Below are 55,685 nucleotides of genomic sequence, written 5' to 3'. Positions count from 1 at the left end.
GACTTCCGTATCGCTCATCTCGACCTCGCGCGAGGTGCGGTCGTGGTAAATCGCGTAGATGTTGACCTGATACTCGGTGAAAATCTCGAGCAGTTTCTCGAGTGCCCCCGGTCGATCCTTGAGCACGGTTCTGATCTTCAGATAGCGGCCAGTCTCGACGAGGCCACGGACAATGATGTTGGTGAGCGTGTTGAGGTCGACGTTGCCGCCCGAGAGAATCGGCACGATGGTCTCGCCCGCGTCGTACTCGAAATGCTCGAACAAGAGTGCGGCAAGTGGCACCGCGCCAGCACCCTCGACCAACGTCTTCGAGCGCTCGAGCAGGTAAACGATCGCGACCGCGATTTCGGAGTCCGAGACCGTGACGACCTCGTCAACGTGCTCCTCAATATGGCGGAACGGCTTCTCGCCGACGCTTCGCGTCGCGATCCCGTCCGCGATGGTGTCGACGCCGTCGAGCGAAATTCGCTCGCCCTTCTCGAGTGAGGTCGCCGCACTCGATGCGCCCTCGGCCTGGACACCGATCACGCGCGTCTCGGGTCGTTTCTCCTTGATCGCCGCGGCAACGCCGCTAATGAGGCCGCCGCCGCCGATGGGGACGACGACGGTGTCGACGTCAGGGCAGTCCTCAAGGATTTCGAGGCCGATCGTTCCCTGACCGGCCATCACGTACTCGTCGTCGAAGGCGTGGACGTACGTGCGGTCTTCTTTCTCTTCGAGTTCGTGGGCGCGCTGGGCGGCCTCGTTGTAGTCCGTCCCGTCGAGGACGACCTTCGCGCCGTAGTTGCGGGTCGCTTTGACCTTCGAGATGGGCGCGTGTTCGGGCATGACGATGGTCGAGTCGACGCCGGAGCGCGTGGCCGCGAGGGCGACACCCTGGGCGTGGTTCCCCGCGCTTGCGGTGACGACTCCTGCGTCTTTTTCCGCTTCAGAGAGCGTCGCGACGCGGTTCGTCGCACCGCGGATCTTGAACGACCCCGTCCGCTGGAAGGTCTCGAGTTTGAAGTGGACATCGGCGTCAGTCATCGACGAATAGGTGTGTGAATATTCGAGTGGGGTGTGTCTGGATGTTTCACGTACCCGGTCCTGAGCTTCGAGAACGTCAGCGAGTTCGATCATATGCGTGCCTATTCGTCATATATTGTAAGACTGTCGGGGACGATCGAGCGGGCGGACCCCACCCCCACTACCCCGACAGGAACAGGAACGTGCTGCCAGCGGCAACACGACAGGGATACAGGGAATGCACGGCGTGTGACGTGCGAGTATAGACGGGCACGCAGACACCATAAAACCCACCCCTCCAGAGTGAAAGTGAAATCGCAAGCAGGCACCGGGATCGAAGCGGCGTCAGACGTCCGGCGGACGGCTGTCTTTCGCCAGTCGAACACCGACATCGTGTGTCTCAATGTAGTCGCGAACACCGTCCTCGAAGGTTGGGGCTCGGGGCCACTCGAGTACTGACTCGGTGCCGAGCCGATCGGGGTTGCCGACGTAGGTCCAGACCGGGGGCTGCCCGTCCTCGTCCACCGGACGGCCGTCCGCGTTCGCGCCTGTCCCCAGGTCCATATCCGCAGCCACGTCCGGGTCCACATCCGCATCCGCATCCATACTCGTGAGCCACGGAACCTGAACGCGAACGTAGAGACCATGCTCGACGCCTTCGTACCGATCGAGTCGTTCGAGCCCCGAATCGGTGACGGTGAGTAGTGTTCCGGTTGTCTCGCCAGCTGTCGTTTCGCTACCGGTTGTCTCGCCGTCCGTCGTCTCGACCTCCATTGCTGCGTTATCCATCACCGAGTCATCCGTCGCCGAGCCAGCCGGCGCGAGCGTCGGGTACTGGCCGTCGACCTGACGACAGCCCTCGAGGACCGCGTCGCCGACGATTTCGGTATCTGGCCACTCGGTACCGAGGACGGCGCTGGCCTGTTCGCGGTCAGTCAGCGTTCCATAGACGAAGACGAAAGTGAGGGCATGAGCACACACAGGACGGGCGAACCATCTCGGGGCGGCTACTTTTTGGTTGCGACGCGCTCGAGATGACTCCGCGACGAGCGATCACGGTGGTGACAAACACGATCAGACAAGACAAAACGAGCACGGTCAGAACAAGAAAACGAACCGCTCTACGGCGTACCGTTACCGCTCCGTGATCGGCACGAACTCCTGGTCCTCCGGACCCGTATACCGGGCGCGCGGTCGGATCAGGCGATTATCGTCCTGGTACTCGAGTACGTGTGCGATCCAACCGCCGGTGCGACTCATGGCGAAGATCGGGGTGTACATGTCGATCGGGATGCCAAGCTGGTAGTAGACCGAGCCGGAGTAGAAGTCGACGTTCGGTGCGATGCCCTTCTCGACTAAGCCCTTCTCCTCGGAGAGGTACTGCTCGATGGTCGTGGTGTAGTTGTACCACTTGTCGTCGCCGTTTGCGGCGAGTTCCTTGCTCCGTTCTTCGAGGATCTTCGCGCGGGGATCTTTGACGTTGTAGACGCGGTGGCCGAAGCCGGGGATGCGTCGGCCTTCGTCGGTGGCCTGTTCGACCCACTCGCGGTGGTCGAGATCGCTCTCGTCGATTTCGATCAGGACTTCCATGACGTCCTGATTGGCACCGCCGTGGAGCGGGCCGGAGAGCGCGCTGATGCCGCCAGTGACGGCGCTGTAGATGTCTGCCATCGTAGAGCCGATGACCATCGAGGTGAACGTAGAGGCGTTCAGGCCGTGGTCGGCGTGGAGGATGAGCGCCTGGTCGAAGGTTTCGGCAGCGATGTCGTCGGGTTGCTCGCCGGTGAGCATGTAGAGGAAGTTCGCGGCGAGTCCCAGATTGGGGTCGGGATCGACCGGCTCCTCGCCGAGTCGGTAGCGTTCGAAAGCGGCGAGCGCGGTCGGAATCTTGGCGGTGATTCGCCGACCCTTGCGAAGCGTCGCATCCAGGTTTTCGGGATCAGCGTCGGTTTCGGGTTCGGTTGCCGAAAACATCGAGACAGCGGTCCGGAGGGCAGCCATAGGCCGCTCGCCGGCGTCGGCGAGACGCTCCATCGTTGCGAGCACGTCGTCGCTGACGGTGCGTTCCTCGGTAAGCGCCTCGGTAAACGACGCGAGCTCGTCCTCGGAGGGGAGGTGGCCGTTCCAGAGGAGGTAGAGGACTTCTTCGTAGCTTGCGCCACGGGCGAGGTCCTCGATCGCGTAGCCACGGTAGATCAACCGTCCCGCGTCACCATCGATCGAGCTGAGGTCTGACTCTGCGACCAGGACGCCCTCAAGCCCTTTTTTAAGGTCGTCTGCCATACCGTGGAATTTCAGTCGCCGATGGAAAAGTATTGTCGTTTTCTCGCCGTAATCTGTCAACAGACGCGAGGCGCTTCCTGGTCACAGATTTCCGCAGTCGGTTCCAACTCATAAAGCATGATCAGGTGTCTATCCGTTCGACAAGTTCGACGACGTAGCCGTCAGGATCTTCAACGAACGCAACTCGACAGCCAATCTCTGCCATCGTCGTCGGTTCCATCTCGACGGGTGGATCGACCTGGGCAATCAGTCGGTCGAAAACATCATCGGTACGCTCAACGCCGACGGCGACGTGAGCCATCGTTCCGGAATCGATTTCAGGGCCGCCAGCAGGATCGTGCTTGAACTGGAACTCCGCGTTTTCACCCCCTATGTAGACGTTTTCGACGCCGTCGTCCGTTTCGAACGACCAATTTTCCGTCAGCCCCAGCGCGTCGACGTAAAAGGACCGTGTCTGCTCGAGGTTCGATACCCAGAGTGCCGTGTGAATGACATCCATACCTCTTGTGAGACGAACTGTTGTAAGTCAATTCCGGCGTGAGCGAAGACTGCCGCGAGCGTGTCGATGTATCGAGACAGCAATTCCTGCGGCCCGTTTCTCGAAGACAGTATCGATGCGAGCCACACGTTCAAACCTGTTCGGTCATTTAGGATTGTGTCGGACGTTCCCACAGCAAGGGAATCAGCCTGCGGCTTACGAGAGTAGCCACCTGATACCCGACCAATGGAAGTCAGTGAATTCCTCGATGGAGAGGCATTAACTGGATCGCACGCAGCAATTATCTTCGCCCTCTGGCTCGGTATCGTGATGGTCGGCGCGTTCGTCCTCACGTTCGTCGTGTGATTTCGGCCAACGGGTGCGGTATATTACTTCGACAGACGAATTCACCGTCTCGTTTCGGTGGACAGTTCTAACACACAGTTCATAGACAGTATGTCCCGATATGTCGGCGAGTAGACAGTATAACTATAGTAGCCACTGCAAGTCACTGCACACCTGATCGTACGGCAACTGTGCGATCAGTGTGTAACTAGTTGCAGTTGGTACTATAGACACGTTGATGGAGCGTGAGTGCACCCGCAACACGAAGCAGTCGCTCCTGGATGAAATCAAGACCGAGATCAAAAGCGCCAGCGAGACTCCCTGAGAAACCTACAACTGCTGCCCGAGTTTCTCCCGACTGATGTGGACACCAGTCGGCGTGATGATCATCTGATCCTCGCCCTTGCGGACGATGTCGCCGTCGACCTCCTGGGCGACCTGGCGCAGTTCGTCAACGATGTGTTCAACGGTGCTGTCCTCGGTTCGCAGTCGAGTGATGTCCGCGATAACGATGTCGCCGTCGTAGACGGCGTCCTTGATATCGATTGCATCCGCCTGGCTGCCGACTTCCGCGATATGTACCTGCATCGCCGCCGCGTCGGCCGAACTCGCCGAGACGTCGTCGAGGTCCAGTTCGACGTAGTCCTCGGCAGTCCGCGACTGGTTGCCACCGAGAATCTTACTCATCAGTCCCATTGCCGTTACCCACCGGGGCCGCCAGTATAGTTCTTACGTCAGACAGACACTCAGCATCCCAATTATGTTGGCTGTCTGTCTCGTCCGACACGCTACCACACTGCGTCGTCTCCGTCGAACGACCACCGGTGAGCACATACAGCAAGCACCAACGCCCCACGCCCCGCAACCAACGTCGAACAACTCACGTGCAGTCACCCACGGACTAGCCGCCACCTCTACGCTTTTTGACTCTCAGTCCGTCACCCCAGCCGATGACCTTCAGCATCTGCGTCCACGAATCCTATACCACTCCTGACAGCAAAGAACACGAGCGCTTCGGCGTCGCCGTCACAACCCGCCTTCCCGGCGTCGGCACTCTCTGTCCCTTCGTCAGCGAAAACGGGGCCGTCGCCACCCAGAGCCTCGTCAACATCGACCTCGGCCGCACCGGCATCGAGTACATCGACGACGGCCTCAGCGTTGGCGACGCACTCGAGTCCCTCCTCAACACAGATGACGGTGCACCCCAGCGACAACTCCACGGCGTCGACGCCGAGGAGACGTTCGCCTTTTCGGGTGCGGAGTGTGGTGACTGGTTCGGTTACCAGGAGGGCGAACACTTCACGGTTGCCGGGAATCTGCTCACCGGCGAAGCGGTGATCGAGGAGACGGCAGCGGCCTACGCGGATGCAGCGGTGCACGAAACGGAGGACCAGACGGACGGGAGTCCGCGCGAGGGTGACGGCTCTGCCCCGCTCGCAAAGCGGCTCATCAACGCGCTGGCGGCGGGTCACGAGCAGGGCGGCGACAAGCGCGAGGAGCTGACGGTCCAGAGCGCGGCTGTGGTCGTCGAGTCGACGGAGTCCCACGATGTGACGAAGCTATACAACGATTTGCGCGTGGACGCGACCGAGACGCCAGTCGCGGACCTGCAGGAAACCTACGAGCTCGCGGTGGATGGATACGAAGCCACACTCGAGCGCTACGCGGAGGCGTACGAACAAGATTCGCTCGACGAAGCAGCGGAAAGCTGAGTGGTAGACGAACAGAGACGCCAGTAATCGAAAGCACTCATATTTCAGAAAAGAAGAAGAGTTTGGCATGAACCCGATACACTCGCGACTGCCTCGAAAAAGCAGACAGTTCTAGGAATCGTCCTACTCTCGTTCAGTATCGGTGCCATCGTCGAGGTCGCCGGCCGACTGTATTTCATCCGACTACCATAGAACTAGCCGAAAGAGAACCTGCGAATATATCGTGTGGCTTCCTGGCAATAGGTAAGGGTACTGATAAATCACAATAAGTTGTGAATCCAGCATCTTATCCCGGTGTGAGACAGATAGAACCATACAAGTGGTGGACATTCATGGTCGATGGAGACAAAAATGACCGGGAAGTCAGCGAATCATCGAAATCTGATAGTCCACGCGAGGAGAACTCTCTTGGAGCCGCGCTTGAGACCTCTCTTCAAGCCGGGTTGCGATCACTGGCCGATGGATTGCGGAACGCAGTTGAAGGGGACACAAGTGGCACAGCGCCCTCCAGAACACCCTCACAGCCACATCCCGCTGCTGATAGAAAGCAAACAAAGCAGAATCAGCGTGCAGACACCGGGAAACACAAGCGGAAGAAACGGACGCGCGAATCGAAGTCTGACGAGTGCTTACTCGACACTCGCGTCAGCGACGACACGTTCATCGTCACTGCGGACATGCTTGGTGCCAGTTTAGACGACATCACGGTTGGGATGACCCCAAGAACAAACGAACTCATCATCAAGAAGACTGGAACTGTCGTTGGACGAGTTGATCTTCCGCTGGCTGCGCCCGAAATGAAGGAAGCGTGGTTCAAGAACGGTATTCTTGAAGTCCACCTGAAATCGGAAGATTCCGAAGCGCTCACCGACTCACCCTCATAGATGATTGATTTCAACTACTGAACGATGGAGGTGAGATATGCAGTAAAATTCCATTTGGAGCACCTTCTCTCTCCCATGCTGAGAAATCGTCACTCTTCGGTTATTGACTCCTAACGAATGCCACATTCGTGTGCTGCATTCAGTATGATCCTAAATTGATTACCGTTTGAGGATCTCAACAAGTCCAGCTAAGAGCGTGTTAGCTACGTTACGCCGTGAATTCGTACAACTCGTCACCAACGTGGTGGAGCGAATCAACGACCTTCCCCTCGTCACCGGCCATCTCCACCCCCTCAACGCGAGCACGACCGATAGCCAGCACCTTGCCGTGGGACTCCTCCGCGATGACAACCAGATCGTCCGGTGAAATGTCCTCAGTTGCCTCCGTAATCCCCGGCCGCATCACGTCCGCCCCGTCGCTGACGAACGAAATCGCACCGGCGTCGACCGTCACCAACCGCCGTTCAGGCTCGTAGGCGTTCGCACCGCGAACCGTCAAAAACGGCACCTCGTCGAAGAACGCAACCTGTGGCTCGCCGTCGATGAGAATGACCTCGCGGTCCGCGTCTTCGAATTCGACACGTTCGTACGTGTCACCGTCCGGTGTCACACCAAGCTTCTCAGAGAGATCGGACTCGAGTGACGAGACATCGTCGCTGCGAAGGTGGTGGCGAGATTTAACTTCCATACCCGTGCTACCGTGCCAACCCATTTAATAGAATAGATTTGGCGCGGGCTAGGTCGTAGACGGGGCAAAAGGGCGGCCGAGAGTGAGAGGCCAGCCACCGGGGGAACCACTATCGCACTGTGGCTGGTAGGGAATCAGACTACGGCCGATGGCCAGCGAATACGTCTTCATCAGCGACCTCCACATGGGCGGCGACGAGGAACTCTCGGCGCTCGACTTCGAGGACGAACTGCTCTCGTTTCTCGAGACACTCGAGAAGCGCGGCGGCGATGTCGAACTAATCATCAACGGCGACACCTTCGGGTTGTGGGAGTACGCCGAGGTGACGGGGCCGGCGAAGCTCGAGCAGGTGATCGAGGATCATCCGCGCGTGTTCGAACAGTTCCGCGCGACCGGTGAGGTGATCGATATCACGCTCATTCCGGGGAACCACGACTACGACCTCGCCTGTTATCCGTCGGCGGTCGACCGGCTCGCGGAGTATAACCTGACGCTCGAACCGGAGATTGCGATTACACGGGAAGTCGCCGTCGACAGCGGCGGCAATCACAGCGATGGACATCCGCAAATCTGGATCGAGCACGGCCAGCAACACGATGCGAACAACCGAATGCCCGACTGGGGGAACCCCGACGCGCTCCCTGTCGGCTACTTCGTCGTCCAGCGAATCGTCGCCGCCGCTGGCCGGTACTCCGACCGGGCCAGAGGCGACTGGTTGCGCGATATCCAGTCGGTCGCACCGATGGAGGAGATTCCCCGCTGGCTCCTCTCGAACTACTTCTACCGAGAGATGAGCCCGTTCCTGCGGGCAGTGGTCGTCCCGCTGTTGCTCTTCTTCAACATCACGCTCCTCTACCTGGCCGGAACGGCACTCGAGGCCGCCGGGATCATCCCGTCGTCGGTGTTTACCGACAATCCGGTGGTCCACGCACTCGGTGTCGGCGACATCGTTCTCGAACTCATCATCACGATCAACGTCGTGATCATCGTCGTCTTGCTCTTACTCGCGATTCCGTTTTGGCTGTTCAGACGCGATCTCAAGCACACGCTCGAACGCTTCGGCGTTGTGCTCTCCGGCGTTCGCGTCGGCCAGGGCGACGAACCGTTTCTCCGGGCCGCCAGGAACGTGTTCGAAACTCACCCCGACGTCGCCGTCTTCGTCTACGGCCACACGCACCGCGCGTCGCTCACCCGGTGGGGTGATCGGGTCGTCGTCAACACCGGCACCTGGCTGAAGAAACTCCAGCACGTCGAAACCCGGTTCTCAAGACTTCCGGGTGTCTACTATCCCTCATTTCGACTGAACTACTACCGGATCTTCGCCGAGGGTGACCGGATCGTCGTCGAGTACGAGGAGATCGAGACCGACAAGTCACCTGACCTGACGCGCTTTCAGCGATTGGTCGCCCGCCATCCATCGGCCGAAGAACCCATTCCGGACCGAACGGTGATCGATCCAACGGGTACACTCGAGATACCCGAAGACGAGCGGAGTGGTTCTGAGTCCTCGTAATCTCATGATCTCGTGAGTTCGTGAGTTCGTGAATTCGTGAGTTCGTGAATTCGTGAGTTCGTAACCCTGTGAGAGCAGGTATCGACACAGCGATGTACGGGAGTGAGCCGGGTCGGTCACGTACAGTCATTGTCTCGCCTGGTGTACGGCAGCTATGATCGACTCGCTCGGCGGTGAGGGGACGGACCGAATGGAAGGGTTGAGCGACGGGTTGTTTGCGATCGTGTTGACGTTGCTGGTGTTGCAGTTTGAGGTGCCGGATGTCTCCGCGGGAGAGTTACCGGGAGCGCTTGCGGATCAGGAGACACTGTTGTTCAGTTACCTGCTGAGTTACTTGGTGGTCGGAGTCTACTGGATTGTACACCACAACCTCTTTCGGAATATCGTTGACCACGACCGGACGTTGCTGTGGCTGAACCTCTTGTTCTTGCTCTCGATTTCGTTTCTGCCGTATCCGACGGAGATCATGGGGCTGTACGGGACGCAGTTCGCCTGGGCGATGTATGCGACCAACATTATTCTGGTCGGAACGCTGCTGACGCTCGTCTGGAGCTACGCCGCGCGGTCGGGTTTTATTGCGGACGATATCGACGAGTGGACGGCGAGACTGGTAACGATCCGCGGGCTGATCGCCCCCGCAGTCTTCGTGTTCTCGATCGGCGTCGCGCTCGTCGAACTCTGGGTCGCGTTCTTCGTCCCGCTACTGATCGCGCCGCTGCAGTGGCTCTGGGTGCGGTACTATCGGACCGGACAGGCCGCTCGAGCGACCAATTTGAACGGCGACTAGTTCGTTCGCCAACCGATTCTCTACGCAGATACTCCCGCTAAAACGAACGTGTGACAATTGCTAAGTAACCACATGGTGTTGGGATACCTATGTGGCCATGGTCCTCCCGATCCCCGTCGGCGACGGTCACGTGTCTCGCCTGCGGTGACGGCATCCCACGGTCTGCTGCCAGAGAGTACGACAAGTACGGCAACCAGTGGGACCGCCGCGACAAGGAGTTCGAACACCTCTGTCCGACCTGTCACAACGAGCTCTGTCACCAGCCGCGCGACGAACTCGAGGACATCCTCGTCGAACTCCACGCCGGCGAGGAAGAGACTGACGCGTTTCTGGCGAGGTACCTCGCGACAGTCGAGGACCGGTACGGGCGCGTCGAAGAGGAGTCCTGAACTCCTGCGACCGCGAGCAGTAGGTCCCGTGGGTAGCAGTGGCGGTCTGACTTGTTCTCGTGCAGTAACTCACCGGAACTGATCCAGCCCAGACTGGTGGCGACGATGTCCACTGGGTGACGCGCGCCAGGCTGTTTGTCGATCACGTTCTGCGTCGAGATCGACCTCGGGAGCGACTGCCGGTTCGTAGCCCGGGCAGCCAGGACCACAGTCTGCGTTCGCATCGACGAGAGCGTCCGCCCACGCGCAATAGGGCAACGTCGCACCCGCCTCGTCGGTCAGGACACAGGACGCACAGTCCGGGAAGTCGTACGTCCGCCAGCCCTTGCCGTAGGCTCGTTCGGCGAGTCGACGCCGCGCTCGTTCCTTTGCAGCGGCTGAAACGGGCTCAATCTCAGTCCGGCCCGGTTCGAACGCGAGCGGTTCGATTCCCGGCTCGGCGGTGGGTAACGGTGTCGGCTCACGGACGACGTCGATCTCGACTCCGACTCCAATCGCGGCCTCGTCCCCACGTTCCAGTGCCGAGGGGGCGTCGCTCTCACGGTCCCGATGCACCCGCCAGACGCCGACCGGATCAGGGAGGCGATGCAGGTGTGCTCGCGTGACGTAGCTCTCCGTTGCCAGAATCACTTGGTCGACCAGCGCCAAGCTCACGTCGGTTCGGAGTTGCATCTTGAGGTCACCGGGCCGGCCGAGGTCAGGTTTGTTCTCGATGGCGACGATGCGGTCGTACCAATCGGGGTACCGCGCGACCTGCCGCACGTACTCGCGGCCGTTGCGCCGCTTGGATTCGAAGAAGCCAATCTCACAGGCCCGCTCCATCGCTCGGCGTGCGTGGTTCGGATGACAGTCGAAGGCATCTTTCCAGTAGCGCGATCGTCCGGTGCCGACGGCGGATTCGATGGCAGCGTCCGGAATCTCCGCGTCCGTAATCGCGGCGCGCTCGTCGAACTCGGGACCAGGTTCGATGCAGACGATGTCCAGAATTCGGCCGCCAGGATCAGCGACGCTTCCGCCGAGCTGGCGGGCGGTGAGTTGGTCAGCGCCCGCTACCGGCGGCTTGCGGGACTGCTCGAGATGCGCACAGAGCGCGAGTTCAAACGCGAACTCCGACACAGTCGAACAAGGCGCGCGACCGAGAAAAGCGGTCGGATTCGCGGGTGTTACGGAGAGTCAAGGAGAAAGCCTCACCCTTTAGGGCGAAGGATGGCAATGGAGTTCGTTTCAGTCGCTGACGGCTCTGGTCTCGAGTACCGTGAGCTCGTCATCCATCGCCACCCGAAGTTCGTCACCTGCGAGCGGGAGCCGGACTTCGAACCGGTAGGGGTCACGGTCGACGACGCGCGTGAACTCGTCGGAGACACACCATGGCAGCGTCCAGTAGGGTCGATTGTCGAGCGAGACGCCGCGTTCGCGATGGAACGTGACGACCTCGGAGTGATCGAGCAGGCGCAGGCCGGCGGCCGAGCAGAGCGTGTGAGCACACTGACGACACTCGTGGTCGACGCGAAGACTGACACCGAGACAGCAGTCGTCCTCTTCGACGATTCGGGTTTCCATCCGACCGCTACACTCCGGACAGACGCCGTCGGCGGCCAGACAGTGTAGGTGACGCACCCGCTGGTCGAACGCATCGGCGATTTCGGCTCGCGTCCGGTCGGCCAGGCCACCAGGTGGAAACGCGTACTCGCCGTGACCCTGACCGCAGGCTCGGCAGTCGATAGCGAGTCGTTCGTCCTCGTATATCGCCTCCAGCGCCCCGTCACAGGCGAAACACGTACCCTCGACTGTGAACGGGTCGATCGACGGATGTTCGTTGAACGAGCCCGCGATCACCGACCGAACGATCTTCTCACCGGCGTGTTTGAACGCGTAGCCCTCCTCCTGTTGGGTGACAAAATGTCCCGTTAGCTTCTGGAGATGATAGTTGAACTGCGCCGAATCGCGCATGCCGACTTCACGGCGCAGTTCCGAGAACGAAACCGGTGATTCCTCGGCAGCCCACAACGCCTCGAGAATCGAGAGGCGAACCTCGTTGCCGACCAGCGCGAACGCCTCGGCGGGGTCCAGACAGTCGGTGCACTCGAGTATCCCCTGGGTGTGGTGATTGGTTCCGTGATCGTGGTCGCGATTGTGATCGGGCTCGTGATCGTGATCCAGATTCCGGTCATGGTCGATCACGCTGTTTGACTCGCTCATGGTGCGGTGTACGCGAGCAGGGATCAAAGTGGTTCGCTCAAACCATCTTTTGTAAGGATCCGCACCCTTTCTCTGTCTGTCGACCGTCCAGACGTTCGCACTCCCCGGGAAACGGTTGGACGAAGGGTCCTATAAGGTGTCACAGTGATCGATTTCGGCATCGCTACCAGCGGACCAATCGAACGCGGAGACTGCCAGATGGACGGAACGGTCGCCACAGCATGGACGCCGGCAGAACAGTAGGTTTATCAATCGCACGAGGGAAGGCCTACCTAAGATTACTCATCGTCTTATGGCAGGAACTCAACAACCGGAGGTGAACATCGGACTCGTCGGCCACGTCGACCACGGCAAGACGACGCTGGTGCAGGCGCTAAGCGGTTCGTGGACGGACCAGCACTCGGAGGAGATGAAGCGCGGAATCTCCATTCGGCTGGGCTACGCGGATGCGACGTTCCGCGAGTGTCCCGATCTGGAAGAACCCGAGCGCTACACGGTCAAAGCGGAGTGTGAAGACGGCTCAGAGAGCGAGCCGCTGCGGACCGTCTCGTTCGTCGACGCACCGGGTCACGAGACGCTGATGGCGACGATGCTCTCCGGCGCGTCGCTGATGGACGGTGCCGTGCTGGTCGTCAGCGCGAACGAGCCCGTCCCACAGCCCCAGACCGAAGAGCACCTGATGGCGCTCGACATCATCGGGATCGACAACATCGTCATCGCCCAGAACAAGGTCGACCTCGTCAGTACCGAGCAGGCCCAGAACAACTACCAGGAGATCCAGGAATTCGTTGAGGGCACCGTCGCCGAAGACGCACCCGTCGTCCCCGTCTCGGCCGGCCAGGAGGTCAACATGGACCTGCTGATTCAGGCGATCGAAGAAGAAATCCCGACGCCCGACCGCGATCCTGACGCCGACGCTCGGATGCACGTCGCCCGCAGTTTCGACATCAACAAGCCGGGGACCAGCGCCGCTGATCTCACCGGCGGTGTCCTCGGCGGCAGTCTCGTCGAGGGAGAACTGGAGTCCGGTGACGAGATCGAGATCAAACCAGGCCGAGAGGTCGAAGAGGGCGGCCAGACCGAGTACGTCCCCATCGAGACGACGATCCGCTCGCTACAGGCAGGTGGCGAAACTGCAGACACCGTCACGCCAGGCGGGCTCCTCGGCGTCGGAACCGGGCTCGACCCAGCACTGACGAAGGGTGACGCCCTCGCCGGACGCATCGCAGGTCCACCGGGATCGCTGCCCCCGACCTGGCAGCAGTTCACCATGGATGTCGATCTGCTAGAGCGCGTCGTCGGCACCGACGGCGGCGAGGTCGACGATATCAGCACCGGCGAACCGCTGATGATGACCGTCGGCACGGCCACCACCGTCGGCGCAGTGACGAGCGCCCGTGAGGGCGAGTGCGAGGTTAACCTCAAGCGACCTGTCACCGCCGAACCGGGCGCAAAAATCGCGATCAACCGTCGCATTGGCGCTCGCTGGCGGCTGATCGGTCTTGGAACGCTACAGGAGTAGCACTGATACGAGAGACACGATGAGCACCCGGGTCGCCCTCGATACGAGTGCGCTGATGATGCCAGTCGAACTCGACGTACGACTGTTCGACGAACTTGAGCGACTACTCGACTCGTTCGAACCCACAGCACCACAGGCGGTCATCGAAGAACTGCGCCGGCTCTCCGAAAAGGGCGGGCGAGAAGGCACCGCCGCGAACGTCGGCCACGATCTGGCAACCGAACGCTGCCTCGTCGTCGACACCGAGGCCTCATACGCCGACGACGCACTCGTCGAACTCGCCCGCGAGGGCATCGTCGACTACGTCGTCACCAACGACCGGCCGCTGCGCGACCGGGTACTCGAGGCGAACAGACCGGTAATTGCATTACGCGGGAGAAACAAGTTAGCGATCACTCAACCATAGATGTACAAACGGGTTAGATTGAAGGATACGGTGGAGGTACCGCCGGAGGAGCTCGGCGACGTGTCGCCGACGCTCGTCAAGCGACTGCTACAGGACAAGCTCGAGGGACGAATGGACGAAGACGTCGGAAGTATCGTCTCCGTCACCGAAGTGCGTGATATCGGTGATGGAACGGTGTTGCCGAACCGACCGGGCGTCTACTACGAGGCCGACTTCGACGCCGTCACGTTCGACCCACAGATGCAGGAGGTCGTCGACGGGACTGTCGTCGAGGTCGTCGAGTTCGGCGCGTTCGTCGGCATCGGCCCCGTCGACGGACTGCTCCACGTCTCCCAGATCAGCGACGAATATCTGGCGTTCGACGCCGAGAACCAACAGCTTGCTTCGAACGAGTCCAACCGCACGCTGGGTGTTGGCGATCCGATCCGCGCCCGCATCGTCACCAAGAGCATTGACGAGCGCAATCCACGTGACTCGAAGATCGGTCTCACGGCGAAACAGCCCGGACTTGGCAAGCACGACTGGCTCAAGAACGAACACGAGCACCAAGAAGCAACCGCAGGTGAATAACGATGGCAGCCGACCGTCTCGTCTGTCGTGAGTGTCACCGGGTCAACGACCCGGATAGCGAAACCTGTGACGCCTGTAACTCCTCGTCACTGACGGAGGACTGGGCGGGCTACGTCGTCATCGCCCACCCCGAAGACAGCGAGATTGCAAGCGAGATGCAGGTCACCGAACCAGGCGCGTACGCCCTCAAGGTCCGGTAATCGATCGATCGCTGTGACAGCTGACGACACCAGTACGGGCAACGCGGACCGCAACCGCGCCCAGAGCGACGACGCTCACAACCGCGACTATGACCAGCTACTGGTTTTACCTGACGACCTCCGCCACGAGCTCAAGGAGCCGATGGGCCCAATTGAAACGGACGCCCAACAGCTACTCGAGTCCGTCAACGGCCCGCTCATCGCTGTCGGCGATGTCGTCACATATCACCTGCTGCAGGCCGGCCGCATCCCCGACGTGGCGTTCGTCGACGAGCGAACCAAGCGCGACGCTGTCGACGAGGAGATCCGCGACACTGTCACAACAGAGCCAACCCACGAGGCCGTCAACCCGCCGGCCGAGCTCTCCGGCGACGTGATCCGCGCGCTCCGCGAGGGGCTCGACGACGAGGAGCCGGCGACGGTGTTGGTCGACGGCGAGGAAGATCTGGTTGCTGTCCCCGCAATCGCCGCCGCACCCGAGGGTGCAAGCGTCGTCTATGGCCAGCCCGACGAGGGGATGGTCCACGTGCGCGTGACGAGCGAGCACCGCGCTGAGATGCGCGAGTTACTCGAGCGCTTCGACGGCGATGTCGAGCGGCTCTGGGAGCTACTGTTACTCGACTAAGAGAATCAGCCTGTTTTCGCGGCGGCGCATAGCGGCGAGCGAACTGCCTATCCCGAGTCGACGACGAGTACTCGAGTACTTCGATACCCACAATCTCGAGTGCCACCGTCTCGCCATCCGCGAGCTACTGGCGGCGTTTGAGCCCACAACCCTCGCCGACGGTGGCGCTGCCGATGAACATCACCAGGGGAGAGCGTCTCGGGCTGGGAGACGTGTTCGATGATAGCGGTGAACGAGTGGCACATTTCGTCGACGGTGCCCTCTACCCAGACCTCGCCATTGACGCGGGTAGTCATCGGAGCCTCGAGAACGTCGATATTCTCAGCGGGAACGAGATAGGGGCCGAGCCCGCTCGCGAAGTGTTTCGCTTTGTGAGGCCGAGTCGAGCCTCCATACCCTCACGCTTTTCGTGCCTGTAGCACTCGAGCGCGGTACTCGAAGAGCGAGCGGTGCGCCTCGAGAACGCCGACCGTTTCGGCGTACGGCTCGAGTGTCCGGCGGACGACCGCAACCTCCTCGAAGCCGGCGTCTCGAGCGATCTTCTCGAGGTCTTCACTCTCGTAGAACGCCAAGCGCGATGCAAGAGGTTCGGGTGCGGCGACGGTCCCCCGTAGTTCGGGGTCACTTCCCTCGATAACGATCCGGCCGCCGGGCTCCAGCACACGGTGAAGCTCTTCGAGGGCGGCAACCGGATCAGGGAGGAGGCCTAGCACCTTCGTCATCATCGCACAGGTGAAGGTGTCATCGTCGAACGGGAGCGCCGCAGCGTCAGCTTCCTGTACCCGAAGCTGACCCTCGTCGACTGCCTTACGGTTTGTTCGGCGGGCGACCTCCACCATCTCGCGGCTGTGATCGATCGCGGCCGCATGACAACCGTGATCGAGGGCTCGTTCAAGGAATGCGCCGCCGCCGCAACCGATCTCAAGCAGGTGGTCGTCGGGCGAAAGCTCGAGTTCGTCGAGCAACAGGTGAAAAGCCGGGTAGTGATACAGGGGCTCACTGTAAGTTTCGCGGGCGTGTTCGCCAGCAGGAGTGCGCGCCTGGCGGTCTGTCAGCCAGTCGCCAAACGTCTTGGGTGCCGTCGATTCGAATAGCGGCGCGACGAGTTCGCCGGCACACCAGCCGACGAGGTCGGTTGGATCATCGATCAGCCGGCCCCAGCCACGGTGTTCGACCGTCACCTGCGTCCCGTCCTCAAATGGGTCGAATGTGAGGGCGAGTTCCGTCACCTCATCGGGCTCCCAAGAGGCACCGCGCCACTCGAGGACGATTAACTCGCCGGGCTCCCAGACGGTGACCCGACCGACATCGAATCCGTCCTCGATGATCCGTCCGTCCGGACCTGGTTCGAATCGAAAATCACGGCGGTGAAGGCTTGTCTCGAGTTCCTCGATCGTCGTTTCGAAAACCGCTGTGGGTGCTCCTGGGGCCGTGTAGCTCGTTGTGATTGTCGTCTCGGTTCGGTCGCTTGCTCGTGATGGATCGGTCATGTGTCGGTAGTTTGACTCCAGATCCGTTTCGTTCCGATACTCGTTATTACTGGCCGTAACCTGTTCCTGAACGCCATTTTCTAATTATGCTCCAGAATAATTATTTCCTGTTGTTATGATGTTGGTGTATAGGATGTTGTTTCTACTCGGGCTCTCACGGCCCACAACCAATATATTTTAGGCACACCTAAAACTGTATCGTGTGGGTCAAACGAATGGTCTAGCAAGAGTCGCACCTGCGACGCAGTGTCCTAGATCGACCGACGACGAAGACGACATAGTTCGATGTCGGTAATTGAAATATTCATAACTATTTCTTGGAAAATGCTAAAATGCACAGATATGAGCCCTCAATGAGCGAAATCGCCGGAGAGTAACGCCTTCGTTCTGAGTGAAAACCGTGCGACTCGACTGGTCGAAATACCAGTAGCAGATGTGGCTGTCTGGCAAAGTTTGCAACAGCGACGGAGAATGTTTTCCGGCTGACCAAATCGAGACGTTCGACAGGATATTTACCGACCGCCGTGAACGTGACGGACATGTACGATTTCGTCGTGGTGGGTGTCGGTCCCGCCGGCGCGCGCTTCGCACGACGGGCGGCCGAGAAAGGGTTCGACGTGCTCGCACTCGAGAAGGGCACCGTCGGCACGCCCCTGGCCTGTTCGGGACACGTCAGCACCGACATCTGGGAGTTTACCGGACCGGGTGCACGCGAGAATCTCTTCCAGAACGAGATTTACGGTGCGCGGTTCCACGTCGGCGGGCCGAACAGCGACGAGTATCCTTTCTACAAGCGTGAGGTGGCCTCGAACGTCATCGACCGCGTCGGCCTGGATCGCCACCTCGCCGACCTTGCACGAGAGGCTGGTGCAGACGTTCGCGAAGAGCACACCGTCACAGATGTCCGCGAGCACCACGACCGCGTCGAGGTCGACGTGAGCGGCCCCGACGGCCCCGTTACGTTCGAGGCGAAGATGGTCGCCGGCTGCGACGGCCCGCGCTCTCGCGTCCGCGGCGAACTTGGATTGCCGGAGCCCGAGGAGTTGCTCCACGGGGTGCTCGCGTTTTCTGATGAGGCGGACGACCAGGACTTCGTCGATGTCCATCTCACCGCGCCGACGTTCTTCGCGTGGCGCATCCCGCGGGGTGACGCTGGCGTCGAGTACGGGCTCGCCGCGCCGCCGGGTGTGCAGGTCACGAAGCACTTCGAGGAACTGATCGACGGCTACGAGATCGACGTCTCACACCGCTGCTCGGGTGCGATTCCGATCGGTCCGCCGGAACGGGTGACGAGTCGCCGTGGCTTCCTCCTCGGCGACGCGGCCGCCCAGACCAAGCCCTTCACCGGCGGCGGCATCCTCTACGGCATGACGAGCGCCGATCACGCGGCCCGCGAGATCGATCCCGACCGGCCGACGACGCTCGCCGCATACGAACGCGCCTGGCGCAACGATATCGAGCGCGATCAGGAACTCGGTCACTGGCTTCGGCGAGCATACTCACTTCCCGAGCCGATCCAGCACCTCGGCCTTGGCGCGCTCTCGGGCGAAATCGGCGTCCACATGGACCGGCCAACGTCGCTGGTGTCGGCAAAGCATCTCAAGACGGTCTTCTCCTGGCGCTGAGCCAGCGTTCCGGCGTCGATCGGCCCGTCGGTTGCGGATCAGAGATCGTGTTTTCCGTTTCCCTTGCTCAACTCGTAGTTTGTGCGCTCTGAACCGTTCCAGTCAGGACGACTCTGTCGAAGCCTGCTTCTCTCGGGGAGCGGGCGCTTCCGGTGTTCCGATACCGACCAGATCCATCGCAATAACACCGATCCCAACGTGAGCCACGACGAACGCGATCGCCGGCCCGACTGTAGGGATGAACGAGGTGCCCGCTGCAGCGACGACCGCGAACGCGAGAGCGACCGGCAAGGCGTCGGCCACGAGGCGACCGAGCGCGAGGAATCCCAGCGCGCTCCCCACGACTACGGCGATGACGTAGAGCGCGAGGAGTGGCATCGACGCCCAGCCAATGAGCGGCAACGCGGCCGCGTAGACGATTGCAACGGCGAGGACGATACTGAGCAGGCCGTGGAAGAACGCAAAGCCCGGTCGTGCGAGTGCGAGGCCGGTCAGCGATTGAGTTGCGTCGGGCGCAAACGTGACCAGCCCGCCGCCGACGAGTAGCGTCACGAGCGCGGGCCGACTGTCCGTAGAGAAGAGCGAGGAGAAGACGGTCTCTGCGCCGACCTGTGCGGCGTCCGGTCCCTGCTGTGCGAGAGTCGATGTCGTGGCGGCGACTGCACCGGTGATGGCGACGACAGCGACTGCAACACCGGCCGCGAGACGCAAGGAGGGCGACTGCATACTGCGGCAGTGCGACCGAACGGTATTAAATATCTGTTTCGTTGGCACGTTCGAGCAGTTGCAGTTCGTCCTTCCGCGTTGAGTTTGGACCGCTGAGCCGGCCCGCACACAGAGCGAATTCGAGTGGCGACTGAGACGGCAAACGACAGACCGAAGGGAGCAGTCCCAAAACGACCAGTCGATGGCAGGGCGATACGCCGGCGTTGTCGCGCTCGTCGCGAGCGTGCTCGAACGCCTCGGAATCATTAGCGCCGAGCGCTTTCGCCCGACGATGGACCTCGCGTGGCCCCGTATCGTCACCGGCTTCGCGATCATGTCGAAGCAGACGGCCGACCTGGCGATGGTCGGGCTGGCCGTCGGCGTCACCGGTACCGCGGGGATGGCCTACGCGCTCGCCTACTGGGAACTCGTGACGATGCTCGGGCTCGGACTCGCGGGCGGCACCGTTTCGCTCGTCTCCCAGAACTACGGCGGTGAAGAAACCGAGCGCGCCTCGCTCGTCGTCACGCAGAGTCTCCTGCTCACCGTCGTCTTCGCGCTGCCGATCATGGCCATCTTTCTCCTCGCCGCCGCGCCCCTAATCGGGCTACTCGGCTCGAACCCGGAGGCTATCGAGCACGGCAGCACCTACCTCGTCTTCGTCGCGCCCGCCGTCCTGTTCGAACTCTGTAACCTGATCGCCAGCCGAACCTACACCGGCGTCGGCGACACCTTCACCGAGATGGTCGCCCGCGCCGGCGGCGCGGTCCTCAACATCCTCCTGAGTGGCCTGTTGATCTTCGGGTTCGGTCTCGGTGTCGCGGGCGCGGCGATTGGGACCAGCCTCTCGACCGGGTTCGTGACGCTCGTGCTCGCCTGGGGAATGACCGGCCACTCGTACGGCCGACTCGGTATGGAGCCGAGTCCGGTTCCGATCACCCTTCGTGGACCGTGGTTCGACCGCAGCGTCGTCCGTGAACTGATCGAAATCTCGACGCCCGAGATCGGCCGTCGACTCGCCGGCGGCGCGGTCGTCTTCCCACTCCTCTGGATCGCCGGCACCTTCGGCCCCGTCATCGTCACTGCACTCGAGGTCGGCCGCCGCGTCCGAACCCTGATCAACAGCGTGAACTGGGGGCTCTCCCTTGCGGCAAGTTCGCTCGTCGGCCAGCACCTCGGTTCGGGGGACGAAGACGAGGCTGGTGCCTACGGGGCGTCGATCATTCGGCTCTCTGCTGTGCTCTACGTCACGATTGCGATAGTTGTTGTCGCGTTTGCGGAACCAATCGCGAGCCTGTTCGTCGAGGATACGGGTGCAATCGAGGCTGCAGCAGTGTTTGTCGCCGTCGGTGCAGTGAGTTCGATCGGTTTCGGCATCGACGGCGCGGCGGCGGGCGTGCTGCTCGGTGCAGGCGACACTCGTCTGCCGTTCGTCGCCTCGCTGGTCGGCCGCTACGTCTTCGCGCTACCAGTGGCACTGCTCGGCGTCGCCACTCCACTCGGCGTCGTCGCGCTCTACCTCGCGCTGTTACTCGAGACGTTCGTTCCGGGCGGAATCAACTACGCACTGTTCAGGCGCGGGCGCTGGAAGGCAGTGAGTCGGCGGTACCGGCCGTCGTGAGTCGTATCTGTCTCTGCGTCATGCGTCGGAGTCCCGGCCGACGAGTCCACCCGTACCGTTCGACCGAGGGCGTCCTCGAGTGCCTCCGGTGACGCGTCCGCCGCGAGATCTGCTGGCGGCTGTGGCAGGACGAACACGAGGTCGGCTGGCCGGTCGTGCTCGGTCTCGGCCATCTCGAGGAGGTCGGCCAGCGCGTCAGTGTCGAGGGACTCGAGTGACCGGATCGTCACGCGCTCGGTGTCGGAGCCGGGGGCGTCGGCGGACTGGGTGCGAACGTGGTCTGCGAGGTCGCCGAAGTCGGTGCTGTCGAAGGACATGTGCGTGGCTCCAGCGACGCGTTCCGTAAGCGTGTGCCCGGCCAGTTCTGGTCGCGAGAATAGACTACCTGCTTCTGCTCAGCAAGGACAGACAAGCACTGGCTCAAACCGTCTCTGGCTGGCTATTATTAGTAGGCGGATCGACCTATTCAAGTAGTAGCCGTCGGAAGTAGCAGCTGTCTTCTCGTGGCTGGAGCGGCAGGACTGTGACTCCAGCCGGTCGCCGCCCGCTAGCGGTTTCCAGATATGAACGACCAGATCGAGAAGATAGTAGCACAGTGTAGTACTGCAAGTAGCGTCATCCGAGAACTACACGACATTCCGCCATATCGAGTCTACGAAGTCGAGCTTGATACTCGGCGTGCAGTGGTGAAAGTCGACGATCACCGACGGGGCCACGCAGCCGACGAAGGCCGTGTTCACGAGTACGTCGCAACGGAGACAACAGCGTCCGTTCCCGAGGTGCTCGCTGTTGGTGCTGACCACTATATTACAGTCTGGCGAGAGGAGATTGCACACGCAGCAACACAGATAGGGTCTGACTGGGCACACGCTGCAGGTGTCTGGATGGCCACACTCCACGATGACACTGCCGGTGTGTTCGATGGATTCGGTCAACTCCGAAACGATGGCACGGGCCTTTCACTTGCAGCCCACGACACGTGGGCTGACGCTGTCATCGAACGCATTAGCCACCATCGCAAGTATCTCGCGACGAAGGGGTACGCAGACGCTGCCGACGCTGTTGAAGCGTTCTTCCGAGAACATCCCCACGTTTTCGATGCTGTTGGTAAGCCGGTGCTCTGTCATGACGATATTCATCCTGAACACCTCAGCCGAACGAGTGGGGGCGAGTGCATCGCGATCGATTTCGAACACGCACTCGTTGCACCGCCGGAGTACGACTACTGGCGAACAGTGATGCCGTACTTCGAAGCGTCCGATGCCGTTGACGAAACTGTTATGCAGGCATTCCAGGACGGATACGAGTCTGTCCGACCGCTTCCCGGTGGCTTCGAGGAGCGACGCCAACGATACAGACTGCTCAACTGGGTTGCGTTCCTCGAGTCACTCTATCTCCAACAGAACGTCGACCCAGACAAGCGCGAAGAGATGGGCGACTGGATGCGGACACGTGTCTACGAGACACTTTCGGAGGTGAGAGAAACAGTCGGATAAGCAATCACAGTAGAAAAGCTACTGATCGGTGGGGCAGGTTAACCGGTTTCCTCGAGATCCGAGTTACAGAACGGTGTTGTGTCTTCGTGTAATTCTCGACACCGAAATACAGGAACCAGAACCGAAACTACGAGTAGTTCGGCAGCCGATCCGACACGTCAGAGCCCTCGACGAACGGCAACTCGGTCCGCGTCGCCGGTACCTCCTCGCCGTCGACTCGAACCGTGAACGACTCCCCTTCGTGGTCGTACTCGAGTAGCGCTAGCGCGATGGGCGTCTCGAGCAGTGGGCTCAGTCCGGCGCGAGAGATTTCGCCGACGGAGGCGTCGCCGTCGAAGACGGCTGCGCCGGGGTCGGGGACGAGGTCGGCAGCGTTTGTCTCTGTCTCGGTGTCAGATTTGGTCTCGGCCTCAGACGCAGCGTCCATGTCGATCGTCAACCCAACCAGCCGCCGACTCGGCTGCCCCCGGTTCTCGACTCGCGAAACGACCTCCTGGCCGACGTAACAGCCCTTTTCGAAATCGAGCGCCGTTGTGAGGCCGAGCACGTTCGGCACCGTTCCCTCGAGTTCGGTCTCGAACAGCGCCGACCCGGACTCGAGTGCGAGGCTGTCGCGCGTCTGGTAGCCGAAGGGCGCGGCGTTGAGTCCCTGGTTGAGGAGGACATCGTACACCGCTTTGGCGTCGTCGATTCCGCAAATGACCTCGTACGTCTCTTCGCCGGTCAGCGCGTCGGTCCGAATGACGGAGACGCCCGCGTCGCCCATCGTCCCGCGGACGAAGCTGTAGCGCTCGCCGGGCGACGCCGCACCATTGAGCACGGATGCGATTTTCTCCGTGGCCTGCGGGCCGTGGATACCGAAGATGGCGAACTCGTCGGTTGCAACGTTGATATCGACGTCCTGAATGAACACCTTCTCGGACCAGTCGGCTGCCAGTTCCTTGGCCTCGCCCGGCGGCGTGAACAGCAGGATTCGCTCGCCTGCGTTGTAGATGTAGAGCTCGACTTCGATACGGCCCTGGGGACCGAGTACCAGCGCGTAACAGCCCTGTCCATCGGCTTCGGGGACGTGATTCGAGACGACGTTGTCGACGTAGTCCCGTCGGTCCTCACCCGTGACAGTGATCACGCCGTAGGCCAGTTCGATGAGTCCGACGCCGTTGCGGACCGCGCGGTGGGTGCGCTCGGGGCGACCGTAGTGCTCGACGATGGTTCGGCCGCCGTGCTCGCCGAACGTTGCACCGTGGTCCTCGTGAATGGACGAAATAACGCTCATGACGCTGTGAAGGGGCCAGGGACCCACAGGCGTTTCGATTCGATGAGTCGGTGATTCGATGGGTGCGCAACGTCGGGAGTCAGAAGGGGAATCGGTCACGGAGCCACTCGCCGATAGATTGCTCGTTGTCTTCCTCGGTTGGATCGTCCGGAATCACGCGCTCGTCGGGTTTGATCAACGTCTCGCTGCCGTCCGTCTCGACGACGATGAGCCGATCCTCTTTCAGCGTCGAGAGGGCCTCCTCGAGATCATCGATCTCGGCTTCGACTGCGGCCCGGAGCTCGAGGACGGACATCCCGTCGTCGGCGCGGTCGACGAGTTCGTCGAGGACCGCCACCTGGGTCCGTTCCCGGTTCCGATACTCCGGCTTTGCTTTCATCGGTATGTCTCTTCGACGACCCGGGATTTGACGTTTGCCGTTCCCGAACCGGGGCTAGTAGCTGGCGAGACAGTTGTCTGCCGTCTCGACGACGCTCTAGACTGGCCTGAAAGTGACCGTCACGTGTTGGTGAGCATCTACGTTCGAAACCCATCCGCGAAAACGTACGCCAGAACACATGACACGATCCGGAACAGTCCAGGCGGTACGTTTTTTATGGCCAGGCTCGGTACGATGGGACAATGGTCCTGCGATGTTCGCTGCTCGGTCACGACTACGGGGAATCCGAGGTCGAACGCGAGCGCGAAGAACGGGGCAGCGAGGTCGTCGTTACCGTTCAAGAATACGAAGAGTGTGTCCGCTGTGGTGACAGACACGTCATCAGTGAAAACACCGAGGTGACGAGTCTCTCGGCCGCACCGGCAACCGAGACTGAGCCGGGAACCACAGAGACAGCCGCACCAGACTCCGAGACGACTTCGACACCAGACCCCGATCTGTCCGACGACGTATCGATACCCTCCGACGACTCACCGACCCACGCCACAGCCGACTCGAGTACAACCGAGATCGACGAGGCGGATGGCGTCACCGACGATGGCCTGATTATCGACGACGAGCCAGACGCGGAGACCGTCGAATCCGGGCCCCAGCCGGAACGTGGTGACGCCGATGTGGTCGGCGATGACGGTGATACTGATGGAGAGTACGGTAAGCATGGTGAACACCGTGACCACCGTGATCACAGCGACGAATTCGACATCCCAACCGACGAGGACGGCAACCCCGTCACCGACGACGGCGAGATACTCGAGGACGAGCCGGCAGACGCCCACGCCGACCGCGAGAGCGACCGCGAGCACGGCGAGTGGCCTGACTCGGACGATGTCGGTCCACCAGTAGACGACGCGGAGGCCGAACACAGCGAGTGGCCCGACACTGGCGAACAGGTCGACGACGACGCAGTCGTCCTCGAGCACGACTCGACAGCGTACGAGGACGAGTCGGCGGTCGACGCCAGAACGGCAACCGTCGATTCGACCGAACACACCCAGTTCGAGGGAATGGCAGAAGCAGACGACGAACACCCTGCAGCGGCTGCTGGCGAGTCGACTGCGAGTTGGGCATCCGGCTCCGAGGCCAGTGGGGACTCGAGTAGCAGTGTCGAGGCGGGAGCCGACACGGCCCCCGAATCGGAGACGGCAGGGGCTGGGAGCGGTATCGAACGCGTCGGCGATGCGCCGGTCCCGGGTGACGCCGACCATCCGGGCGATGATGTGCCGAGCGAGTTCTACTGTCCGCGCTGTGAGTTCGTTGCGACCAGTGACCGGGGCTCGCTCCGGGCCGGGGATATCTGCCCCGACTGTCGGAAGGGGTATTTGGGAGAACGAGCCCGACAGTAGTCAGTAGTCCGTAGCCAGTAGTCAAAGAACGTGTTTTCGGATCCAGCTCTGTCGGTTCTCTCCGCGCGTTCTGTTCTGCCGCAGACGATTACGAGGCCGTTCGCTCTGCGGTGTGGCGGACCTGTTGGGTGCCCATACCGTCGGCTATGAAAAGAGGTAAACACTCCGCCGTGTATCTCCAAGCCATGAAGGAGTACAAGATGCGCCGCGGTGAATATCTCGAGGAGCGAATCCCCGACATGGAGTCGACCGTCGTGGACTACTTCGGTCCGATTACCGAAACGCAGGAGTTCAAGGGCAGCGACCTCTTCGTCATCGGCGAGCCCGACAACCCTGTCTTCGAGAAGATCGTCGCCGGTACCGTCGAATACTCCGGGAAGAAGGACAAACTCGCCGTCGAGTTCCACGAGCGCGATCCAACCGAACTCGATCCGGACGAACTCGAGGCCGCCGCCGAGGCCGTCGACGCGAAGAACGACTTCCTGCTCGAGGCGACCGGCCGTGACGCCAAGGCTCGTCGCGATTCGCTGAAGCGTTCGGTCGAAGACGATCCGGATCACGACTTCTAACAGCCGTTTCTGACGGGCGGTCGTTCCGACGAATACGTGGGACGTGGGACGCCTGCGATGAAACGCACACTTCTGTCCAGTCCGTCTCGAATAGAGTAGCAGTTGCGCCGGCTGTTCCCAACTGCGAGGAGAGGACCGGGAGTTGAGAGACGAGAGACGAGAAACAGGAAACGAGAAACGAGGTTCGAAATCGCTATTTGGATCACGTCGAAGCAACAGGTAATGGACATCGCTGCGTTTCTCCTCGCGACCGCGATCGCACACGCCGGCTTCGCAGTCTTCGTTACCGCACACGCTCGACTAACGGGCCAACCGGCTGGAAACTGGCCGTACATTACGCTCGCCCTCGGGTTAGCGGGACTCGCCGGCTACTTCTTCTACGACGAGATTGACGGCTCGATCTAGCTAGTGAACTGCCTCGGGCTCAAGACCCGAGATTTCCCGTAGATAATCGGCACGGAACGATACCGACGCCACGAACGGCGCGCCAGTGAGTGAGTCTGCGACTGCGACGTCTCAGTCATCGCCCCCGCTTGGAACGGCACTTATCAACCGGTGGCGGTTCCGGAGAGACTAACCGTCACCTATGACAGGCGAACGGATCTGACGAGTGTGACGGGCGTGAGCACACTGAAACGTCGGTCGAGAAAAGGCCGCGTCGCTCAGGCCAGGAAGACGTGTCGCGGCCGGTCCGCGAGCACGTCGCGACCGAACTCGACGGCCTCCGAGAACTCCTCACTACGGAAGAACTGCATAGCATCCTCGCGGGAATCCCAGCGGCTGGCGATGAACATGTCGTTCTCGTCCTCGCGGTTCGCAAGCAGATCGGTCTTGCGGTGACCATCCATCTCCGCGAGGATCGATGCCGCGTCGTCGAAGACGCCGACGAAGTCGCCGCGGTGCTCGGGCTTGACCGTGTAGAACATCCCCATCGTCCCCCAGGAGTCGTCCTCGTCGTCGCCAGCCTGGCGGACAATATCCGGCAGGTCGGCGAGGAAGCCGGCGGCCGTGTTCGCCGCACGGTCCGTCTCCCAGAGGCTGACGACTGCAGTTTCCGCGTCAGAGTCGTCAGCTTGGGACTCGTAGACGGCCGTCTTCACGTGGGTATCGTAGTGGTCGAAGTTCGTCCGTAGTCCCTCGACCTCCTCGAAGAGTTCGTCAGCGTCGGCCGCGGAGTAGAGCACGACCGCGTGGACGTCCTCGCCGTGTGGCTGGCCCGCGTAGACGCCGAGTTCCTCGAGTTCGCTGCGGACGCTTTCGTCGTCCTCGCTCTCGTCGCCGTCGCCGTGTGGTCCGTCAGAACCGTGGTCGTGGCCGTGACCGTGGCTACCGTCACTATCCCCGTGGCCGTGTCCATGGTGGCTACTCGAGTCGCTGCCGTGGCCGTGGCCATGCCCACCCGCACCGTGATGATGGCCGTGCCCAGACTCTGGTTCCTGTGGGACATCCTCTCCTGCGAGGAACGCACCCAGGTTCCCCGGCGGGAACCGTCGCGCCGAGAGGAACCGACCGAACTCGGCGAACGCCGAACTCGAGGGATCGAAGCGCATCTCGGTGAGCAGTTCCTTCACGTCCGTCGGGTCGTCCGCGAAGAGGGTCACTCCCCACTCGAAGTCGTCCAGGCCGACGCTGCCCGAGATGATCTGGGTCACGCGCCCGGCGTAGTCCCGGCCGATGTCGCCGTGACTCGAGAGGTGCTCCGCGCGCTCGTCGAACGGCAGGTCGTACCAGTTGTGCTCTGGTCCGCGACGCTTGTCCATCGGGTAGAAGCTGACGAACTCGCTGTCTGGAATCGTCGGCTTCAGGCGGGACTCGATGTAGCGCTTCGTGCCGGTGTCCTCGATCTCGCCGTCCTCCTCGAAGTACTCCTGGGACATGTAGCCCGAGACCTCGGTCACAGAGAGGTAAGAATCCGCGCGCTCGGTGAACTCGGCGAGCGCGGTCTGTTCGAACCGGCGCTCGAGTGTGTCTAGGGCTGCAAGCGTTGGACGGAGGTGCAGGATCAACAGATCGGCCTTGTGGCCGAGCACGGAGAACACCGCGGAGTCGCCCGCGTCGGCGTCAGCGACATCGCTTGCGGCCGAGAGGTAGTCAATGCCCTCCTCGAGTGCTCGGGAGCGGTGGCGCTCGGGAGCGTCGCGCCAGGCGCCCCAGTCGATCGAACGGAAATCGTGCAGGACGTACCAGCCTTCGTCGGTCTGTGGCGGTTGGCGTCGTTCCATACGCGCGAGTTGGGGCGGCGAGGCCAAGAAGGAACGGGTTTCGCTCTCGCGAGTGGGGGTGGCTGCAGGTGTGGGTGTGGGTTCGGGTGCGAGTGCGGGAACGGAAGCAACTGGCGATCTGAGACAGAACCGGCCCCGAAACCGGCGACCCAACCTGGCGACCGAAACCCTTTACGTACATCCGTTTAAATCTCGCGTCATATGCGGAAAAGTGGACCGCCGAAGGGACTCATCGCCTACCTCGTCCTCGAGTTACTCGAGGAGAAACCCCGCTACGGGTACGAAATTCTCAAAGAAATCCGAGACATCAGCGGCGGTCACTGGGAACCATCGTATGGCTCCGTCTACCCCATCCTCTACAAGTTCGAAGAGAAGGGGTGGGCCGAGCGCATCGAGCGCGAGGACGAACCCGACCGCAAGTACTTCGAACTCACCGAGTCGGGCTATGAGGAACTCGAGGAGCGACGCGAAAGCAGCACGGAGAAGGCACGCGATTTCGCGGACGTCATCCTTGGCTTCTTCCACGTCTACGCGGCGTTTGCGACGGACGAGCGCTTCGAGATTCCCGATATCGAGGGCGAGTGGCAGTTCAACGAGGACTTCAGCCGGTGGGTCGTCGAGCAGGTAGTTCGCCATCACGAGCACTACTTCGAGACGGATTTCGAGCGCATCGAGGTGACACCCGAGGAGTTCTACGAGCGCCACGGGATCGAGATGGACGACGAGTAGCGGACGACGAAGAGCGAACGGCGGAGAGCGAGCGGAGTGGGCAGGACGGCTGTCGGTCGAGACTGTTGCTGGAGACGGTGTTGGTGTCGGTCAAACTCGAAGATGCACGAACACGGGCACGGGCAGGAACGCAAGCGCGGGCAGGAACACGAACACAAGGAGTGACGCTCAGCTCGCCAACCAACCCTGCGCGAACAACATCGCAAGGAAGCTGATCAACATCGTCAGCCCTACTGAGGTCGTCACGATGCGAACCATCCCGCGGTTCGCCTCGATCGGCAGCCGGGAAACGATCGCCTCCGTGCTCGTCCGAAGGATGTGCCCGCCGTCGAGCGGGAACGCCGGAATGCAGTTGAAGAACCCGAGCTGAACATTGATCCAGCCGGTCCAGAACAGCAGGTTCGCGAGGACGAAGATCGTCCCGTCACCCAGCGCAGCGAGCGACCCCTGCACCTCGTAGAAGTTCTGTACACCGCCGGTGAAGCCGGCGAAGTTGAACGGGAGAATCCCGAGGACACCGATCAACGGCAACAGGAGCGCGAGACCGATCTTCCCGAGGAACGTGTCGGTTACCGCGCCGTAGCTGCTCTCGCCGCCCCCGCCGAGGACAGCGAGGTACTCCTCAGCAGGGTAGAGTTGGACGCCGAGATCGTTCAACTCGAGTCCCGACGTTCCCGGCGCACCCTGGATTCCCAGGAACGCGCTGCCGGGCTGTTGTGGGTGCTCGCCGAGGGTGACTTCCGCCTCATCGCGGTCGCCGTCGGCGTAGCTCACCACGGACAGTTCGTCACCGGGATCGGCATCTGCGAGCTGGGACTCGAGTGCGGCGTAGTCGTGGACGCGCTCGTCGCCAATGGCGGTGATGATGATGACGTTGCCAGCCTGTCCAGTTGCGACGTCGAGCGCTTCATCGTGGACGACCTCGACGGCTGCACCGATCGGTACCTCGGTGTCGGTTTGCTCGCTGTCGCCCGCCGGGTGGACGGTGAGGGTTGCGGTGTGATCGTCACCGACGGCGTCGATGAAGCCCTGTTCCGTGCCGACATCAGTGCCGTCGACGGCGACGATCCGGTCGCCAGTCGAGAGATCGACCGGGCCGCCGTCGATTGCGGCAGTGACGAGCAGTGAGCGATCGACGGTCGCCGTCCGTTCACCGTCGAGTTCGACGGAAACCTCGTCGCCGCTGGACTCGAGTTGCGCCATGAGATCGTCGTTGTCTTCGACCGGTTCGCCGTCGATGGCGGTGATTCGGTCGTTCGGTTCGATACCCGCGTCTTCGGCGGGTGAGCCAGGTGCAACGCCGCCGACTGCGGCACCGGGGGCGACGGCAATCGCGCCCGCAATCGGACCAAAGAGAAGTGCGAAGGCGATGATTGTGACGGCGAAGTTGTTCGTCACACCAGCCGCGAACATCCGCGTCTGGCCGCCGCGAGAGGCGTCCTTGCTGCTCTCCTGGTCGGGTTCGACGAACGCGCCGAAGGGGATGATCGCGAGCATTGCGATCCCCATGGAGTTGATGTCGATACCCTCGACGCGACAGAGCAATCCGTGGCCACCCTCGTGGACGACGAGACCGACGAGAAGGCCGACGACGATCCCTGGCGTCGCAGAGAGCGGCAGGAAGTCGTTGACGCCCGGAATAACGAGGACGTTCCGTGGCTGTTGGATACCGCCGGTGGGCTGTGGCGTCGTCAGCGCGGCGATCGCCGCAAGCAACAGGAAGACGAACATCGTCGCCATGACGACGACGGCGATTCCGATACCGATATTCGCCCACGCCCGCCAGAACCGTTTCGGCCCGGAGAGCCAGTCGAGAAAGTCGCGACCGCGTTTCGTATGGAAGGTGAGAATCGGACCCTGAGCCCCGACAAATTCGGGAAGGAGGTCCAGCTTCCGAAGTGCGATAATCCCAGCCCAGTAGAGCAGGAGCCCCACGACGACCCACGTGAGCAGCTCCGACCCGAAGAGCTCGGGAACCGAGACGACAGCTGGCGTGCCGTAATCCATCGACAGTAATTCAGCGCGGTGTTCTCAAAGGGCTTTTGTCTGGAATCACCTCACGTAATCTGATAGTTTTCACTGCGTTTGTGAAGAATCGAGCTATCAGAATGGGGCTGGTTCGCACTCGAACGCCGTCGAACGCCGTCTAGCGCTCCCGACGAAGTCGCGCGACGACGAACTCCTGATCGACCTTCGCCAGGAAGGGGCCGAGCTTCGGTCCCTGCTCTTCGTCGAAAAACAACCGGTAGCCCGCGCCGAAGAACTCTCCGGTGTCGATGTCGTTGCGCTTTGCCGTCTCGTAGATTTCGCCCTGAATCTCTTCTGGGCCGTGACCTGCCTCGATGAAGTCCGCGAGTTCGGCGAGGGCGTCGTCAGTGTCGGCGTCGAACTCGTGCGCTGGAATCTCTGTGCGCTTGAGTTCGTAGTCGAACTCGTTCTCGGTTCGGCGTGCCCAGTTGCGAGCGCGCTCGACCCGCGCGAGTGCCTGTTCGACGGCCCACTCGGGTGCGTCGGCCGGAATGTGTCCCTCACGGCGGGCGATTTCCTCGCGCAGGTCTGGATCGTCCGTCATACCGAGCACCGCAGCGAAGGTGTAGGGGAGACGGATGCGCTCCTCGCGAGCCTCCTCTACGACGAGCGGGTAGACACGGTCAGCGAAGGCCTGTTCGTCCTCAGTCGCCTCCTCAACTTCGCCGAAGTAGGTCGCCTCGAAGCGGTCGAACTCGTCGACCAGCTGGTCGAGGCGTTCGATGCTGAAGTCCCGCGCTCGCGATGGGTCCTTCGCGAAGAAGTAGCGGAGGACCTCCGGCTCAAGCAGTTCGAGGACGTCCGAGACGAGGATCACGTTCCCTTCGGAGGAGGAGAACGGCTCGCCGTCTAAGGTGAACCACTCGTAGACCATCGGGACGGGCGGCTCGATGTCGAGGACGTTGCGAGCGACGTCGTCGCCGCTCGGCCAGGAGCCTTCGGCGTGGTCCTTGCCGAAGGGTTCGAAGTCGACGCCGAGGACGCCCCACTGGCCGGGCCACTCGAAGCGCCAGGGCATCTTGCCCTCACGGATGGTAGCGGTGCCCTCGTGGCCGCAGCCGTTGATGGTTTGGTCGCCGGCGTCCATGTCGGTACAGCGGTAGTCGACGGTGGGGAGGTCGCCCTCCTCGGGGTCGAGATCGACCCCCGTCACCGTCTCCGTAACCTTGCCACACTCCTCGCAGATCGGATTGAACGGGATGTAGTCCTCGTCGACCTTGTCCTGGTACTCGGCGAGGACCTCCCATGCGCGGTCGCGATTTGCCAGTGCATGGCGAGTTACGTCGTCGAACGCGCCGTCCGTGTAGAGATCGGTCGTCGAGACCATGTCGATCGGCACGTCGACGGCGTCGGCGCTGTCCTGGATGATCGTCGAGAAGTGGTCGCCGTAGGAGTCACAGCAGCCGAAAGGGTCCGGAATGTCGGTGTATGGGTGACCGAGGTTTCGCCCGAGCGCGCCCGCATCGACGTCACCGAGGTCGACGAGGTTGCCGTCCAGATCACAGAGCGTGCGCGGGAGCTTCCGGAGCGGGTCGCGGTCGTCGGCGGTGAAGACCTGCCGGATCTCGTGACCCCGGTCACGCAAAACCGCGGCGACGAAGTAGCCCCGGAGAATCTCGTTGACATTGCCGAGGTGGGGAACACCGGAAGGGGAGATGCCACCCTTGATGACGATTTCTGGGTCATCCTCGTCCGGGTGCTGGTCGGCAACGTGCGCTTCAACCTGATCGGCGACGGTGTCGGCCCAGAAGGCGTGACGCGTTTCGTCGTCGTCCTGTTGGAGTGTGTAGGGGCTTCGGCCGTCGTGCTCGTGCTTGTCCTCACTCATCGTTGTCCTGTGCCCAGTACGTCGGTTCCTCGCCTGCACTCTCCGGAACCACGTCCGTTCCGTCGTGCTCGCCGTAGCGAACTGCCTTCGCGATCCGGTCTGGATCCGTGCCATCGAGAACGATCGTGCGCATTCCCGAGCGCTCGATGATCTTCGCCGCGAGCAGGTCGACCGGTGCCGATGCGCCAGCGTTCATCTCGAGTCCGGCGATGACGTCGACGAGTTCGTCCGCGCGAAGGTCGTCGTACTTCGTCGCGTCGTCGTCCTCGTTCGGATCGTCGCTATAGACACCGGGGACGCTGGTCGCGTAGACGAGCAGGTCTGCGTCGATGTACTCCGCGAGCGCGGCACCGACGGCGTCGGTCGTCTGTGCCGGTGCGACACCACCCATGACCGAGACATCGCCACGACGGAGTGCCTCACCGGCCTCGTCGTAATCTTCTGCGGGCGCGGTAACGGCGTCCTCACCGAGCGCGGCAATGAGCAGGCGCGCGTTGAGCCGCGTCACGTCGATGCCGAGTTGATCCAGTTCGATTTCGTTTGCCCCAAGTCCGCGAGCGGCACCGATGTACTCGCGTGCGACACCGCCGCCCCCGACGACGGTCCCGACGCGACAGCCGTCCGCGACGAGGTCTTCGACGACGGCCGCGTGTTCGGACACCCGATCGGTCCCGAGTTCCGGGACGAGCACGCTGCCGCCAATAGAAACGACCACTTTCATGCTAACCCGGTGTAACCGGGTTGCTATCTTAAGGGTTGCCAACTCCGTGGCGACTGTGAGGTGCCAGCACCGCGAACGCGTCGGTATTCCGACGGTTCCACACCCACCAGTGCTGACTGCACTCCGACTCTGCCTGAAAGATGCCACGGCGACAGCTACAAAGTCAGACCGGACTATATATCGACCATGCACGTACTCGGGATTCTCGGTCGCGGCGTCGACGAAACGACGCTCGACGGCGTCGTCGATCGAGCCGTCGACGAACTCTCACAGGCCGGTCGCGTCGGCGTCGTCCGCTACGACGCAACGATCGCAGACGGTACCCACGACGCACTCACCATTGGCGGAGACGTTACCTACGGTCTCGGCGCGGACGGCGACTGGACCGCAACCGGCACCGGGCTCTCCGTGCAGGACGCCATCGACCAACTTGCGACCAACTGCGACTACGGCGTCGTCGTGGGCGTCCCGTCGCTCCAGCGACGGTATCCAACACTCGTCGTCGACAGCAAGAGTGGCAGAGACGGCAGCAAAGATGAATCGCACGAGCCCGACCCCAATCCCATCCACGACCACACCCAAAACACGCTCGCAACCATCGACTCCCCCACCGACCTCGACCAACTCGAGCTCACCACCGCACTCGAGTCCACCGAACCACACCGGACACTCGAGTCCCTCGTCACCGAAGTAAAGCACTCACCCCAAGCGCCTCGCGCCGGCGCAGTCGCGACGTTCACCGGCCGGGTGCGCCAGAAGGACGCCGAAGATGACACCCCGACGGAGTACCTCGAGTTCGAGAAGTACGAGGGGGTGGCGGACGAACGAATGGCTGCACTCAAGTCGGAACTTGAGGCGCGCGAGGGGGTGTTTGCGGTCGAATTGTACCACCGAACGGGTATCGTTGAGGACGGTGAGGATATCGTGTTCGTCGTTGTGCTCGCGGGCCACCGCGAGGAAGCGTTCAGAACGGTGGAAGACGGGATCAATCGACTGAAGGACGAAGTGCCGCTGTTCAAGAAGGAGGTGACGCTTGAAGACGAGTTTTGGGTGCACGATCAGTCGTGAAACACCAATACCTTTGTCAACACACTACACATAGATTGGCGGTGAATCGAGTTCAGTCAGTGGTAGAATACCGTCCTAAACTGTCAGCATCGAGCATGGTTCCGGCGACAGTGGCTGAAAACAGATAACACGTTAGAGGGCATTGTAAAACGTCTAAAGGCCTCTAAGGTCGCCTTTCACGACTCGATAAACCGCGGTGAAACGTTACAGTGGGGGATGTCTGTTGAACGCAACCGAAATTTCGCTAACCATCCTTCCTTTATAACATGTTCCCGGAGATAGTGGTTGATGTCGATGAGCACGACAGCACAACCCTCCACGGAAAGCAAAGAACACCGCCTGAAGCGATATCTTCGTAAGCGCGCCGAAGACGGCGAGCTCTACTTCAAGGGGAAGTTCATCGCCGACGACGTCGGCATGTCCCCGAAGGAGATCGGCGCGCTCATGGTCAAACTCTCGGACTCGGCGAACGACCTCGAAATTGAGAAGTGGTCCTACACGAGCGCGACCACGTGGCGCGTCGAACCTGCCTAACTCGATCCCCCGTCGACACAGCGGCCATCCGTGCCGGTTCGAGACGGGTTTCGCTCGGAGTTCGGTCCCCGCCTCCGACGTATCCCCCCGCTTCACACCCGTCCACCGTGACTCTCACGGCTCGATTCCGGCATTGGATAGCCAGATCGGGCAGCCACACCCGTTTGGGCTAGCAGACACTCCACAGATACACAATCAATCCGTTGCGTGCCACCCCAACAGACACACCCCAGACGTGAGCCAGATCGGGTCCGACGACCCAGGTCCGGGCTCGCGTCACAATATTATCGCGCGTGCAGTCCGTAACCGAATACGAGTACAGCGATCACTTTCCAAAGAGCACCAGCGCCAACGGCAGCTCCATCAACCACGTCACGTCAACACCAACACACGTTCACCGTCGAAGATGGGACACGGGTAACAGGAACTGACCAACTGCAGTCGATTTATACGAACCCGTGATGAATCACTGGTGATGGACGACCGTGCTTCGTCCGAACCAAACTCTGGCCCTGACCCAACGCGCCAGGCGACCACCGCCACCGAGCAGACTGTCGACGGTCCTCCGATCGAGCGGATCGACTCCGCCTTCGCGGTCTACGACGTTCACGTCGACGGCGAGCAACTGGTCTACTACGGCGACCCTCGTAAACCGCCTGAAGAGCTGCTGCAGGAGCTGTGGCCCGTCTTCCGCTCACACGGCTACGAGCCACGTTTTTCGACGCGCTACGGCGAGTACGTGCTCGTCGCCAAGCCGACGAGCGTCGGCATCGACGGCATCCCGTGGACGAACATCCTGTTATTGCTCGCAACCATCGTTTCCACCCTGTTCGCCGGCTCGATGTGGTACCATATCGACCCCATCTCGAATCCCACAGAGATGTGGCGCGCCTGGCCGTTCACCGTCGCGATTCTGGGCGTCCTCGGTGTCCACGAGATGGGCCACTACGTGATGAGCCGCTACCACCAGGTCGACGCCTCGCTACCCTACTTCATCCCCGTCCCGACACTCATCGGGACCATGGGCGCGGTCATCAAGATGAAAGGCCGGATGCCCGACCGCAAGGCGCTGTTCGACATCGGTGTTGCCGGCCCGCTCGCCGGCCTGATCGCCACCATCGCCGTCACCATCGTCGGCCTCCACCTCCCGCCGACGGTCGCCTCCAACAGCGTCGTCCAAGACCCCAACGCGATCCAGATCCAGCTCGGCTACCCGCCGCTACTCGAGTTACTCGCCGCTGCCTTCGACCAGCCGTTGTATCGTGACGACCCGGCAATGGCGGTGAACCCGGTGGTTATCGGCGGCTGGGTGGGTATGTTCGTGACGTTCCTCAATCTGATTCCGGTGGGCCAGCTCGACGGTGGACACATCCTCCGCGCGATGACCGGACAGTTTCAAGAGACGATCGCAGCGCTGGTTCCGGGGGTCCTGTTCGGCCTCGCGGCGTACCTCTACTACGTCAGCGGCTACAGCGGGAACTCGGTGCTCATTTGGGCCGTCTGGGGACTGTTTACGGCGGTGCTCGCCTCCGTCGGCCCGGCCCATCCCGTGCGTGACGAGTCGCTCGGAACCGGCCGGTTCCTCCTCGGCCTCATCACGTTCGTCCTCGGTGTGCTCTGTTTCATGCCGGTGCCGATCGAGATCATCGAGTGAGGCGGCTGCTGTGGGCACTGTGTGGCAGTAGAAACGCAGTGTTCTATTATCTACTCCAGAACTAGCCGGAGCCGTGCGTAAAGCCCCGATCCGGCATCTCCTCTCCGTCCATCGTGATTCCGTCCTCGCGCGGAACCACCGACCCAAGCACCGAAATCGGTACCGGCACCGCCTCGCGAACCACCTCTACCATCCCCTCTGGAATCGTCGCAACGAGTTCGAAGTCCTCACCGAACGTGGTCGCCCGCTCCAGCGCTTCGTCGTCGGTTTCGGTGGCCTCTCGCAGTGACTCCGCGATCGGAACGCAGGACGCGTCGACTTCGAATCCGCAACCGCTCGCCTCACCCAGCTGGTGTAGCGAGCGCGCGAGCCCGTCACTCGAGTCCATCATCGCTGTGGCGTGGGGTGCCAGCGCGCGCCCGGCGTCGATTCGCGGTTCGAACTGGAACAGTTCGTTCGCGCGCTCGGTGTTGTTCCCGTCTTTGCCTTCTTTTTCGTCGCCATCTTGGGCGAGAGCAAAGTACTCGAGTGCGGCGGCGCTACGACCGAGTGTGCCGGTGACACAGAGGCGGTCGCCCGGTGTCGCGCCGCTTCGTGGGACTGGCTGCTCTTCAAACCGGCCGATCGCGGTCGTCGTCACCGTAAACTCGTCGTGGCCATCAAGGTCGCCGCCGACGTACTCGGCACCAACGAGGTCACAAACGTCGCGCGCGCCGCGAACGAAAGCGAGGAGTTCCTCGCCGTCGAACTCGGGGGCAGCGTAGGCGGCGACCGCAGCAACCGCCTCAGCGCCCATTGCGGCCACGTCCGAGAGTGAGGCTCCGACAGCGCGCCAGCCAGCCGTGTAGCGGGTCGTCCCCGCCGGAAAGTCCGTCGTCTCGTGGAGCATGTCCGTCGTCACCACGAGGTCGTCGACCACGGCAGCATCATCGCCGGCGTACTCGAGCTCGTCCGCGAGTAGCGCCAGAGCGGCGCGTTCGTCCATACGCCTCGTTTCGACTCGAATGCGAAAAACCGTCCGGGTTTCGGGCCCACGCCCGGATCGGATACGATGGTCTTAAATGCCGCGACAGGGAACCAAACGGCAATGGCTACGATGTATGACGTTCCGGCGGACGACCTCATCGAGGCGCTCGCCGAGGACCTCGCGGACCGACTCGACGAACCGGACTGGGGAGAGTTTGCAAAGAGCGGCGTCGACCGAGAGCTTCCACCAGAGCAGGAAGACTTCTGGGCAACCCGCGCTGCAAGTCTCCTGCGCAAGGTCGCAGACCGCGGCCCTGTCGGTGTCGAGCGACTCTCGACGGAGTACGGCGGCGGCAAGAACGGCTCGAACCGCTACCAGGTCGCACCGGACAAGCGCGCTGACGGCTCGCGCAACCTGATCCGAACGATTCTCCAGCAGTTAGAAGAGAAAGACCTCGTCGAGACCGCAGAAGGCGAAGGTCGCCGAATCACCGCCGAGGGGCGTAGCCTGCTCGACGACACTGCCGGTACCGTTCTCGAAGACCTCGACCGTCCGGAACTCGAGCGCTACGCGTAAGTACGGTTTGCGCTGATCAAGATTTTTAGAGCCCAGTTTGTGAGCGAAAGCCGCAGCTTCCGAATCGAGGCTGTTGCGTTCCTCTAGGCGCGAGCAGAGGGGACGGCGATCCACCTATCTGCACCAACCTACGCAAACGCCGCGCCAGCGGCCGCGTCCGAAATCATTTTCCACCTCGCAGGACAAGATGTTCGTATAGCTATGAGCGGCTCACCAGACGAGGAGAAACTCGAGGAGCTTCGCCAGAAGAAGATGGAACAGCTCCAGGACCGCGCCGACTCCCAGCAGGGGGGCGAAGAGCAGGAAGCCGCCCGCCAGCAGGCAGAAGCTCAGAAAAAGGCGGTCCTGCGACAGCATCTGACCGACGACGCCCGCAAGCGGCTCAACACGGTCAAGATGAGCAAGCCGCAGTTCGGTGAACAGGTCGAACGCCAGGTCATCAGTCTTGCCCGCAGCGGCCGCATTCAGGGCAAGATCGACGACCAGAAGATGAAACAACTCCTGCAGGAACTCAAGCCCGATTCGAAGAGTTTCGACATCCAGCGCCGCTAACTGTCGACCTGGAATGGATCTCGGACTGCTTTACAGCGGAGGGAAAGACTCAACGCTCGCCGCGCTTCTCCTCGACGAGTTCTACGATGTCACCCTCACCACGGCACACTTTGGTATCAGCGACGACTGGAAACACGCCCGCGAAACCGCCCGCGCCACCGGCTTCGAGTTCGAGCGCCTCGAACTCGACCCCGACGTCGCGCGCGAGGCAGTCGACCGGATTCGGGAGGACGGCTTCCCGCGCAACGGCATCCAGCACGTCCACCAGCACGCACTCGAGACGCTCGCCGCAGGACGGTTCGATGTGATCGCGGACGGGACGCGCCGGGACGACCGCGTTCCCACTGTCTCGCGCGCACAGGCCCAGAGCCTCGAGGATCGCCACGGCGTCGATTACATCGCGCCGCTGTCGGGCTTCGGCCGGACGGCCGTCGACCGACTGGTGGAGGCACGTCTCGACGTGACGGTGGGTCCGAGTGAGGAGATCGACCGCGCCGACTACGAGGCAGAGCTTCGGGAAATTATCGCCGAGGAGGACGGCCCGGCGGCGGTTGCGGACGTGTTTCCGGATCACGAGCAGACGTACGTGACTGATTTGCGGTAGCCCGTACTCGAGTACACCCGCCACAATGGAACTCGCAAATCGGACCCTCCGTGATCGAGTCGTGCAGGCGCTCGTCGTCGGACTCGTCCTGCTAGCGTTTCAGTATTACCGCGGCACGATCGACATCGGCTACATTCTGTGGGTGTCTGTTCTGGTCGCCCTCATCGTGCTCGCTCTCGATCTCGCGAAACAGCGTGTGAGCGGGTGAGGTGCGGAGTACGAGGGGAGAGAATAGCAGTTGAAGAGCGAGGGAACGACCACAGCTCGTACCGCTCTCGAGTACCGACAGCGAGCGCAGAACCGTCCAGAAACGAAAGGATAGAAGTCCGCCCTCGGCGAACCACCAGTCATGTACGACCGGATCAAGGGCTTTCGTGACTTCTATCCCGGCGAGATGGCCGCCAGACGGGCGACCATCGACACACTGGAAGACACCGCCCGCGGCTACGGCTTCCGCGAGATCGACACGCCCGCACTCGAGCGCGCCGAGATGTGGACCGACAAGAGCGGCGACGATATCGTCGACGAACTCTACGCCTTCGAGGACCAGGGCGGACGCCACGTCACTCTGACCCCCGAGCTCACGCCGACCGTCGCACGGATGGTCGTCGCCAAGCAACAGGAGCTCTCGAAACCCATCAAGTGGTTCTCGACGCGTCCCTTCTGGCGCTACGAGCAGGTCCAGCAGGGCCGCCAGCGTGAGTTCTATCAGACCAACGTCGACATCTTCGGCTCTTCGGAACCCGAAGCCGACGCCGAAATTCTCGCCTGGGCCGCAGATGCGATGACGAGCCTCGGGCTCACCGGCGAACACTTCGAGTTCCGCATCTCCCACCGCGATATTCTGGGCGGCGTTCTGGAAAGCTACGACGCCGAGGTCGACACCGAGGACGCGATTCGGGCAGTCGACAAGTCGGACAAACTCTCGACCGCGGAGTACCACGATCTGCTGATCGGCGCGGGCCTGACAGCCGACCAGGCCGTCGAGTTCGACGACCTCATCGCCGGCGGCGACTTGGAGGAAGTCCGAGAGTTCGCAAACACCGAGCGCGTCGACGCCGCGGTCGATAACCTCCAGAACGTCCTCGCGGCAGCCGACGACTTCGGGGCGCGTGAGTTCTGTACGATCTCACTCGAGACGGCCCGGGGACTGGACTACTACACGGGTGTCGTCTTCGAGTGCTTCGACTCTGCGGGCGAGGTCTCCCGGTCGATCTTCGGCGGCGGGCGCTACGACGATCTGATCGAGTCTTTCGGTGGCCAGCCGACGCCGGCGGTCGGCGTCGCACCGGGACACGCAACGCTGCCGTTGCTCCTCCAGCGTGCCGGCGTCTGGCCCGAAGAAGCGGTCACGACGGACTACTACGTGCTCCAGATCGGCGACACCCGGACGGAGGCGGCCCGAATCGCACGCGACCTGCGCGAACGTGGCCACGTCGTCGAGACGGACGTCGCCGGCCGCTCGTTCGGCTCCCAGCTGAACTACGCGGACTCGATCAACGCCGAAACGGTCGTCATCGCGGGCGAGCAGGATCTCGCAAACGACGAGGTGACGATCAAGGATATGGCGTCGGGTGACCAGTTGCAGGTTCCGTTCGAGTCGTTCCCTGGCGAGCACGAGCGGCCGACGCTCGCGGACTTCGAATAGGGAGCCCAGTAGCGGCGCAGACGAGTTTCAGTTTGCAGCGGCTTGACTGGCGACCAGTCAACCGATCACTGTCGATTCACCTGCTACACCACCGCAAAAGCAAGAGTTACGTACCCAATTTCCGAAGGCAGGAACAGTACCCAATGGTGCGCAACCAGTACGACGTGATCGTTGTCGGGGGCGGGATCGCGGGCTGTTTCGCGGCGGCAACTGCAGCCGTGGAGGGGGTCGACGTGGTCCAGTTAGAGCGCAAACCCCGCGAGCAGGGCGGATTCATCGCCTGTGGCGATGCGATCAAGAGCCCTCGCGATCCGCAGAATTACCCCGGGCCGATCGATATGGACGCGATCGCCGACGACGAGGCGGTCCTCATCGACAACAACATCGACCAGATCGAGTACTGGGACGAAGAACTCGACGTACGGAAGGTCTTGCCCTACAAGGACAGCAGCAACGTCGTCGACCGCTACGAATTCGGCCAGCGCCTGCTCGAGCAGGCAGCCGACTGCGGCGTCGAGCAACACTACGACACGGTGGTCAACGAGGTGACCCAGAACGGGCAGGTCACCGGCGTCAAAGCGGTTCGAAACGGCGACCCTGTCACGTACGAGTGTGACGTACTGATCGACGCCGCAGGCGCACAGTCGATCCTGCAGGACATGGTCAGCTTCGAGGACCTGGACACCCCCAGCGAACCGACGTTCGAGGTGCCCCACTACACTCACTTCGGATCGGCCTACCGCGAGATCATCGAGACCGAACAGCCGGTCGAGTATCACAACGCCATCGTCGGCAAACCCTTAGAGGAGATGGGCTACATCTGGTACTTCCCGCGGACGCCGACCCAGATCAACGTCGGCCTGGGGTTCCAGATGAACAAGGAACCGATCCCGCTTGCCGACCGCCTGCGCCGCGACATCGAGCACCGTCACGAGTACCAGGGCGCAACCGTCGCAGAGCGATTCGGGAACACGAACAAGCTCGGCGCGGCGATTGCCCTCCGCCGACCGCTCGACTCGATGGTCGCCCCCGGCTACCTGGCCACAGGCGGTGCAGCGGGAACGACCCACCCGATCACGGGCAAGGGCATCCGCGGAGCAGCCTACTCCGGCTACTCCGCCGGCCGTGCTGCCACCCAGGCCATCGAGGACGGTGACACCTCGGAAGCCGGGCTCTGGGAACACAACCGCTGGCTCTACCGCGAGCACGGCGAGGCCGCAAAACTCGCCTCGTGGGACGCGTACAACGTCGCCGCGAGCACCCTCGACGTAGACATCCTTCGGGCCGTCGCTGCACTCCTCCCCGAAGCAGAAATCAGAGAGATTGTCGGTACCTCCACAGAGGTTGACAGCCTCAAAAGCAAGCTCCTCGTCGGCACCGGGGTCCTGAAGAATTTCGTCTCCGAGTATCGCAAGGACTCCTTCGAAACCCTCGGCGTCAGCAAACGAGACCTACTCGAGTCCATCCGCACTGTCAGGAAGACCCGAAATCACGTCGCCAGGTACGAACAGCAGTACGAGGCCTATCCGGCGGACCCGTCGACGTTCGACACGTGGCTTGCAGAACGGGACCGGATCGATCAGGCGTTTTACGACGATCTCGGGATTCCGCCGGGCGAGCACAAGTACTGAGACGGTCGGTTAAACACCCATCACCAGCACCCAGTCGGAGACGGATTACTGAAGAGAGTATTTTGCATAATCAGACGTCATGTGAGATCGATTCGTTCGAACCGCCAACAGGCGATCACGATCGGCACGGTCCCCCATAGGACCAGTATAGGTACCGAAAGCCACTCCGAGAGGTACCACGGGACGCCGCCGTCGAACACATCTGAAAGGAGTGTCACGGTTGGCATGGGGTCGTCAGTGGTTAGTTTCTCAAGCACGCTGCTGCCGGCGTCGTTGGAATTGGGCAGTCCTGCAATCCAGTTTGTCGCCGCCTGGTACGAATACTGCGGAATAAGCCGTTCCGTAAAGAAATACGGTCCTGGATTCGGGTTCTCGGTGATCGTCGACACCAGTGCCGCGTAGAGATCGTCCCAGAAAAACGGCAGGACCATAAACACCGATAACGCCATCGTGATCGCCCGACGGCCGGTCTTGGCGATGGCAGAGATAGCGGTAGCGATAGATACCCACATGAGGAGATACACTCCAGAGACCACCAGAACCGTGATCGTCCGAATCACCGGTGGTGGGCCGTACAGCGCTGTTGAGACGAGGATGACCGGGAGTAAAGCCAGCGTGGTAACCACCACGAGCGTGACCGCCTCACCAAAGAGCTTGCTGAGAACGTACTCCCATCGCTCTCGGGGATGTTTGAGCAGCAGTCGAGTCCGGCCGCTCGCTCGGTCGCCGGTGACCAGGGCGTAGCCAGCGAAGACGGCAGCAATTCCGCCGAGGTACGCTATCACCGATTGGAGAATCATCAGTGCGTATTCCGGCGGCGGATTCGCTGGAATGCCGGACACAGGCCCGATGAGGAGCTCGAGGCTGAATAACACGACCACCAGACCGTACGCCCAGTAGGCCGGCCTGCGAATTTTCACTAGCCCATGGCGGATCACAAACAAAAGAAGGGGCGTTGCACGACCGGAAAGACTGCTGCCCGCAAGCAAGCGTCGTGTCAGGGTTCGTCCGTGGTTGGATCGATCGCTCCGACCGAGGAGTCGACGAACGCCTGTGGACGGGCCGGGATCAAGGTCTGACCTTGAGAACCGCCAGTAGGCGATCCCCACGGGTAGGACGCCCCACAGGACCAACACCAGCAGCGAGACCCACTCTGAGAGGTACCACGGAATCGACCCTTCGATTACCTCTGGAACGATATGCATCGAACTGAGGAGAACGATAGCGTCCGACTCAAAGTAGCGTATTACGGATCCGGCAGTGTTATGCGCGTTTGGCAGCCCCATTGCCCAGTTCGTCACGGTGTAGTATGCGTCGTGAGGAGACAATCGATGGGCAAAGAAGTAGAGCAACGGTGATTCCGTAACAGGAACTAGTCGGAAGAGCCCGTTCACCAAACTTGACCAGGAAATCGCTACTAATACGGCTGGAACGACGACGGTGATCGCTTGACGTCCGGTCCGAACGACCATGGAAACGGCGGTCGCAAAAGAAAACCAGACGAGAAGGTACCCGGCCGAGAGCACGAGAAACACCGCGACCGGAAACAGGGGCGGCCGGCCATAGAGAGCCGTCGAGATGGTTACGCCAGCGACAATGGCAAGGGTAGTGAACAACACGAGTGCGAAAGCTTCGCCGAGAAATCTCCTAACGAGATACTCCCGGCGAGTGTACGGCAACTTCAGTAACAACCGAATCCGTCCACTAGTCCGGTCGCCGACCACCGTCGCATACCCGGCGAGCACAGCAGCAAAAGCGCCAATAACCGCGACAAACCACTGGAACGTCGCGAGCACGACAAACTCGCCACGCTCGAACTCGCCCGGGGGGTACAATCGATGTGGACTAATTGGGCCACCAGCAGTTGCAGTTATTCCGAGCACGAAGAGCAAGAGACAATACACCCAGTAACGACTGTTTTTTACTTTCATATAGGGCCTTAAATTCATTTAAAATGGTAGTAGTATTGGATGGTATCTCGGCCTCTGTTGTCCGACAGAAGCGGTAATGACTTCGAACCAACCTGGTTAGGTACCCGGTGCCTCCTTTTCTAGTACCTGGAAGTCTCCGTCTCTTCTTGCTCTCGACTCGATGACGGACTCGACCTCTACGACACCGATGCCGGCTGGCTCGAATGCGTACTCCCCTGCGAGCGTCGCATCGAAGTATGTTGTGCGTCGATTTAGTTCATCAGTTGTGAGTCCGTTGAACGAACAGGCAAGACCGTGACACTCGTAGTCGTGTTCCTGACTGGCGGCTCTGTAGTCGTCACCATTGTAGTCCCATTCCACCTCTTGGATGTGAGTGTAGACATCATAACCCATAACATCTGCCTCCGCTTCTACTGTTTCGTCCCCTGGAAGCCAGGTATCCGAAGAGGTCTGCTGCATGGTATTTGGTTCGCGACTGACCGTCCAGTTGAGGTTCTCCTCGAACGTGTCTCCCACTGCATCTATCTGTTCGTTCGTGAGATCATGCCAAACCTCGTCGTTGCATGAACAGGTCTGATTCTCACTCTTCTCAAACATCTCAAGGAGAAACTCGAGCGCCGCCTCGTCGTTGTCGGGGTCGAAGTCCGTGTTGGGACCGTCATCGTCTCGTGCTGAGACGGCACCTGCCGTCGAGGCCCCGACCAGGGAGGCGGCGGCGAGGCCGCCGAGTCGGAGAACGCTTCGTCTACTGTTCGTCGATCGCTGCTCGCCGGAATATGGCGTTTCGTCTGTCATTGTAGTACCTCAAACCGTGTCCGCATTACGCACGGACACATTTCCTACCATCAATCCCCTAGATTATAATATTTATGATTGAAGTATATAGAAATTTTATAAAAGCGGAGGCAATATTACATATGTAGTTATGGGAAATATATCAGAATGGCAGTAGTATAGTGAGATTTCCATATCATATTGAATGATTTTCAGTCATTGATGGTACAACAATCGTAACTAATTGGGGAGTGGTTCTTCTCTCTGGTTCCGATAGACACGACAGCGGAGTTGGAATACTCTGAGATACGGCGAAAACTCGCTCGTGTAGACAACCGGGTGGAATGACAGTCAGATCACGCCGGGCGTCAGTAGCCCACCCAGGTAGTGACGTAAACGCTTCAACGGAATTGGAACCTATCGGAACGTGCAAAGAGTGATATATTTCAAGATACAAAACTCGAGCAATGAACATCATCGAGACCGATTCGTTGACGAAACGGTACGGCCAGACGCTCGCGGTCGATTCGCTCGACCTCTCGGTTCGGGAGGGTGAAGTTTTCGGCTTCCTGGGGCCGAACGGCTCGGGGAAGTCGACGACGATCGATACGCTTCTCGGTTTCGTATACCCGAGTTCGGGTACAGCGTCGGTGTTCGGGATGGATCCCGCAGAAGACGGGAAGGCAATTCGCCAGCGTACCGGCGTAGTCCCTGACGGCTGTGAGCTGATGTCAGGCTGGACTGGGCGGGACCACCTCGAATTCGAGATTGAGTCCCGGGGCGTTGAAGCGGACGTGGACGCCCAACTCGAGCGGTTCGGGCTGCTCGAAGATGCTGATCGGGTGGCCACCGGCTACTCACGCGGCATGACACAACGGCTGTTGCTCGCGATGGCCTCTGCTGGTGATCCGGACCTGCTCATCCTCGACGAACCGTCAACAGGACTGGATCCGAACGGTGTGGCGGTGATGCAGGAACTCGTCAGGGAAGCGGTCGAGAGCGGGACAACCGTCTTCTTCTCGAGCCATCAACTCTCTCAGGTCGAGTCGGTGTGTGATCGGGTCGGGATCCTCCACGAGGGAGCACTCCTAGCGACCGACTCTATAGACTCATTGCGCTCGACTATGGGTGCTACCACCTATCTACGAGTGTCCGTTGATCGGGTTCCCAGCGACGTTGACTCCCTCCAGGAACTCGATGCAGTCGATGACATCCGCATCGACGGCCGGAACCTTCAGATTCAGTGTGACGGCGACGCGCAACTGACGGTTCTCAACCACCTCGATCAACTCGGCGCAACTCCTCGTCACTTCGAAACTGAACGTGCCTCGTTACAGGAGATTTTCAGGTCGTATACGTCCGAATCTACCGCTGGGGCGGACTGACGGGGCATCGATAACTAGGTTTGGCCCTGCCTCGGTCCGTGATATTGTAACTGGACTTTCTTACCGGGTCACGAGTCGCGCCAGCACCCCAAACAGCGACTCTACTTGGTGGTCAATCTCGTCAGTGGTCACTTTGGCAACCCAGCGCGGCGGTCGCCGGCACGGCCAGATACCGACTGGACGGTAGTCGCCCCTACGGTGTCGTCCCGTCGTTGGCGAAGAAACCATGGACGAGTTCCAAAGCTGGCTCGACTTGATCAGCGAATAACTCGTCAATGGCCTTCGAAACCATAGGGAAACCTCTGGGGAAGCACCATTCTGTCTTCCGTCAAGCCAATAGTCGACAACACGGGAGATGTCACGCGCACGAAAAAACATCCGAGAGTTGTTCTGACCGGTGATCGACTGTCAGTCGCGTTACTCGAGTTCAGTTCGCGCTGTTGCATCCACGGTCGCGTCGTCCTCGTGGTGCTGGTCGCCAGTTTCGGCAGCAATTGGCTCGACGAGATCGGCGCGTTCGATCGGCGAGTGGCCGGTGTCGACGTGATGGTCGATCATCGCGAGATCGAGGTCGGTCGTCTCCTCTGCCGTGACGGTGTGCGTCCACTCACACACCCCACAGTATGCGGTTGGCACGAGTGAGGACTGGAACTGCGTTCTAATGAGGGTGCGGGTTCATACGCAGTGTGTTTAAAGCGAGGCCGGTCGACCAGTCAGTGGCAGCGAATGCCAGCAAACGGCAAGTCCCACCATTAACTGCCCCAGCGATGTAGCACCCGCGATGGTCGACGCCGACACCCGGCCGAACGTCCTGCTCGTACTCACAGACCAGGAGCGCTACGACTGTAGCGCCCTCGACGGGCCGGTCGCCGAAACGGTCGAGACAGAGACGATAGATCATCTTTCGGCGACCGGCACGCACTTCGAGCGAGCGTTCACTCCGATTAGCATCTGCTCGAGTGCCCGCGCGTCGCTCCTGACTGGCCAGTTCCCCCACGGCCACGGAATGCTGAACAACTGCCACGAAGACGACGCCCTCCTACCGAATCTGCCATCTGACATCCCGACATTCTCGGAGAAACTCGACGACGCCGGCTACCACCCGACCTACACCGGGAAGTGGCACGTCGGCCGCGATCAAACCCCCGAGGACTTCGGCTTCTCCTATCTCGGCGGCAGCGACACACACCACGACGATATCGACGACGCGTTCCGCGAGTACCGCGCCGAACGCGGGACGCCCGTTGGCGAGGCCGACCTCGAAGACGTCATCTATACCGGCACCAATCCGCGAGACGACAGCAACGGGACGTTCGTCGCCGCCACAACATCGGTCGACATCGAGGAGACGCGCGCCTGGTTCCTGGCCGAGCGAACCATCGACGCGATCGAGGCACACACGAGCGGCGACCGCGACGCACCGTTCTTCCACCGGGCGGACTTTTACGGCCCACACCACCCCTACGTCGTGCCCGAGCCCTACGCCTCGATGTACGACCTCGAGAACATCGAGCTCCCCGAGAGCTACGTCGAAACCGACGCCGGAAAACCGCGAGTCCACGCGAACTACCGCTCCTACCGCGGCGTCGAACACTTCGACCGAGAGATCTGGAAAGAAGCTATCGCAAAGTACTGGGGCTTCGTCACCCTGATCGACGACCAGTTCGGCCGGATTCTGGATGTACTCGAGTCCACCGGGCTCACGGACGAGACGGTGGTCGTCCACGCCTCGGATCACGGCGATTTCACCGGTGGTCACCGTCAGTTCAACAAGGGGCCGCTGATGTACGACGATACGTATCACATCCCGCTGCAGGTGCGCTGGCCGGGCGTTACGGAGCCGGGATCGGTGTGTGAGGAGCCGGTGCACCTCCACGATCTGGCGGCGACGTTCCTCGAGATGGGCGGCGTGGCGATCCCCGAGAGTTTTGATTCGCGGAGCCTCGTGCCGTTGCTCGAAGCTACTGACGGGGAAGAGGAGGCTGAGTCGCCGATGTGGCCGAACTCAGTCTTCGCGCAGTACCACGGCGACGAGTTCGGGCTCTACACCCAGCGAATGGTCCGAACGGACCGATACAAGTACGTCTACAACGCGCCGGACGTAGACGAGTTGTACGACCTCGAGGCGGACCCAGCGGAGTTGCAGAACGTGATCAACCACCCTGCCTACGCTGACGTTCGCCACGAGCTCCGAACGGAACTGATCGACTGGATGGTGGAGACCGACGATCCGAATCGGCAGTGGGTGCCGGACGTGCTGCGGGCGGCCGAGGAGTCGTGACGGGGCCACGCTGTGAACCGCAGGCCAGCCTAGACAGGATCAGCAGCAGTCGCAGGACACGGTGTTTATACTTCAACCGTGGCAATGTGCTCGTATGAACGTTCGATTCCCGACTGGGACCGGAACTGAAATCAGAACCGGAGCCAGAAACCGACGGGTGATGCGATGACGGCTGCCACCGGCAACGGCGACGACATGACTGCCGAGGAGTACGAGGAACTCGCGATTGCACTCGAGAACCTGATCAGAGAACTGCGCGACGAACCGATCAAGGACTCCCGGCTCGAGGGGCTGTTCGACGAGGCGACGACGAGCGATCCAGGCATCTGGAACACGGTGACGGCGTTCATCGATGTCGAAGACGGTGAGGCGGTCGTCACCGACGAGTCGAAACTGGCACAGGGAAAGTGGGCCCCGGAAATCGTCGCGGGCTGTGATACGATGGTGACGATCGACGTCCAGCGGGGGCTGATGCCGGACGATTTCAAGTATCTCGTCGGCAAGAAGCTGAGCGAGCAAGCCGAGGAATTCAGAGAGCAGGCGGCAGACGAAAGCGAGCGTGTGGATTCGTAGTAGTATCGGAGTCGTTCCAGAGTAGCGCCGGCGTAGCGCTGACGGAGTGTCGGTATAGCGTTGGTATAGCACCGGCGTAGTGCTGACACAGCAAGAACAAAACTACAATCCACCTTGTACTCGAACTCGCGAATCGAGCTCGTCGACCTGGACGCTCTCAACCGCCCAGTGTGACGTTTTGGACGTTACAGTGTCACCCCAACTACAGCTTTTTCTGCGAGGCGACCGAAGCGCACCTATGCGTCTCTCCACGAAAGTGCTCATCGTCGGGCTGCTCCTGGTCGTGATCCCGATTCCGGTCCTCCCGCCGTTTGTCGGGGCGATCATCGGTTTCGGCGTCCTGCTGCTCGGGCTGTTCCTCCGATTCATGGATCTGTAACGGCGTGTTGGAAGCGAGCCGTACGTCAGGAAACGATTCGCTCGCGTTCGAACTGCCCGCCGGACTCGCCGTCCACAGCATCACTCGACCGCCACCGCCACGACCCCACCGCAACCGGCTCAAGTGAAACGATCACGTACGATCGATCCGACCAGGTCGCCGCCTCGACGTCCGTCTCGCTCGGTCGCGCCGGCCCCTTCGGATGGGAGTGATAGAACCCGACGATTTCCTCGCCCGCCGCCTCGAGTCGCTCGAAACACTCGAGTTGCTCCTCGGGATCGATCCGGTAGCGCGTCCGCGGGGTGTCGGCAACATTGGTTGCGGGGTAGGCGGTGCTGACGCGACTCTGGTCTGGGTCGAACGTGCCGCCCAGAATCCCACAGATTTCCTCGGGTGTGCCGGTTCGAGCGTGGTCGCAGAGTTGCGCTCGGATTTTGTCGGGGAGGGCGAGCGTGGGGGCCTCTCTGTCCGCTGCTTCCTCATCGGAAGAGAGATCGTCGATGTTCGATTCGCGAGTCACGACTCCACCTGCGCCGCTGCCCGACCCGTCTCGAGTGCATCGAGCGGGACGACGAACTCGTCTGCTGGCTCTGGGTCGGACGAATCACCGAACAGCTCCGGCCGAATGACCGGTGCGAGCGCCTCGAGTGTGTCGACCAGTCGCGGCCCGGGGCGGTTCAGGTAGTGGTTCCCGTCCATCACCCAGACGCGGCCGTTCTGAACCGCGGTCAGCTCGTCCCACCCCTCTCGTTCGGTAAGCTCCCCGATGTTTGCTGCCGTCTGTTCGAGTCCGAAGCCACAGGGTGCCACGACGATGCACTCCGGGTCGTACTCGAGTACCGACTCCCACTCGCGCGGGCGGGAGCGCTCACCGACGGCGGCCAGGCCGTACTCGCCGCCGGTCCATTCGACGAGTTCGGCGGTCCAGTGGCCGGCGATCATGACGGGGTCTGTCCAGTCGAAGATGGCGACTCGTGGGCGTTCCTGCGGGGTGCAGTCCCGGGTGCGCTCTCGAACGCGATCGACCCGGGACTTGAGTTCGGCGCGCACCTCGGCGGCCCGTTCCTCGCGACCGGTGGCGCGGCCGATGCGCTCGAGATCCGAGAGGACATCTGCCATGCTGTGTGGATCGGTCGTCAGCAGTTCCGGGTCAGCTGGAATCGTCTCGAGTGCGTTCGCGATGGCGATATCGTCAACGGCACAGACATCGCACATCCCCTGCGTGATGACGAGGTCGGGGTTGAGGGCGGCGAGCGTGTCAGTGTCGATATCGTAGACGCCGGGCGTGTCGCTGATCTCGTTATTATCCCCGGCCGTATCACTCTCATCGCCATCGTCGCTGACCACATCGAGCACCTGCTGGTCGATTTCGCTGCTGGTGCCGTCGGTGTCGATCCGCGAGCGAGTGATCGATGGGGTTGACTCGACCCGCGGCGGCCAGTCGCACTCGTGAGAGACGCCGACGGGCTCGAGTCCGAGCGCGACGACCAGTTCGGTCGCCGAGGGGAGCGTCGTGACGATTTGCATGGCTGGTCGTACACAGCGCGTGACTAAAAGCAGCGGCCTCGGTGAGCAGGATAGCGGTCTGTGTTCCCGAGTTCCGTGTTCTGGGTTCCGTGTTCTGTTCTCGAGGACAGAGGGAATCGGACAGCAGTCAGCGTTCGTTACCGGTATCGTACCTGTCAGTGTCGGGTTCGTCGTCGACGTCGTCGTCAAATTCAGCAGAGTCGTCGACGCCGTCAAACGTGTCAGAGTCGTCAACATCGTCAAACGCGCCAGAGCCATCGAAGCTGTCGGACCCACCATCGTCCGTTCCGAACTCCCCGTCCTCGTCGAACTCCGTGTCCAGGATCGAATCGTCCGTCTCGAAGTCCGCATTAGTCGTCTGGTCGTCGGTGTCGAACTCGTCACCGTCATCAGCCACTCTATCGTCGACATCGAACTCGTTCGTCTCGAGTGCCTCTCCATCAGCGACGATACTCCCGTCCCGAATGTCGATCGTAACACCGTCTTGGGTCTGTGTTTGACCGAGCAGCGAACTCGTCGCGGACTCGACCTCCTGGTTCACCGACCACGCGAATCTGAGGACGGACTCGAGTTCGGTGCCGGCCTGGCGGGCGTGACGATCAGCCGAGAGTTCGCCAAGACTCACCGCGCTCTCGGGGTGGAGATACTGGATCGGGTGGTCGTTCGGGACCTCGTGGAGGTCGACGTTGAACGACCAGAGGTACGGCAGCGCCTGGATGGCGTATCCCTTCGGCTTCGGCGCGCGGCGGCCAGCAGTGGACATGAGCGTTGCAATCGCCGTGGTCCCCGCGTCGGTGTCGTAGTAGACGCCGGGGAGCCCCGGAATGGAGAGTCGCATACCGGACCGTGGGGGTTCGTTCGGGGTGAGTGTAGGCCTGGCAGTGCCAGCCCGCTTTTATACCCTTGCGAGCAGCCAGCCACACGAACCGTAACTCGCGTCCAGCCAATCAACTGCTTTCAGGCAAACGCGTTTGAGAGTACCAGCCAGAGGATAACCATTCCGACGACGTACGGTGTTCGGTGGCCGAGCACGGCGCGGGTCGGCAAGAGCGTACCCTTGTTGAACCAGTTGACGGCCGTCTTGGCCATCATTACCGGTTTGAAGAGGTCACGACGACGGATCGGATCACAGACTGCAAGCAGATCGTCGATCCACGCACGGAACGGCTCGATTCGGCCGTCGGTCATCGACTCGCCCTCGACGTAGGCGCTCAACTCGAGGTTCTGCTCGAAGGCGACCTGCGTCAGGTTTGCTGAGCCGACGATGACGGCTGGGTTCTCGCCCTCCCGGAGGTAGAGCTTCGCGTGCAAGAATCCGTCTGGGTAGTTGTAGAGGGTGACCTGCTCGTTTTCGTCGAGGTCTCGCAGGTCGCGTGCGATCGTCGCGGAGAACTGATCCGCCGCCGCGCCGACGACGATCACGAGTTCGTTCGTCGGCTCCCGTTCGAGAAACGCAACGATATCGGGACGCATCGCTCGGTAGGCGTTGTACGTGAAGAAGCCGGTCACGAGGTAGATCGTCCCATCGTCCTCGAACAGCCGCGTTACCTGCTCCTCGACGTTTCGGTCACCCCAGCGGTTGTTGACGAGTTCGATGTTGCTCATTTGTCTGCCTCTTCGATTGTCTCTGTAGTCGAACGAGTATCGCTATATGCTTTCCGTCATTCCCGCAGACAGCCCTCGTGTCTGGTGTTTGCACGACTCATGAACAGTAGTGTCGCGAGCGGATCCACAACTCACCGGGTGACGTATCGCTCCGGCACGTACTGACGAGCCCACACTGGGAGGAATCGAACAGCCCACCGTGTAACGTGCTCGAGTCGCTTTCTCGTTCCCACGTAGACGACCGAGACGCCAAGCAGGGACGTAGCCAGGAGTTGCCAGCGCCACTCGAGTACAACCAACGATGGCACCGCGATGCCGACGGCGAGTGCGAGGTCCTCGGGTGCGCCGTCGTACCTGATCCAGCGCCGTGGTGGAATCCAGCGATCGCGGTAGTGGTTGTAGACGGAGCGTTCGGAGCGATTGTGCCAGGGGCGGGCACCGAGTCCGCAGGAGACGATGTCGCCGGCGTTGTGAAGGGCGGCAGCGAGGAGGAAGGCGAGGACGGCGAACGTTGCAGCCGTTGGCACAGCGAGTGCGAACATGAGGGCGATTCCAGCCGCGACGGTGCCGTAGATCGGGAGGTGGAACGTCTTCCGGTGTGTCGCGAGCACGTCGAGGTCGGGTACGATGCCGCCGATCACACCGGCCGTGAGTATTGTCGTGGCGTGGTCCGGAGCGAGCACTGCCAGCGGAAGGGCGACGAGGAGACCGACGAGCGCATGTGTCGTCACCATCATCGAGTCATGCTGCTAGGGAGAGAATGGTAATAAGAGTGCGGCCAGCACGCGAACGGACCGCCAGCGGGCGAGACGACGGAAGAGAGAGCAGCCGCATACAGTCCTCGGTCCGTCGTAGTTCGGTGCCGGTGATTGCTCCGGCGACCCGTCGATCACCAGTAAGGCGCTACAACGATCCGTATTAGTAGCCGTCCAGCTCGTACAGTTCGCCGTACTTCGACTCGACGTACTCGAGGAAGTACTCGGCGGTGAGCGGTTCGCCCGTCGCGACCTCGATTAGTTCTTCCGTCGGGTAGCGCTGACCGTAGCGGTGGACGTGCTCGGTCATCCACTCCCAGAGGGGCTCGAACTCGCCCTCGCGGATCAGGGCGTCCACGTCCAGATCGTCCCGGATCGCGGCATCGAGTTGTGCTGCCAGCACGCTGCCGACGGTGTAGCCCTGGAAGGCCGCGAAGCTAGCGGACCAGTGCGTATCCTGCAGGCAGCCGTCGGTATCGGTCTCGGGGACGACGCCGAGGTAGTCGTCCATCTTCTCGTTCCAGACGCGCGGGATCTCGGAAACGTCGAGGTCGCCCTCGACAAACGCGCGGTCGATCTCACACCGGAGGATGATGTGGAGGTGGTAGGTGAGTTCGTCCGCCTCGACGCGGATCAGGTTCTCCGGATAGATCTGGTTCACCGCGGCGTAGGCTTCGTCGACGGTGACGTCTTCGAGGTGCGGGAAATGCTCTTTCATCGTCGGCAGGAAGAACTCCCAGAACGGCTTCGTGCGACCGACGTGATTTTCCCAGAAGCGCGACTGTGACTCGTGAACGCCCGAGGAGAGCGACTCACCCAGCGGATTGCCGTACTCTCCCTTCGGCAGGCCGAGCTGGTAGGTCGCGTGGCCGAACTCGTGAATCGTCGCCATCAGCGCGTCGGTCGGATCGTGTTCCCGGAAGCGGGTCGTGATTCGGGCGTCGAACTGGTTGCCGGACATGAACGGGTGTGGCGCAGTATCGAGCCGGCCGTGTTCCTCGGGGTAGCCGAGCAGGTTCACGACCTCCTGGGAGAGCGCCATCTGATCGTCCTCGTCGTAGGTGTGGCCCCTGAACACGGACGGCAGCTCGCGGCCATCGGTTTTGATCTCCTCGATTAGCGGGACGAGCCCCTCGCGAAGTTCGTCGAAGATTCCCTCGACCGCCTCGAGTGGCAGGTACGGAAGCCGGTCCTCGTAGAGCACCCGATAGGGATTCGCGTCGGGCTCGATGGCGGCCGCCCGTTCGCGGTGCAGATCGATCAGTTCCTCGAGATTCGGCGCGAAGTGCGCGAAGTCGTCCTCGGCTTTGGCCTCCTGCCAGACCTGCTGGGTTTCGACCTGGTGGGACGCGACGCGTTCGACCAGTTCGGCCGGTATGTCGGCAGCGCGGTCGTACTGGCGGCGAAGCTCGCGGACGACGGCGGACTGCTCGTCGGTCAGCTCGGCGGACTCGAGTTCGCCCAGCCACGCACCGACATCGTCGTCGACGAGCAGTTCGTGGCTGAGCCCCGAGAGGGTCGAGAGCTGGCCGGCTCGAGCGGG

The 55,685-nt window shown here is 61.5% G+C and carries 58 protein-coding genes (1 of these 58 running past the window's edge); 30 read left to right on the top strand and 28 right to left on the bottom strand.

From position 1 onward, the window contains the following. The 5 genes from ilvA to C482_RS06135 all read right to left on the bottom strand — a co-directional run. Window positions 1–1,119 carry the 5' portion of a threonine ammonia-lyase gene (gene ilvA, locus C482_RS06155; protein WP_006166646.1) on the bottom strand. It extends 93 nt beyond the left edge of the window, so only the first 1,119 of its 1,212 coding nucleotides appear in the window; it begins with the start codon at window positions 1,117–1,119; the stop codon falls past the left edge of the window. 231 nt (window positions 1,120–1,350) lie between these two features. Continuing rightward, window positions 1,351–1,986, bottom strand: coding sequence for a gamma-glutamylcyclotransferase family protein (locus C482_RS06150; RefSeq protein ID WP_006166645.1), 636 nt, complete (start codon window positions 1,984–1,986; stop codon window positions 1,351–1,353). Window positions 1,987–2,139: 153 nt separating this feature from the next. After that, the gene (gene citZ, locus C482_RS06145; protein WP_006166644.1) at window positions 2,140–3,288 is read right to left on the bottom strand and encodes a citrate synthase; all 1,149 of its coding nucleotides are present in this window, start codon (window positions 3,286–3,288) and stop codon (window positions 2,140–2,142) included. A 121-nt stretch (window positions 3,289–3,409) separates the two neighbouring features. After that, window positions 3,410–3,787, bottom strand: a complete 378-nt coding sequence (locus C482_RS06140; protein ID WP_006166643.1) for a VOC family protein — start codon at window positions 3,785–3,787, stop codon at window positions 3,410–3,412. 654 nt (window positions 3,788–4,441) lie between these two features. Continuing rightward, the gene (locus C482_RS06135; RefSeq protein WP_006166642.1) at window positions 4,442–4,807 is read right to left on the bottom strand and encodes a cell division protein SepF; all 366 of its coding nucleotides are present in this window, start codon (window positions 4,805–4,807) and stop codon (window positions 4,442–4,444) included. A gap of 254 nt (window positions 4,808–5,061) precedes the next feature. Here C482_RS06135 and C482_RS06130 point away from each other — a divergent pair, with 254 nt between their 5' ends. Beyond that, entirely contained in the window at window positions 5,062–5,823 is a 762-nt protein-coding gene (locus C482_RS06130) for a DUF1028 domain-containing protein (protein WP_006166641.1), read from the top strand. Window positions 5,824–6,155: 332 nt separating this feature from the next. Next, the gene (locus C482_RS06125) at window positions 6,156–6,707 is read left to right on the top strand and encodes a gas vesicle protein GvpH (protein ID WP_006166640.1); all 552 of its coding nucleotides are present in this window, start codon (window positions 6,156–6,158) and stop codon (window positions 6,705–6,707) included. A gap of 208 nt (window positions 6,708–6,915) precedes the next feature. On the opposite strand, the gene C482_RS06120 is transcribed toward C482_RS06125, so the two are convergent. Beyond that, window positions 6,916–7,395 carry an RNA-binding protein gene (locus C482_RS06120; protein WP_006166639.1) on the bottom strand — a complete coding sequence of 160 codons (480 nt, stop codon included), beginning with the start codon at window positions 7,393–7,395 and terminating at the stop codon, window positions 6,916–6,918. Window positions 7,396–7,543: 148 nt separating this feature from the next. On the opposite strand from C482_RS06120, the gene C482_RS06115 reads away from it, so the two are divergent. From C482_RS06115 to C482_RS06105, 3 genes are all read left to right on the top strand, one after another. Continuing rightward, window positions 7,544–8,908 (top strand): metallophosphoesterase, encoded by a 1,365-nt coding sequence (locus C482_RS06115; RefSeq protein WP_006166638.1) that lies wholly within the window; start codon window positions 7,544–7,546, stop codon window positions 8,906–8,908. A 154-nt stretch (window positions 8,909–9,062) separates the two neighbouring features. Continuing rightward, window positions 9,063–9,695, top strand: coding sequence for a TMEM175 family protein (locus tag C482_RS06110; RefSeq protein ID WP_006166637.1), 633 nt, complete (start codon window positions 9,063–9,065; stop codon window positions 9,693–9,695). An 89-nt stretch (window positions 9,696–9,784) separates the two neighbouring features. Continuing rightward, a complete protein-coding gene (locus C482_RS06105; protein ID WP_006166636.1) occupies window positions 9,785–10,084 on the top strand; it encodes a DUF7562 family protein in 300 nt (99 codons plus the stop codon). Between the two features lie 69 nt (window positions 10,085–10,153). Here C482_RS06105 and C482_RS06100 read toward each other — a convergent pair whose 3' ends face one another. Both C482_RS06100 and C482_RS06095 read right to left on the bottom strand, forming a co-directional pair. Beyond that, on the bottom strand, window positions 10,154–11,200 hold the full coding sequence (locus tag C482_RS06100; RefSeq protein WP_006166635.1) for a DUF5787 family protein: 1,047 nt from the start codon (window positions 11,198–11,200) through the stop codon (window positions 10,154–10,156). Between the two features lie 108 nt (window positions 11,201–11,308). Beyond that, window positions 11,309–12,283 carry a winged helix-turn-helix domain-containing protein gene (locus C482_RS06095; protein WP_006166634.1) on the bottom strand — a complete coding sequence of 325 codons (975 nt, stop codon included), beginning with the start codon at window positions 12,281–12,283 and terminating at the stop codon, window positions 11,309–11,311. Window positions 12,284–12,575: 292 nt separating this feature from the next. Here C482_RS06095 and C482_RS06090 point away from each other — a divergent pair, with 292 nt between their 5' ends. The 5 genes from C482_RS06090 to C482_RS06070 are packed head-to-tail and all read left to right on the top strand — an operon-like array spanning window position 12,576 to window position 15,606. Then, window positions 12,576–13,805, top strand: coding sequence for a translation initiation factor IF-2 subunit gamma (locus tag C482_RS06090; protein WP_006166633.1), 1,230 nt, complete (start codon window positions 12,576–12,578; stop codon window positions 13,803–13,805). 19 nt (window positions 13,806–13,824) lie between these two features. Further along, the gene (locus C482_RS06085) at window positions 13,825–14,211 is read left to right on the top strand and encodes a PIN domain-containing protein (protein ID WP_006166632.1); all 387 of its coding nucleotides are present in this window, start codon (window positions 13,825–13,827) and stop codon (window positions 14,209–14,211) included. After that, entirely contained in the window at window positions 14,212–14,781 is a 570-nt protein-coding gene (locus C482_RS06080; RefSeq protein WP_006166631.1) for a DNA-directed RNA polymerase, read from the top strand. Between the two features lie 2 nt (window positions 14,782–14,783). Then, window positions 14,784–14,981: a transcription elongation factor subunit Spt4 gene (gene spt4 / locus C482_RS06075; RefSeq protein ID WP_004217297.1), complete on the top strand. Its 198-nt coding sequence runs from the start codon at window positions 14,784–14,786 to the stop codon at window positions 14,979–14,981. A gap of 13 nt (window positions 14,982–14,994) precedes the next feature. Then, window positions 14,995–15,606, top strand: coding sequence for a GTP-dependent dephospho-CoA kinase family protein (locus C482_RS06070; RefSeq protein WP_006166630.1), 612 nt, complete (start codon window positions 14,995–14,997; stop codon window positions 15,604–15,606). Window positions 15,607–15,653: 47 nt separating this feature from the next. On the opposite strand, the gene C482_RS22265 is transcribed toward C482_RS06070, so the two are convergent. Together C482_RS22265 and C482_RS22260 are read right to left on the bottom strand one after the other, a co-directional pair. Then, complete coding sequence (locus tag C482_RS22265) at window positions 15,654–15,923, bottom strand: fumarylacetoacetate hydrolase family protein (protein ID WP_338043501.1); 270 nt, start codon at window positions 15,921–15,923, stop codon at window positions 15,654–15,656. Between the two features lie 81 nt (window positions 15,924–16,004). After that, a complete protein-coding gene (locus C482_RS22260; protein ID WP_006166629.1) occupies window positions 16,005–17,096 on the bottom strand; it encodes a methyltransferase domain-containing protein in 1,092 nt (363 codons plus the stop codon). A 539-nt stretch (window positions 17,097–17,635) separates the two neighbouring features. On the opposite strand from C482_RS22260, the gene C482_RS06055 reads away from it, so the two are divergent. Then, a complete protein-coding gene (locus tag C482_RS06055) occupies window positions 17,636–18,721 on the top strand; it encodes a geranylgeranyl reductase family protein (RefSeq protein ID WP_006166628.1) in 1,086 nt (361 codons plus the stop codon). Window positions 18,722–18,823: 102 nt separating this feature from the next. Here the strand turns inward: C482_RS06055 and C482_RS06050 are convergent, their stop codons facing one another. Beyond that, entirely contained in the window at window positions 18,824–19,447 is a 624-nt protein-coding gene (locus C482_RS06050) for a hypothetical protein (protein WP_006166627.1), read from the bottom strand. Between the two features lie 181 nt (window positions 19,448–19,628). On the opposite strand from C482_RS06050, the gene C482_RS06045 reads away from it, so the two are divergent. Continuing rightward, window positions 19,629–21,047, top strand: coding sequence for an MATE family efflux transporter (locus C482_RS06045; protein WP_006166626.1), 1,419 nt, complete (start codon window positions 19,629–19,631; stop codon window positions 21,045–21,047). On the opposite strand, the gene C482_RS06040 is transcribed toward C482_RS06045, so the two are convergent. Further along, entirely contained in the window at window positions 20,987–21,364 is a 378-nt protein-coding gene (locus C482_RS06040) for a hypothetical protein (protein WP_006166625.1), read from the bottom strand. The two genes, C482_RS06045 and C482_RS06040, sit on opposite strands and share 61 nt — an antisense overlap. A 246-nt stretch (window positions 21,365–21,610) precedes the next feature. Here C482_RS06040 and C482_RS06035 point away from each other — a divergent pair, with 246 nt between their 5' ends. Then, a complete protein-coding gene (locus tag C482_RS06035; protein WP_006166624.1) occupies window positions 21,611–22,543 on the top strand; it encodes an aminoglycoside phosphotransferase family protein in 933 nt (310 codons plus the stop codon). A 127-nt stretch (window positions 22,544–22,670) separates the two neighbouring features. On the opposite strand, the gene ygfZ is transcribed toward C482_RS06035, so the two are convergent. Together ygfZ and C482_RS06025 are read right to left on the bottom strand one after the other, a co-directional pair. Further along, on the bottom strand, window positions 22,671–23,819 hold the full coding sequence (gene ygfZ, locus C482_RS06030) for a CAF17-like 4Fe-4S cluster assembly/insertion protein YgfZ (RefSeq protein ID WP_006166623.1): 1,149 nt from the start codon (window positions 23,817–23,819) through the stop codon (window positions 22,671–22,673). Between the two features lie 79 nt (window positions 23,820–23,898). Further along, window positions 23,899–24,198: a DUF6432 family protein gene (locus C482_RS06025; protein ID WP_006166622.1), complete on the bottom strand. Its 300-nt coding sequence runs from the start codon at window positions 24,196–24,198 to the stop codon at window positions 23,899–23,901. A gap of 242 nt (window positions 24,199–24,440) precedes the next feature. On the opposite strand from C482_RS06025, the gene C482_RS06020 reads away from it, so the two are divergent. The 3 genes from C482_RS06020 (at window position 24,441) to C482_RS06010 (ending at window position 26,575) form a co-directional block, all read left to right on the top strand. Next, window positions 24,441–25,601 (top strand): DUF7093 family protein, encoded by a 1,161-nt coding sequence (locus C482_RS06020; protein WP_006166621.1) that lies wholly within the window; start codon window positions 24,441–24,443, stop codon window positions 25,599–25,601. Between the two features lie 185 nt (window positions 25,602–25,786). Continuing rightward, on the top strand, window positions 25,787–26,170 hold the full coding sequence (locus C482_RS06015; RefSeq protein ID WP_006166620.1) for a DUF5611 family protein: 384 nt from the start codon (window positions 25,787–25,789) through the stop codon (window positions 26,168–26,170). Window positions 26,171–26,392: 222 nt separating this feature from the next. After that, window positions 26,393–26,575 carry a hypothetical protein gene (locus C482_RS06010; protein ID WP_006166619.1) on the top strand — a complete coding sequence of 61 codons (183 nt, stop codon included), beginning with the start codon at window positions 26,393–26,395 and terminating at the stop codon, window positions 26,573–26,575. A gap of 257 nt (window positions 26,576–26,832) precedes the next feature. On the opposite strand, the gene C482_RS06005 is transcribed toward C482_RS06010, so the two are convergent. Further along, window positions 26,833–28,392 (bottom strand): heme-binding protein, encoded by a 1,560-nt coding sequence (locus tag C482_RS06005; RefSeq protein ID WP_006166618.1) that lies wholly within the window; start codon window positions 28,390–28,392, stop codon window positions 26,833–26,835. Between the two features lie 201 nt (window positions 28,393–28,593). Between C482_RS06005 and C482_RS06000 the strand changes: the two genes are divergently transcribed. After that, complete coding sequence (locus tag C482_RS06000; RefSeq protein ID WP_006166617.1) at window positions 28,594–29,121, top strand: PadR family transcriptional regulator; 528 nt, start codon at window positions 28,594–28,596, stop codon at window positions 29,119–29,121. A gap of 168 nt (window positions 29,122–29,289) precedes the next feature. On the opposite strand, the gene C482_RS05995 is transcribed toward C482_RS06000, so the two are convergent. The 3 genes from C482_RS05995 to pyrH all read right to left on the bottom strand — a co-directional run bounded on the left by C482_RS05995 (window position 29,290) and on the right by pyrH (window position 33,698). Continuing rightward, window positions 29,290–31,128, bottom strand: a complete 1,839-nt coding sequence (locus C482_RS05995) for a site-2 protease family protein (RefSeq protein ID WP_006166616.1) — start codon at window positions 31,126–31,128, stop codon at window positions 29,290–29,292. 139 nt (window positions 31,129–31,267) lie between these two features. Further along, window positions 31,268–32,977 (bottom strand): lysine--tRNA ligase, encoded by a 1,710-nt coding sequence (gene lysS / locus C482_RS05990; RefSeq protein ID WP_006166615.1) that lies wholly within the window; start codon window positions 32,975–32,977, stop codon window positions 31,268–31,270. Then, window positions 32,970–33,698: a UMP kinase gene (gene pyrH / locus C482_RS05985; protein ID WP_006166614.1), complete on the bottom strand. Its 729-nt coding sequence runs from the start codon at window positions 33,696–33,698 to the stop codon at window positions 32,970–32,972. Before pyrH ends, lysS begins: the two co-directional genes overlap by 8 nt. Before the next feature lie 186 nt (window positions 33,699–33,884). Between pyrH and C482_RS05980 the strand changes: the two genes are divergently transcribed. The 3 genes from C482_RS05980 (at window position 33,885) to C482_RS05970 (ending at window position 36,954) form a co-directional block, all read left to right on the top strand. Continuing rightward, the gene (locus C482_RS05980) at window positions 33,885–34,766 is read left to right on the top strand and encodes a molybdopterin synthase (protein WP_006166613.1); all 882 of its coding nucleotides are present in this window, start codon (window positions 33,885–33,887) and stop codon (window positions 34,764–34,766) included. Window positions 34,767–35,054: 288 nt separating this feature from the next. Then, window positions 35,055–35,300 carry a DUF7123 family protein gene (locus C482_RS05975; RefSeq protein ID WP_006166612.1) on the top strand — a complete coding sequence of 82 codons (246 nt, stop codon included), beginning with the start codon at window positions 35,055–35,057 and terminating at the stop codon, window positions 35,298–35,300. Between the two features lie 475 nt (window positions 35,301–35,775). Then, window positions 35,776–36,954 carry a site-2 protease family protein gene (locus C482_RS05970; RefSeq protein ID WP_006166611.1) on the top strand — a complete coding sequence of 393 codons (1,179 nt, stop codon included), beginning with the start codon at window positions 35,776–35,778 and terminating at the stop codon, window positions 36,952–36,954. 61 nt (window positions 36,955–37,015) lie between these two features. On the opposite strand, the gene thiL is transcribed toward C482_RS05970, so the two are convergent. Further along, on the bottom strand, window positions 37,016–37,939 hold the full coding sequence (gene thiL / locus C482_RS05965) for a thiamine-phosphate kinase (protein ID WP_006166610.1): 924 nt from the start codon (window positions 37,937–37,939) through the stop codon (window positions 37,016–37,018). Window positions 37,940–38,041: 102 nt separating this feature from the next. Between thiL and C482_RS05960 the strand changes: the two genes are divergently transcribed. The 6 genes from C482_RS05960 (at window position 38,042) to C482_RS05935 (ending at window position 42,932) form a co-directional block, all read left to right on the top strand. Next, entirely contained in the window at window positions 38,042–38,497 is a 456-nt protein-coding gene (locus tag C482_RS05960) for a 30S ribosomal protein S19e (RefSeq protein WP_006166609.1), read from the top strand. Window positions 38,498–38,698: 201 nt separating this feature from the next. Continuing rightward, window positions 38,699–39,049 (top strand): DNA-binding protein, encoded by a 351-nt coding sequence (locus C482_RS05955; protein WP_006166608.1) that lies wholly within the window; start codon window positions 38,699–38,701, stop codon window positions 39,047–39,049. A gap of 13 nt (window positions 39,050–39,062) precedes the next feature. Further along, the gene (locus C482_RS05950) at window positions 39,063–39,653 is read left to right on the top strand and encodes a DUF7411 family protein (RefSeq protein ID WP_006166607.1); all 591 of its coding nucleotides are present in this window, start codon (window positions 39,063–39,065) and stop codon (window positions 39,651–39,653) included. Between the two features lie 25 nt (window positions 39,654–39,678). Further along, on the top strand, window positions 39,679–39,861 hold the full coding sequence (locus tag C482_RS05945; protein ID WP_006166606.1) for a hypothetical protein: 183 nt from the start codon (window positions 39,679–39,681) through the stop codon (window positions 39,859–39,861). Window positions 39,862–40,002: 141 nt separating this feature from the next. Next, window positions 40,003–41,301 (top strand): histidine--tRNA ligase, encoded by a 1,299-nt coding sequence (gene hisS, locus C482_RS05940; RefSeq protein WP_006166605.1) that lies wholly within the window; start codon window positions 40,003–40,005, stop codon window positions 41,299–41,301. 143 nt (window positions 41,302–41,444) lie between these two features. Then, a complete protein-coding gene (locus C482_RS05935; RefSeq protein WP_006166604.1) occupies window positions 41,445–42,932 on the top strand; it encodes a geranylgeranyl reductase family protein in 1,488 nt (495 codons plus the stop codon). A 77-nt stretch (window positions 42,933–43,009) separates the two neighbouring features. Here C482_RS05935 and C482_RS05930 read toward each other — a convergent pair whose 3' ends face one another. Both C482_RS05930 and C482_RS05925 read right to left on the bottom strand, forming a co-directional pair. Continuing rightward, complete coding sequence (locus tag C482_RS05930) at window positions 43,010–44,863, bottom strand: ABC transporter permease (RefSeq protein WP_241431887.1); 1,854 nt, start codon at window positions 44,861–44,863, stop codon at window positions 43,010–43,012. Between the two features lie 96 nt (window positions 44,864–44,959). Continuing rightward, window positions 44,960–45,658, bottom strand: coding sequence for a hypothetical protein (locus C482_RS05925; protein WP_006166602.1), 699 nt, complete (start codon window positions 45,656–45,658; stop codon window positions 44,960–44,962). A 446-nt stretch (window positions 45,659–46,104) separates the two neighbouring features. On the opposite strand from C482_RS05925, the gene C482_RS05920 reads away from it, so the two are divergent. Further along, entirely contained in the window at window positions 46,105–47,022 is a 918-nt protein-coding gene (locus tag C482_RS05920; protein WP_006166601.1) for an ABC transporter ATP-binding protein, read from the top strand. Window positions 47,023–47,439: 417 nt separating this feature from the next. On the opposite strand, the gene C482_RS05915 is transcribed toward C482_RS05920, so the two are convergent. After that, on the bottom strand, window positions 47,440–47,658 hold the full coding sequence (locus tag C482_RS05915) for a hypothetical protein (RefSeq protein ID WP_049896517.1): 219 nt from the start codon (window positions 47,656–47,658) through the stop codon (window positions 47,440–47,442). 145 nt (window positions 47,659–47,803) lie between these two features. Here C482_RS05915 and C482_RS05910 point away from each other — a divergent pair, with 145 nt between their 5' ends. From C482_RS05910 to C482_RS21750, 3 genes are all read left to right on the top strand, one after another. Beyond that, window positions 47,804–49,303 carry a sulfatase-like hydrolase/transferase gene (locus C482_RS05910; RefSeq protein ID WP_006166598.1) on the top strand — a complete coding sequence of 500 codons (1,500 nt, stop codon included), beginning with the start codon at window positions 47,804–47,806 and terminating at the stop codon, window positions 49,301–49,303. 165 nt (window positions 49,304–49,468) lie between these two features. Beyond that, the gene (locus C482_RS05905; RefSeq protein WP_006166597.1) at window positions 49,469–49,876 is read left to right on the top strand and encodes a hypothetical protein; all 408 of its coding nucleotides are present in this window, start codon (window positions 49,469–49,471) and stop codon (window positions 49,874–49,876) included. Between the two features lie 238 nt (window positions 49,877–50,114). After that, complete coding sequence (locus tag C482_RS21750; RefSeq protein ID WP_006166596.1) at window positions 50,115–50,255, top strand: hypothetical protein; 141 nt, start codon at window positions 50,115–50,117, stop codon at window positions 50,253–50,255. Between the two features lie 25 nt (window positions 50,256–50,280). Here the strand turns inward: C482_RS21750 and C482_RS05900 are convergent, their stop codons facing one another. The 6 genes from C482_RS05900 to C482_RS05875 form a co-directional block, all read right to left on the bottom strand. Further along, window positions 50,281–50,775: a desampylase gene (locus C482_RS05900; RefSeq protein ID WP_006166595.1), complete on the bottom strand. Its 495-nt coding sequence runs from the start codon at window positions 50,773–50,775 to the stop codon at window positions 50,281–50,283. Next, the gene (locus C482_RS05895) at window positions 50,772–51,782 is read right to left on the bottom strand and encodes a cobalamin-binding protein (RefSeq protein WP_006166594.1); all 1,011 of its coding nucleotides are present in this window, start codon (window positions 51,780–51,782) and stop codon (window positions 50,772–50,774) included. The genes C482_RS05900 and C482_RS05895 overlap by 4 nt, the downstream gene beginning before the upstream one ends. Before the next feature lie 127 nt (window positions 51,783–51,909). Beyond that, window positions 51,910–52,620, bottom strand: coding sequence for a hypothetical protein (locus C482_RS05890; protein ID WP_006166593.1), 711 nt, complete (start codon window positions 52,618–52,620; stop codon window positions 51,910–51,912). 119 nt (window positions 52,621–52,739) lie between these two features. Then, a complete protein-coding gene (locus C482_RS05885; protein ID WP_006166592.1) occupies window positions 52,740–53,387 on the bottom strand; it encodes a phospholipase D family protein in 648 nt (215 codons plus the stop codon). A gap of 131 nt (window positions 53,388–53,518) precedes the next feature. Next, window positions 53,519–54,121: a hypothetical protein gene (locus C482_RS05880; protein ID WP_006166591.1), complete on the bottom strand. Its 603-nt coding sequence runs from the start codon at window positions 54,119–54,121 to the stop codon at window positions 53,519–53,521. A 184-nt stretch (window positions 54,122–54,305) separates the two neighbouring features. Beyond that, window positions 54,306–55,685: carboxypeptidase M32 (locus C482_RS05875; RefSeq protein ID WP_006166590.1), on the bottom strand; the 1,380-nt coding region annotated here is incomplete at its 5' end.

It is taken from the genome of Natrialba chahannaoensis JCM 10990, assembly GCF_000337135.1.
GTDB lineage: Archaea > Halobacteriota > Halobacteria > Halobacteriales > Natrialbaceae > Natrialba > Natrialba chahannaoensis.
The sequence above is the reverse complement of the archived record's forward strand: the minus strand, read 5'-3'. Positions and strand labels throughout refer to the sequence as shown.

What these genes read in the sequence shown, in the direction of transcription:
- citZ (WP_006166644.1), bottom strand. Translation starts at nt 3,288, where the DNA reads ATGGCAGACGACCTTAAAAAAGGGCTTGAGGGCGTCCTGGTCGCAGAG.
- C482_RS06140 (WP_006166643.1), bottom strand. Translation starts at nt 3,787, where the DNA reads ATGGATGTCATTCACACGGCACTCTGGGTATCGAACCTCGAGCAGACA.
- C482_RS06135 (WP_006166642.1), bottom strand. Translation starts at nt 4,807, where the DNA reads ATGGGACTGATGAGTAAGATTCTCGGTGGCAACCAGTCGCGGACTGCC.
- C482_RS06130 (WP_006166641.1), top strand. Translation starts at nt 5,062, where the DNA reads ATGACCTTCAGCATCTGCGTCCACGAATCCTATACCACTCCTGACAGC.
- C482_RS06125 (WP_006166640.1), top strand. Translation starts at nt 6,156, where the DNA reads ATGGTCGATGGAGACAAAAATGACCGGGAAGTCAGCGAATCATCGAAA.
- C482_RS06120 (WP_006166639.1), bottom strand. Translation starts at nt 7,395, where the DNA reads ATGGAAGTTAAATCTCGCCACCACCTTCGCAGCGACGATGTCTCGTCA.
- C482_RS06115 (WP_006166638.1), top strand. Translation starts at nt 7,544, where the DNA reads ATGGCCAGCGAATACGTCTTCATCAGCGACCTCCACATGGGCGGCGAC.
- C482_RS06110 (WP_006166637.1), top strand. Translation starts at nt 9,063, where the DNA reads ATGATCGACTCGCTCGGCGGTGAGGGGACGGACCGAATGGAAGGGTTG.
- C482_RS06105 (WP_006166636.1), top strand. Translation starts at nt 9,785, where the DNA reads ATGTGGCCATGGTCCTCCCGATCCCCGTCGGCGACGGTCACGTGTCTC.
- C482_RS06095 (WP_006166634.1), bottom strand. Translation starts at nt 12,283, where the DNA reads ATGAGCGAGTCAAACAGCGTGATCGACCATGACCGGAATCTGGATCAC.
- C482_RS06090 (WP_006166633.1), top strand. Translation starts at nt 12,576, where the DNA reads ATGGCAGGAACTCAACAACCGGAGGTGAACATCGGACTCGTCGGCCAC.
- C482_RS06085 (WP_006166632.1), top strand. Translation starts at nt 13,825, where the DNA reads ATGAGCACCCGGGTCGCCCTCGATACGAGTGCGCTGATGATGCCAGTC.
- C482_RS06080 (WP_006166631.1), top strand. Translation starts at nt 14,212, where the DNA reads ATGTACAAACGGGTTAGATTGAAGGATACGGTGGAGGTACCGCCGGAG.
- spt4 (WP_004217297.1), top strand. Translation starts at nt 14,784, where the DNA reads ATGGCAGCCGACCGTCTCGTCTGTCGTGAGTGTCACCGGGTCAACGAC.
- C482_RS22260 (WP_006166629.1), bottom strand. Translation starts at nt 17,096, where the DNA reads ATGACCGATCCATCACGAGCAAGCGACCGAACCGAGACGACAATCACA.
- C482_RS06055 (WP_006166628.1), top strand. Translation starts at nt 17,636, where the DNA reads ATGTACGATTTCGTCGTGGTGGGTGTCGGTCCCGCCGGCGCGCGCTTC.
- C482_RS06050 (WP_006166627.1), bottom strand. Translation starts at nt 19,447, where the DNA reads ATGCAGTCGCCCTCCTTGCGTCTCGCGGCCGGTGTTGCAGTCGCTGTC.
- C482_RS06045 (WP_006166626.1), top strand. Translation starts at nt 19,629, where the DNA reads ATGGCAGGGCGATACGCCGGCGTTGTCGCGCTCGTCGCGAGCGTGCTC.
- C482_RS06040 (WP_006166625.1), bottom strand. Translation starts at nt 21,364, where the DNA reads ATGTCCTTCGACAGCACCGACTTCGGCGACCTCGCAGACCACGTTCGC.
- C482_RS06035 (WP_006166624.1), top strand. Translation starts at nt 21,611, where the DNA reads ATGAACGACCAGATCGAGAAGATAGTAGCACAGTGTAGTACTGCAAGT.
- ygfZ (WP_006166623.1), bottom strand. Translation starts at nt 23,819, where the DNA reads ATGAGCGTTATTTCGTCCATTCACGAGGACCACGGTGCAACGTTCGGC.
- C482_RS06025 (WP_006166622.1), bottom strand. Translation starts at nt 24,198, where the DNA reads ATGAAAGCAAAGCCGGAGTATCGGAACCGGGAACGGACCCAGGTGGCG.
- C482_RS06020 (WP_006166621.1), top strand. Translation starts at nt 24,441, where the DNA reads ATGGTCCTGCGATGTTCGCTGCTCGGTCACGACTACGGGGAATCCGAG.
- C482_RS06015 (WP_006166620.1), top strand. Translation starts at nt 25,787, where the DNA reads ATGAAGGAGTACAAGATGCGCCGCGGTGAATATCTCGAGGAGCGAATC.
- C482_RS06010 (WP_006166619.1), top strand. Translation starts at nt 26,393, where the DNA reads ATGGACATCGCTGCGTTTCTCCTCGCGACCGCGATCGCACACGCCGGC.
- C482_RS06005 (WP_006166618.1), bottom strand. Translation starts at nt 28,392, where the DNA reads ATGGAACGACGCCAACCGCCACAGACCGACGAAGGCTGGTACGTCCTG.
- C482_RS06000 (WP_006166617.1), top strand. Translation starts at nt 28,594, where the DNA reads ATGCGGAAAAGTGGACCGCCGAAGGGACTCATCGCCTACCTCGTCCTC.
- C482_RS05995 (WP_006166616.1), bottom strand. Translation starts at nt 31,128, where the DNA reads ATGGATTACGGCACGCCAGCTGTCGTCTCGGTTCCCGAGCTCTTCGGG.
- lysS (WP_006166615.1), bottom strand. Translation starts at nt 32,977, where the DNA reads ATGAGTGAGGACAAGCACGAGCACGACGGCCGAAGCCCCTACACACTC.
- pyrH (WP_006166614.1), bottom strand. Translation starts at nt 33,698, where the DNA reads ATGAAAGTGGTCGTTTCTATTGGCGGCAGCGTGCTCGTCCCGGAACTC.
- C482_RS05980 (WP_006166613.1), top strand. Translation starts at nt 33,885, where the DNA reads ATGCACGTACTCGGGATTCTCGGTCGCGGCGTCGACGAAACGACGCTC.
- C482_RS05975 (WP_006166612.1), top strand. Translation starts at nt 35,055, where the DNA reads ATGTCGATGAGCACGACAGCACAACCCTCCACGGAAAGCAAAGAACAC.
- C482_RS05970 (WP_006166611.1), top strand. Translation starts at nt 35,776, where the DNA reads ATGGACGACCGTGCTTCGTCCGAACCAAACTCTGGCCCTGACCCAACG.
- thiL (WP_006166610.1), bottom strand. Translation starts at nt 37,939, where the DNA reads ATGGACGAACGCGCCGCTCTGGCGCTACTCGCGGACGAGCTCGAGTAC.
- C482_RS05960 (WP_006166609.1), top strand. Translation starts at nt 38,042, where the DNA reads ATGGCTACGATGTATGACGTTCCGGCGGACGACCTCATCGAGGCGCTC.
- C482_RS05955 (WP_006166608.1), top strand. Translation starts at nt 38,699, where the DNA reads ATGAGCGGCTCACCAGACGAGGAGAAACTCGAGGAGCTTCGCCAGAAG.
- C482_RS05950 (WP_006166607.1), top strand. Translation starts at nt 39,063, where the DNA reads ATGGATCTCGGACTGCTTTACAGCGGAGGGAAAGACTCAACGCTCGCC.
- C482_RS05945 (WP_006166606.1), top strand. Translation starts at nt 39,679, where the DNA reads ATGGAACTCGCAAATCGGACCCTCCGTGATCGAGTCGTGCAGGCGCTC.
- hisS (WP_006166605.1), top strand. Translation starts at nt 40,003, where the DNA reads ATGTACGACCGGATCAAGGGCTTTCGTGACTTCTATCCCGGCGAGATG.
- C482_RS05935 (WP_006166604.1), top strand. Translation starts at nt 41,445, where the DNA reads ATGGTGCGCAACCAGTACGACGTGATCGTTGTCGGGGGCGGGATCGCG.
- C482_RS05930 (WP_241431887.1), bottom strand. Translation starts at nt 44,863, where the DNA reads ATGAAAGTAAAAAACAGTCGTTACTGGGTGTATTGTCTCTTGCTCTTC.
- C482_RS05925 (WP_006166602.1), bottom strand. Translation starts at nt 45,658, where the DNA reads ATGACAGACGAAACGCCATATTCCGGCGAGCAGCGATCGACGAACAGT.
- C482_RS05920 (WP_006166601.1), top strand. Translation starts at nt 46,105, where the DNA reads ATGAACATCATCGAGACCGATTCGTTGACGAAACGGTACGGCCAGACG.
- C482_RS05910 (WP_006166598.1), top strand. Translation starts at nt 47,804, where the DNA reads ATGGTCGACGCCGACACCCGGCCGAACGTCCTGCTCGTACTCACAGAC.
- C482_RS05905 (WP_006166597.1), top strand. Translation starts at nt 49,469, where the DNA reads ATGACGGCTGCCACCGGCAACGGCGACGACATGACTGCCGAGGAGTAC.
- C482_RS21750 (WP_006166596.1), top strand. Translation starts at nt 50,115, where the DNA reads ATGCGTCTCTCCACGAAAGTGCTCATCGTCGGGCTGCTCCTGGTCGTG.
- C482_RS05895 (WP_006166594.1), bottom strand. Translation starts at nt 51,782, where the DNA reads ATGCAAATCGTCACGACGCTCCCCTCGGCGACCGAACTGGTCGTCGCG.
- C482_RS05890 (WP_006166593.1), bottom strand. Translation starts at nt 52,620, where the DNA reads ATGCGACTCTCCATTCCGGGGCTCCCCGGCGTCTACTACGACACCGAC.
- C482_RS05885 (WP_006166592.1), bottom strand. Translation starts at nt 53,387, where the DNA reads ATGAGCAACATCGAACTCGTCAACAACCGCTGGGGTGACCGAAACGTC.
- C482_RS05880 (WP_006166591.1), bottom strand. Translation starts at nt 54,121, where the DNA reads ATGGTGACGACACATGCGCTCGTCGGTCTCCTCGTCGCCCTTCCGCTG.